The sequence below is a fragment of the Gemmatimonadaceae bacterium genome (genome assembly GCA_036496605.1).
GTDB lineage: Bacteria > Gemmatimonadota > Gemmatimonadetes > Gemmatimonadales > Gemmatimonadaceae > AG2.
Genome location: DASXKV010000051.1, coordinates 1 through 57,671, shown reverse-complemented (window position 1 = coordinate 57,671; position 57,671 = coordinate 1). Strand labels below are relative to the sequence as shown.

The window sequence follows — 57,671 nt, the reverse complement described above, 5'->3', positions numbered from 1 at the left end:
GCTTGCCACCGAGGCCGTGAACGGGGGCAAGGTCGAGCTCAATGGACAGCGCCCGAAGCCCTCGAAGGACGTGAAAATCGGCGATCAGCTCCGGGTGCGTGTCGGTCCGTTCATTCACGCCGTCATGGTGCGCGCGCTCTCCGATCGCCGCGGACCAGCCGCTGCGGCGGCGCTTCTTTTCGAGGAGTCCGCTGCGAGCATCGCCGAGCGCGAGCGTCTCCGTGAGCAGCATCGGTTGGCGCCCGCGATCCATCGCGACGAAGCGGGTCGGCCGACAAAGAAGGATCGACGCGCGATGTCGGCCTTCGAGGAGCGCCAGCGGCGCCGCTATCGTTAGGCTCCGTGCAGCGTATTCGCCAGGGCGAGCAGCGGCTCCCTGGAGATGCCATGGCCACCAGCGTACCGAACGAGTCGGTATGGCAGATTCGCGTCACGGAGCCGCCGCTCCTCCGCTGTCACCCGTTCGTCCGTGACGAACTGATCGCGCGAGCCCACGACGAAATGCAGCGCTGAATGGCGAAGCGGCTCGCTGTTCGTGATGTCGATTTCGGGAGGAAGCAATCCTCCCCATAAAATCACCTCCGACGGCCGGATGGCTCCGCGCGTGATCCAGCGCGCCGCCGTGGCGACTCCCTGTGAGAAGGCAAGGACGATGATTCGCGGCATCGTGCCGCGAGCCTTGAATGGCTCGAGGATAGCCGACGCGACGTCATCGAGATACGCCACGTAGTCAGCGATCTCGTGATCGCGATCCTCACGCGTCATCCACGTCGCGCCCACCGGCCGGTCCGCCGCCGGCATCGTGTCCACGCCGACGAGATAGAACCTGCTCAATGCCTCCGGTGCGACGATGAGGCGTGCGCCGTCATCGAGCGCCTCGAACACGCGTACGAATCGAGAGGCCAATTGACCGTAGCCGTGCAGCACGAGCCACAGTTGACGGCTGGAGCCGTCTGTTGGACCGAGCGTGTAATAGCGCGCTGTGCGGCGGACCGTCATGTGTCGTTCGTCAGCCATGTGCCGATCGTCTGTCCCTGCGTGATTGTCCATAAAAGGCCGGCGAGCAAAGCTCGCCGGCCAATCTGGAGCAACCGTCGTTCAATGACTACTGGCCAGCTAGGGCCGGGGCGCCCCTCTTCGCTGGAAGCCGCGCTGCAGCACTGGATTGCGGACGTCGTCGGGAAGCTTGTTCCACTGCTGCGGCGTGAGAATCGCCTGCGCGCTCTTGACCGAGGCGAGGTAATTGTTTCGAGCTTGCTGAAGTCGGGGTTGAATGTTCGGGAAGACGGACGCCAGATCGGCGCCCCCCTGCCCTTTCGCGAGCTGTTGCTCCACGTCGGCGATGAGGCTGTCATTCTTCGCGGTGAGCGAATCCGCAACCGCCTGGAGACGCGTGACCTGGTCGTCCGTGAGATCCAGCTTCAGCGAGTCCTTCAACGAGAGGATCGTTGCGACTGGATTGGGCGCGACGCGATTGACGATGGTGCGAATGTCGAAGTTCCTTCCACCGCCGCCGGCGGCACGGTTGCCGTTGATGCCGCGCAGCGTGCCCTCGAGGAGCTGGCGCTGTCGATCGGGACCGACTTGCACTCGCGCCGTCAACGCAACCTGGAATGGAGTTCTTATCGCCACGCGAGAGGCGGGATTGTCGCCGAACCGGTCGTTCACGGTGTAAATGAAGTGCTTGTCGTTTGGATCCGGATCGAAGCCCGTGACATATAAAAGCGTCGGATCGGCGCGATTCGGCTGGCCCCAACCCTTGAGATTGTCCGCGCCGTGTAGCAGCTGATCGAGTCCCGCGAGCGGATTGATCGCGCTCACGGAGATCATCAGCCGGCGTCCGAGGAACGCGCCAAGGTCGGGTCGAATGTTCGCCTGCAGGTCGATCCCGGGCGTCCAGCTTCCGATGCAACTGTTCCGCGCCGCCACCACGCCGAGCTGCTTCTCGAGGCACGCTCGCGCGTCCTTTGGCGCGTTGGCGAGTAATCGTCGCATGCCGTTCACGAGCGCACTGTCGCTCTGGATGTTCGGATCGTTGGGGTTGAAGACAAACGCGCGATCGTTGCGCGAGCCGTCGCCATTGATGTCGCTACCGATGCGCGGCGTGAAGGGTGCCCCAGACGTTAGGCGGAGGACTGAAGTGATGTCGAGCCACGGCTTGACGAGCCAGGTCGTCGTTCCAACGAAGGAGTGGCGGCGCTCGAAGTCGCTCGTGGCCCACGGGAAGATGTTCGGGTCGCCCGCAGTCGGCGGCGAGCCGAAGCCGCCCCCGGTGCCGCCGCCGCCAAAGCCGCCGGCGTTGTAGAACGAGGACTGGTCCACCGACCGCATGAATGTGTACGACAACGTCCAGATTATATCGTTAGGCGTCACGCCGTTCAGGGTGGCGGTCACCTGCCCCGTGCGCGACTCCAGTCCCGACGTGACATCGAGGACCTGCGCGTACTGCGGGTAGAGCCTCGATGAGAGAAGACTAATGGCGCCCGTCGTCGGGACGATCGCGTTCGGGTCGACGAACACCGGACGGTTCGCCTCGTCCGCGAGCATGAATTGCGGTGCTGTGTTGAGGTTGAGATCCCGCACGCTGTAGAGGTTGGTCCCCAAGGCATACGAGAAATCGATGCTCGCGCCGAGACGGGCGCTCAATCTATGACTTACACCGAGCGACGCTCGCCAGGACCGCGGCGCGCCGAAGTCGGGCTCGAAGACGGTGACATTGGGCCGCTGGGTACCGATATCAGGACCGCCTGACGCCGCGCCGTTCGCGCACGCGTCGGGAATGGTCGACGGGTCTGCTGCGTACTCTGCCCAATTCGGCACCGGAACGGCGTCACCTATGCACACCAGCTGCGACTGGCTGTTGGGCAAGCCCGTAGCCGTCAACGCCGATGCAAAGAACGGCAGTGGGAACGTGCCGCGGAATTCACCAACGCCGCCGCGCAAGATGTACGGCTGCGGGCCGATGCCACTGCCCGTGCCGCCGAAGCCCGCGGCCGCCTCGCCGCCGCCGCGGAAGCCACCACCGCCTCGACCACCACCGCCGCCGCCAAATCCGCCCTGCGGAACCTGTCCGCCAATGCCGCCACCGAGCATCCAGGTAAAGCCGACGCGCGGACTCGCGCTGACTTCCGTGGGGAACTTGTCCGTGCGTCGATCAAACAGCTCCTCGATCTCTGGGTTGTAGGCGGGATGCCCCTGGAATTCGGATGCCTCGACTCGCATGCCGTAGGTCACCTGCAACGCGCGGCTGTGCCGCCACGTGTCGCCGAGATAGATCGCGCTGTTGAGCCCGGAGCCCGTGCGCGCCGTCGGCATCAGCGACCGCGTGAACATCGCCGGCGTATTGTTTTCCAGATCGCTCAACGAGTTGAACAGGAACGTACCGTCGCTGTTGAACGCGTTCATCGACGAAAAGCTCGTTATGTTCACGAGCCCGCCGAGCTTGAAGCGATGCGCCGCATCGTCGGACAACCACGAGACTTCGTCGCTCGCCTCGAACTGACCGTTCGCGCCGTCGGTCGGCAAACCGGAGTTCCCGCCGAAGTCGAGCTGCGTCACGGCGACCGTCGTATCGCTGAACGCCGACGTCATGGTCACGCGGCCTTCCGGATCGACGAGATACGGATTCGCCGCGTTGAGATTGCGCATGTACGTCGCGCGCACCTCGTTCAGGAGGTTGCCGAATACCGACGACAATGCCAGCATGCTACCGCCGCCGCCCGAGTGCTGAATTCCACCGTGACTCGGCAATGCGAACGCCGAAGTCCGAAATGCTTCTTGCAGCGATCCCTGCCAATTGCCGCGCAACATGAGTGAATGATCATCATTCACGTGATAGTCGATGCGAACGAGCGCCGTGCCATTGTCCGATTCCCGATCGTCCGGTATCGACGGCACGGTGAGCGGGATGCCGTAGCCGTTGACGGCACTCTGAAAGCGCGATGCGGAATCGGGCTGCAGGCCCAACCGCTCGAGCGTGATGGGATCCGCGCCCGTGATCGTCTGCAGCGGATCGAGGCGTCGGCGTACCTGGAATGCGCCAAAGACGAACAGCTTGTCCGGAATGATCGGTCCGCCGACGCCTCCGCTGAGCTGATGCTGCGTGTACCCCTGCCCGAACGTCGTCGGGGTCGACTGATCCGTCGCCCATTCGAGATGCGGGTCTCGCAGCGCATAGCTGAACGAGCCGGCCCACTGATTCGTGCCGCCACGCGTCGTCGTCGCGACCTGACCACCGGTGAATTGTCCGCGCGCGACGTCATACGTGTTCGTGATGACCCGCGTCTGGCGCACCGCCTCGGTCGGGACGTTCGTGCCGCCCATGAAGCTCAAGCCGTCGAGCGTCACTTGGTTCTGGTCCGGTCGCTGGCCGGCGACAGAGAAGCCGGCGTTCGTCGAGTCGGTGCCGGTAATCGCGACGACGCCCGGCGTCAGCGCCGCGAGTGCGGCGAGATCGGTCGGATCGATCGGCAATCGCTGCAACTGTTCGCCTGTTAGCGTTCGCTCAACTGAGCCCGGTCCCGGCCGATCGCCCTGGCCCGTCGGGACGCTGCTGCGTATGACCACCGGGCCGAGCTGCGCCGCGGCGGGAGCGAGGCGCACGTCGGCGATGAGTCGGTCTTCGTCCGCCTGCCGCGCGAGCGTGAACGTGGTTGGCGCGAAGCCGAGATAACGAACGGTCATGCGGTACGAGCCGCCGCCGTCCGGAAAGAGAATCGTGTACTGTCCCTTGTCGTTCGTCGTGCGCGAACGCGTCACTCCTGTTTCGACCGACATGGCGTCGACACGGGCGCCGACAATCGGCTTGCCATCGGGCGACATGATGTGGCCCGTGATGATGTCGGTCGTGCTTCCGACTTGCGCGCGCGCGTCGCGCGACGACGACACAACGGCCACCATCGCCGCGACGATCACGAGTGCAGTGGACAACCAACGCGAACGAGACAGGTGCATAGGCATTTGCTGACGAAGTTCGAGCAGGAGTCGAGATCTCGCGTGCGAGACGTGATTCGACGTGCCGAGTTGCCGTGCTGTTAACGCTCGTCGCCGCTCAGGAGCGCGACGGGCGTCGGCGTTCTGTCGAGTAACGCGCCGAGTCCGTTCGGCGTTGCGATCACGGCGCGTGCCGCGCCGGGGCAAACCGTCAGCGCTGCGCCTTCGGTATCACCAGCTTCTCCGCTGTGTGCGTAGCGGAAAAGCGCGCGACTTTCGTGTAGGTGAGCCCGATCTTCTTCGCTTCCGCAAAGATTTCTAAATCTCGCAACCCCGACGTACCTTTCGGATGCACGACCCAAATCGCTCCGTCGCGCGCCATTGCCGTCGCTGCTTTCGACAAGCGCGCGAGCGCGGCCGCGGTCTCCGCGCCAAGGAATATCACATCCGACGATGGAGCGATGCGACCGACGATCACACGCGTCGCTCGCGCGCGGAGCAATTCCACGAAATCGTCATCGTCGAGCGCGATGACGGAGACCGTGTGATGCCCCTTCACGTCGAGCTTATCGATGAGCGATTTCGGCGAGCGAATACGCTCTGCCCACTTTGCGGATTGTCTGCCGAGACGAAACGTCGCGTCGCCACCGCTGAAGCGGACGTGTAACGCGTCGTCGTCGTCGCTCACTCCGCGAATCGATGACAGCGGAATCGCGAGACGAAAGCCGCGCGCTGCTTTTCCGCGTCCCGTTCCGTCGCCGCGGAAAAGCAGGTCATCAGTCTCGAGCAGCGCTTTGCCCTCGTGTGTCGCGCCGTCGAGGCGAAGCTCACAACGAGCTTCGAGGCCCATGGATGCCTCGTCCGCTATTGCCTCGAAGCGAGCCCGGCGTGCGCCACGGTGAAGAGATCGTGCTGCGACGCAGCCTTCTCGAGCAGATCCATCGCCGTCGAGAGCTGTCGGTCCGTCTTCCGCTCGCGCTCCTTCGCGGCCGCGTCGCCGAACGCCAAACGCGCCACGCGCTGTTCGAGCTCGCGAGTGAAGAGATGCGTCGCCGCGGACTCGAAGCGCGGTTCGATCGTGACACCACGCGCGGCGAGCCGGCGCGTGAGCTCCGTCGTCCATTGCGGAGTCACGACGAAATCACGCTTCACATCTTTCTTGAGCTCGAACGCATAGCTGTCGAGCGCGCTGCGCACGATCTGTCCCTTCGCCGCGATCGAGCGCAGGAACTGCTGCTCCAACGTCGACAGCGTGTCATCGGCGACGACCAGGTCAGGCGTGATGCCACCGCCACCATAGACAGTGCGACCAGCGTCGGACTTGAATGGCGGCCGCGACTTGCGAGCGGAATCCGTCTCGAGCGAATCGGGATGTGTCTCGACAAATCGTCCATCCGGCAGCAGTTGCCGATCGCGATGAATAGAGCGACCACTCGGCGTGTACCACTTGCCCGTCGTCATCTTCAGGAAGTAGCCGCCGTCCAGCGGAAAGACCGACTGCACCAGGCCCTTGCCGAAGCTCGTCGTTCCGACGATGAGCGCACGGTCGTGATCCTGCAGCGCGCCGGCAACGATCTCCGTCGCCGACGCAGACGATCCGTCGACGAGCACAACGAGCGGGATGTTCGTGGCGAGATGCGGACCGCGAGCGCGCGCGACTTCTGTCGGCGCATTGCGCGCGCGGACGCTCACGATCTCTTGCCCTTCCTTCAAGAACAGTCCACTCACTGCGAGCGCTTGATCGACGATGCCACCGCCATTGTCGCGCATGTCGAGCACGACTCCCTTCGCGCCGTCCTGCTCGAGCTTCTCGACTGCGGCTGCGACTTCTTCGGCCGCGTTCTCGTTGAAAGCCTGGAGTGGGATGTAGCCGACCTGCCGATCAAAGAGGCCCGTGTACGCCACAGCAGGGACGTGCACCACGGCGCGCGTGAAACGCAGCTTGATTGGCTCCGTCACGCCCGGACGGGAATACGAGACGGACACCTGCGAACCTGGTGTGCCGCGAAGCTTCTCGGAAACCTTATCGATCTCCCATCCCTGCGTCGAAGTGCCGTCGATCGCCGTGATTCGATCGCCCTCCTGAACGCCTGCTTCCTCGGCTGGCGTATTCGGGAAAACGCGCCCAACGACGACGCCGACGCCGGTCTGCTGCTCGAGCAGCATGCCGGTGCCGCCGTAGCGGCCGTTGGTGCCCCGATTGAACGAGTCGCTTTCCTTCGGTGTGAGCAGCTCGCTGTATGGATCGTTGAGCTCCTTCACCATTCCTCGCGCCGCCTTCTCGAAGACCTGACTGTCTTTGAGCGAATCGACGTACCGGGTCTCGATCAGCGAGCGTACCTGGTCGAAGAGATGCGCGCTCGATCGCGTCGATGGCTCTTGGAGCAGAAAGCCACCTGCAACGATCGGAACCAGGAGCAGCGTCGCAACCGCCGCTGTTCTCATTCGGGACATCGGTATGGGGGGGGGAGGGGTTGAGAACGAAGCGGCTCGGCCGCCGATGTTACAACTCAGGAGTTCGGGGCTGTGGTGGCCGTGCGCTGTACCAGCTGCGAGCACGGATGTCGAGCACGGCTCGCCGATGCATGTGCGTCGTCGCTTCCGGCAGGCATGGTCACGCGCTCGTTGGCGTAGAGCACGCGACCATTCTTGCTGCGTACGGCGATACGGCGTGGCGTGAGAATATCGGGAGTTTGAATTGGCTGTCCCTCATCTACCGCCGGAGGTACCGGAACGATCCCTCCATAGCCGTACACATGGCGCGTCGAGTCTGTTGGGATACTGGTGCCAACGACCACCAGGAAGCCGAAGGCGCTGACGCGCGAAAGGACTCGGGTCGACAAAAACATGGCCACGCTCCTCAGAGGCGAATACAACTCGCCGGCTCGCTCAAATTATGATCCGGCCCGCGCCTTTGCAACGCGCAGACGCGGCGTCTACACCCTTGGTGCATTGGGATTTACGGATCGCTAACATGCCCGTCTCCCGTTGGCGCGACCAGACGTACGGCTCGTCACGGCTATCGGACCGTCTGCAACTTCCAGAGACCGTTCAACATGTCCGAGGCGTAGAGTGCCCCTCCCGAAAGCTGGACGCCCCAGACATAGACCGCGGGGGTCCCCCCACCAAGGCCCCGTCCAACCTCCCGTCCCATGGCGCCGAGATCGCAGCGTGTGATTGACCCAGTGCTGACCTGCTGGCTCGGGGTGCAGGTCTCGAGGTCCCCGCGGACGTTCAGGGCACGGACACCGGCGTTGTAGTACGCCGCGTAGAGGATCCCGTTCGTTTCATCGACGGAAAAATTGTGCGTGCCCCCGCCAGCCACGTGGTAGAACGCTACCTCGCGCGGGTGTGCGAGATCGGAGACGTCGAGGACGTGAATGTCACCGGCGGAGCTGACGCCGATCTGCGCGGGCCCGGACTCCTGGCCGACGAACGCATAACGAGATCCACTCACGGGGTCGTGCAGCCACCAGATATTGTGAGCGTCGCCGCCTATCGTTGCGACACCTCCCATGACGACGGGCGCGCTCGGCGTTCCGCCCTGTCCACCGCCGCCGAGGTCCCAGATCTCGATGCCCGCGTTCCACAGCGCGACAAAGAGCAACCCATCGCGGAGAAACGTGTCGTGCACGAAGGGCGCGGTATTCGGGACAGACTTTACGTACACCTGACGCGGATTCGCCGGATCGCCGAGATCGACGATCACGACCTTCGATTCCGGCGTCGGTGCACCGCTGAGCGGGTCGACGGCGAGAATCGCATAGAGATGTCCACCGACGCGCCCAACCTCGGCCGTGTGCACGCCGTTGTAGGTCTCCGCCGTGGCGAGGCGCGAGAGCTGCACTGGGCGCCGCGGATTCGTGAGGTCGAAGACGACGAGGGATCCGTTATTCCGCTCGGTGGCGACGATGAGGAGCTTCCCGTCGTCGCTGACGGCGATATCGCCCAACGTCGACGCGCCGCTCACGATCGCCGAGTCGACGAGAATCGGCTCGGCGCCTTTCACGTCCCAGATCGCAATCAGGTCGCCGGGTGCCGTCCGGAATCCCCAGGTGGTCGTGTAGGCCGTGCTATCACGAACCGCCACTTCCGCCGTGAAGCGATTGGCGATCACACCGCATCCGATGACGCCCAGCGTTTGCGTGCCTAACGACGTGCTATCGTTCAGCGCGCACGAGGCGTGCACGGGAGGCGACGTGCTGCGATCGAGACAGGCAGTCGCGAGAATGAGCGGGAGAAAACGAAATCCGCGGTTCATGAAAAACAGCGACGGAGTCGACCGTGATCGTGCGCCTCGTGGGGGCCGGCGCTCATCGGATGGGCGGCGACGCCGTACCGCCCGACGCGTTCGTGCATGTGTCCGAGCCCGAGTCGAAGACCAAGCGACAGCCGCCACATGAGGTTCGTTCCATAAAAGCTCACGGGATCGAACACCGCGGCCGTCGTGCGGTCGGCGGTAATGCGAGCCACCTCGACGAACGGTGCGACTTGAGAAGCGGCAATCGTCACCGCGGGAAGTGCGATCGCCGCCGACACGGTCGTCCACTGCGTGACACCGAGTATACTTGCGTCGGTCGCCGGACGGGCCGAGCGAAAGAGATCGAGAAGTCGTTCTTCTTCAGGCCGATCACTGCGCTCCCAGCGCGCGGCAACGCCGAGCTCGTTCCGGCAAATCGCGGCTTCGGCAAGGACAGCGTCAAAGGAGTACAGCGCCCGCCCGCGATCGACGTCGGTGGTGCGCGCGGCTTCGACCAGCGCATAACGAGTGAAAGGACCCGCAGCCCCGTCGAGGCGGAGATCGACGTGTGCCTTCCGCTGGTCGAGTCCCTGCCCCTCGCGAAATTCAGGCGATTTCACCCCTGCATAGCTTGCCGCCAACTCGAGGCGACCGAGCAGTGACGATGCACTTTCGCCGGCGAGCGTTCCGCGCAGTGCCCAGGAATCGCCGAAGCGCCGCGCAAGCGGCAGCGTGGAGGAATCGAGCGGCTCGTCCCCGTTGAAGGTCGCAGCTTCGAGCACGAGTGGCCCGCCTCGTAATGCACCCACCACCATGAGCCGCTCGAGAATCTGCGCCAGATGGTGATCGACGGGATACGACACGAAGGGTCGCGTCATCGGATCGTCGCTGCCAAATGGCACGAACCCGCGACCCGCATAGAGCGAACCGGCGACGATACCGTGCGTCGAGTGAACGCCAGCCATGAGCTCATGCACGTACGCGTGCGGATGACGACGATCCACGTAGCCTTCGCCCCACGCGCCGAGATCGAGCTCGCCGCGCCTGAGCGTGAGCCCCTCGAGATTGAGGATGCCCAGCGCCTCGAACCAGGAAGCTCTCCAGTCGGCGCTCAGCATCGGCTGTGTGAGGTACGCTTCGGTGATCGTGCGACCCTGCGGAGTACCCGTGGCGTGGGTCGCGAGAAGGATCCCGCTCGCACCGGCAATCAAGCCCGTCGCTTGAGCGGAAACCGAGCACGCAATGCCGGTGACGCAGAATGTCGTCACCATTACCGAGCAGAATGCTCGAGAAAGCCTCACAGGTCCGCTTGGGTCTCGGTCATGTCAGATTACGACGATGACGCACGCCACGCGTGACGACGAACGGCGCGATTCGGTCGCCGATGCGCCTCTCCATGAGATGGGCGAGAGCGAGCTGCACGCGACGATTCGTCTCGCGCTCCCGGTAGTGCTCGTGCAGATCGGATTGATGTTCATGGGCGTAGTGGACACAGTAATGGTTGGCCATGTGTCGGCGAGTGTACTGGCAGCGGTCGCGCTCGGGAATCTGTATGTGTTCAACGCGATCGTGCTCGCAAACGGGACTTTGATGGCCCTCGACCCGATAGTCGCGCAGGCGGTCGGGGCGGGCGATATGGAGTCGGTGAGCCGCGCCATGCAACGTGGGTTGTTGATTGCCGTCGGACTGTCCTTGTTCACTGCACTCCTGCTCCTACCGGCGCATGCTGTACTCGTGCTGACGCGGCAGCAGCCCGAAATCATCCCGGATACGACGTCATACATCCGCATCTCGATTCCGGGCGTCCTCCCGTTTCTGCTGTTTGTCGTGTTTCGACAGACGTTGCAGTCGCTGCATCGCGTGGCGCCAATTGTCTGGGCAATCGTCGGCGCGAATCTGGCGAACGCGGGCCTCAATTGGGTTTTCGTGTACGGCCATCTCGGTAGCCCGGCGCTCGGCGCGTCGGGGAGCTCGATGGCGACACTGGTGAGCCGCTGGCTCATGGCGATTGCGCTCCTCGCATTCGCGTGGCCGACCTTGCGCTCGCATCTTACACCGATGCGACGCGAGGCCTGGGATCTCGTGCCGATCGTCCGCATCCTTCGTCTCGGCGTACCGATCGGGCTCCAGATGCTGCTCGAGTCGGGAGCGTTCGGTGCGATCGGTCTGATGATGGGCATGCTCGGCACGACCGAGATGGCGGGTCATCAGATCGCGATCACGCTCGCCGCACTGACGTTCATGGTCCCGTTAGGCGTCGGCGCTGCCGCGGCCGTTCGGGTTGGACGCGCTGTCGGCGCGCGTGACCAGGCCCGGGCGAAGCTCGCGGCGCGCGCGGCCTATGTGTGCGGCCTGGGGTTCATGTCGCTCACGGCGCTCGGTTTTCTGTTGGCGCCGCAGTTGCTGGCCAAGCTCTTTACGGGCGACGCCGGCGTCGTCGCAATCGCGGGTCTGCTGATTCCAGTCGCGGGCGTATTCCAGATCTTCGACGGCGCTCAAGCCGTGGGAGCGGGCGTCCTGCGCGGCCTGGGCGACACACGCGCACCGCTCATCGGCATGATCGCGGGATATTGGCTCATTGGACTACCAGTGAGCTTGTTCCTGGGTTTTCACACGCCGCTGCGCGCCGCGGGATTATGGTGGGGGTTCGTAGCCTCGCTCAGTGTCGTCGCGCTGTTCCTCGCGCTGCGGATTCGGGTTCTGTTCCGGAAAGAGATTCTGCGCATAGCGATCGAGTGACAGACTGACAGCCTCAATCGTTTAGCAGATCATCAATCGCCGAGCGTGCCTGCTCGAATCGCTCGTCTCGATTGCCGTGTACCCGAACGAACGGTGCGCCGGACCGCTCGACCGCCTCGCGAAAGACTGCCTGCATCTCGTTGCGCAGTTGGCCGCGATCGCGTTGGGCGTCGGCGGTCCAGGGAATATCGATATCGAGCAGCAGATAGAGATCGGGCCGGCGCGCGGTCGCGGCCTCCGTGATCCAGACGGGACACTTGCCGTAGTAATGCGCGCAATAGATCGCTGTGCTGAGGAGATCCGTGTCCTGAATCAGCAGCGGTGCGTTTCGCTCGTTCGAGCGGACGCGGTACTCGTCCTCGAGCGCAATCTGGCCGTGAGCGATCGGCGCATGGTCGCCGAAGACGAGCGCGCCTTCCTTCCGGTCCGCATAGTCGCGGACGAACTCGGGCACCCACTCGGCGTCGTAATGCTCGGCGAGCTGCCTGGCGAGCGTCGTTTTGCCTGTCGATTCCGAACCGATGAGGACGACGCGCTTCACGCAGGAGACGGTTCGGCGACCACGTTCTCGCGGTAGCTGCGCCACCAGGAGCGGAGCCCGATCACGGCGAGCCCGAGGAAGATCGCGTAGAGCGCCCCCGTGACAGGCAGCTTCTTGTACACGTACATCGGCACGTAGACGATATCGGCGATGATCCAGAGCACCCAATTCTCGAGGATCTTTCGCGTCATCATCCACTGAGCGACGAGACTGATCGTCGCCAGGCCGGCGTCGATTGACGGCAGCGCAACTCCGGGTAGCGTCGCGGTGTACCGTGCGAGGACAGCCCAGAACACGAGCGCGATCGGCGTCACGATGAGCCATTCGCGCGCCGACGCACGTGAGACGGTGAGCTGTGTCCGATCCTTGCCGCCATACAACCACTCGTACCAGCCGTAAATTGAGAGCACGAGGTAGACGACCTGCAGTCCCATGTCGGAGTACAGACCCGTGCGCCGGAACACGATGACGTACAGGCCGACGTTGACGATGGCCGTCGGCCAGCTCCAAATATTCTCGCGCGCGCTGAGATAGACGCTCACAGCGCCGGCGAGCGCGGCAATCCATTCGAGAGTGCTCACCAGCGAAAGCTACGCGATGCGGGCGTGTTGCGGGGGAGACGCTGCCGGATCACGCCACACTTCGACTCCCACTGTCTTCCTCACCGCCTTCGTTCGACGAAGAACCCGCAACCGACCGCTCGTAGGCAGCGAGGACGTGATGGCGGCTGAGCAGACCGAGGACGCGGCCGGCCGCCGCATCGAGCACGGGCAACGCGCTCACCCCCCGCACGCCCATCCGCCGGGTGGCATCGAGGAGCGTCTCGTTAGGCGTTACCGTCTCGGTCGCGCGGGCGAGATCGATGGCGAGTACCAGGGGCGTGAGATTGCCGTAGTCCTTGGCGACGCGGCCCAGATCGGCGAGATCGATGACCCCGCAAAGCCGATGGTCGTCATCGACGACCGGGAAAACCAGCTGATCGGCGTGCCCGAGATGCTCGAGTAACTGACCGACGCCATCGTGCTCGCGAATGACGCGGGCGCCATCGTCGTAGGCGTCGCGAACGTGCAGGCTCACGAGTGCGGTCTCGTCGGCCCCGTGCTCGATGCGCTCGCCGCGCCGCCGCAACCAACCGCTATAGAGTGAGTCTGGCTCGAGCCGATGGGCGACGAGATACGAGATCACCGTCGCGAGCATGAGCGGGAGCACGAGCGCGTAGTCGTTCGTCATCTCGAACACGAGCAGGATGCCCGTGATCGGCGCGTGCGTCGACGCCGCGACAAGCGCACCCATGCCGACGATCGCGTATGCCTCGGGGCGAATCGCCACGTTAGGCAGAAGCTGCGCGAGCGCGACGCCGAAAGCGCCGCCCGTCGCCGCGCCGACATACAGCGAGGGCGTGAACAAGCCGCCTGAGCCGCCACTGTTGAGCGTGATCGACGTCGCGAGGATCGAGCCGAGTGCCAAAAGACCCAATGCGTACCACGGCATGCGGCCAAAGACCTCGAGGTGCACCGCGAGGTGTCCGTAGCCGACGAGCAGCCCGCGCGAGAACACGACGAGCACGCCCACGAGAGCTCCGCCGAGCCATGGAATCAGCCAGCGAGGGAGTGAAATTCGCTTGACGAGCGACTCGACGCCGAAGAAAACACGGACGAAGAGGGCCGCGACTCCACCGGTCACTACACCGAGAAGAGGAAAAAAGACGAAGACCTCGCGCGTGAGACCGTAGCTGTACTCTACTGGAATGGGAAACGCAGGATGGTTTCCGAAAACGGCGCGTGAGATCACCGCCGCAATGACGCTCGCCACGACGACGGGTGGGAACGCCGTCACCGCGAGCGAACCGAGGATCTCCTCGAGCGCGAAGAACGCGCCGGCAATTGGCGCGTTGAAGGCCGCGGAGATCGCCGCCCCCGCCCCGGCGCCGACGAGCACGCGCATGCGATCTTGACTGAAGCCGAATGTCCGGCCGCATAACGAGCCGATCGCGCTGCCGAAGACGACGACAGGTCCTTCACTGCCCGCGGAGCCACCGGCGCCAATGGTAATCGCGCTCGCCACCGTGCGGGCGAGCGCTGGCCGCGGCGGGATGGTCCCACCTCGACGGACCACCGCCAATTGCACGTCGGGCACGTTCATGCCGTCATGACCACGCCCGACGTAGCGCATGAACCACCACGCCAGAGCAAAGCCTGCCGCCGTGATGACCGGCCGATAGGCAAAGACAGCGAGCTTGGGCACGATCTCGCCGGGTAGACGATAGAAGAGAGCGAACGCGAGGTCGATCGACTTGTAGAAACCGACAACGCCCATCGCGCTGAGCACGCCGATGGCAAGCGAGAACGCGATGAGGATGGCGTTCTCGCTCAGCTCCAGGCCGTTGAACCAGTTGACGATCCCACGCCACGCGTCGCGTGCGTTGGCGCGCCCTAAAGGCTGCGACTTCATGGAAGCCAATATAGGGGCTAGAGCTTAGGGGCTAGAGCTTAGACGGTAGAGCTTGGGGGCTACGGGCTCGGGATGGACCCTGGTATCCTCATCGCCTATGCGAGTCATCCGAGTCGATCCCGATTCACCGGAGCCATCAGCGATCGATCAAGCCGCCGAGATCCTTCGTCGAGGCGGGCTGGTCGCATTTCCGACGGAAACGGTGTACGGCCTCGGCGCGAACGCGCTCGATGCGGCCGCAGTAGAACGCATCTATTCGGCCAAAGGCCGACCGTCGTTCAATCCGCTGATCGTCCACATTCCCAACAAAGCGGCGGCGCGTGATTTGGCGTCCCGGTGGCCGGAGCGCGCGTCGCTGGTCGCGAACGCATTCTGGCCGGGACCGGTGACGATCGTCGTGCCGAAGCGACCGATCGTGCCCGACAACGTCACGGCCGGCCTCGACTCGGTGGCGCTGCGCGTGCCGGCGAACCGCGTAGCGCTCGCACTGCTCGTCGTCTCTGGCCTTCCACTCGCGGCGCCGAGTGCGAACCAGTCAACGGAGCTGTCGCCGACGACGGCGCGTCACGTCGAGCGCTCCCTCGGCGATCGTGTCGACCTGATTCTCGACGGTGGTCCGACCAGCGTTGGCATCGAGTCGACGGTGCTCGATCTTCGCGGGCCTCGAGCAGCCATCCTTCGCCCAGGCGTCGTCGGGCGCCGCGAACTGGAGCCGCTGGTCGGGCCGATTGCCGCGCCTAACGACCTGGAAGGCGAGGGAGCGCGGCCATCGCCCGGAATGATGGAGCGTCACTACGCTCCGCGCGCCCGACTCGTTCTCTTCGATCGGGAGGATGCGCATCACATCTTCGAGCAGGTACGTGCGTTGGCCGCCGAAAGCAGCCGCGTCGGGATGCTGCTTCGCAGCCTCGAGAACGACGGCGCGTGGGAGGTCGTACGCATGCCCGACGACTCGGCTCGTTATGCGCAGCGCTTGTACGCCGCGCTGCACGAGCTCGACGAGCTTGGGTGCCGGGTGATCTATGTCGAGCGCGTGCCTAACGCGGCAGAGTGGGCCGGTGTACGCGACCGGCTAGAGAGGGCCTCTCGATGACTTCGGCGCCCTTGGCTTCGTCCGGTTCTGGACTCCGATCGTATTCTCGGTCGTCAGGCGGCTGATCAGCTTGTGCAGCGGGTCGATGCCGGCACGCGACGGCAGTCGTGGCACGGTGAGCACGAGGTGCTGCTCGCCATCGTGTATCAGCTGCTTCGCGAGATAGATCGAGACGCCATCCTTGTCGGGACTCTTCTGGCCGCGCGCGGGACGCGTGTAGACGCCAATGTCCACCCAATCGCGCATCGGGATCGGCGTCTCGGCGCCGAGGCTGTCCGCGCGCAGCTTTTTGGAACTGAGATACAGGTCCAGGCGATACTCTCCCTGAGATGCGTCCGTTGCGATCGCCGAGTCGGCCTTGAGCTCGAACAGCGTGATCGTCTCGAACATGTCCTTGATCAGGTACCTGAGCGAGTCGGGCGTGGCGGCGCGCAGTGAATCCACGAGCTCGAGCGACGTTGGATACGGCGGTCCGCGGAATTTCTCGGCGTTGAGAAAGCCGCGGATGGCCGCGTTCATTCGATCCTCGCCGATGTAGTCCCGTAACGCGTACATCACGAGCGAGCCCTTGTTGTAGTGGATGTACGGCTGGTTCTCGTTCAGCTCGATCGGCATCTCGCGCTTTCGTTCGGTGCTCCGGCCGATGAGATAGCGATCGAGCTCGTATTCGAGGAAGCGGCGCATCGCCGCCGCGCCGAACTCCTTCTCCATGACCATCAGCGCCGAATACTGCGCGAGCGTCTCCGAGAGCATCGTCGAGCCCTGCGCATCCGCACCGATGACCTGGTGCGCCCACCATTGGTGCGCCACTTCATGCGCGGTGACGTAGAACGGATAGTCGATGTCGTCTGGACCTTCGACTCGCGCAATGAACCCGATGCTTTCAGAGTACGGGATCGTATTGGGGAGAGATTGAGCGAACGAAGCGTAGCGCGGGAACTCGACGATGCGGACTTGATGATATTGGTATGGTCCGAAGTTCTCCGTGTAATAGTCGAGCGACTTCTTCACGGCATCGATCATCCGCCTCACGTTCCACGTGTGGCTCGGATGATAGTAGACCGCGATGTCGACGACGCGGCCGTCGGGCGCCTTCCACGTATCCTTCGCGGTTACATAACGAGCCGACTGGAACGCCCACAGGTCGAGAATGGGCGAGTCCATCTTGTAGTGGAAGTAACGACGGCCGTTCTCCGTCCATTCGCGCCGGAGGTAGCCCGATGTAATCGCAATCTGATCGGGCGCGGTGCTCACCGTGGCGTCGTAATCGAGCCAGTCGGCGTCGTGGCTGATGTAGTTGTTCGCGCGCGCCGTCGAATCCGTCGGCGGCTTCATGCGCGGAACGGGTTTGAGCTTTTCTTTCTTGCGATCGTCGTCGTCGGACAGCTCCAGGCGCGGATTGTAGCCGATGCTGGGCATGAAGGCGCCGTTCTCGACGAAGGTCCCGTTCGAGGCGAGCTCCGTGTTGTCGACGGTGTTCCCGAAGCCGCGCGTTCGGCGCGCGAGATCGAAGTTCAGAACGAGCGAATCGCCCGGGGCGAGCGGCGTGTCGAGCTTGTGCAGGTAATACTCGTGCGCGCTGTCGGCGAGGACGTTGTGCGCGGGACGATCGAACGCGAGCGTGTTGACCTTCAGGTCACGATCGAGACGGAGCTGGATCGTGTCGATCGCGACCTTCGTCTTGTTGCGGAGCACGTAGTGCCCTCGTGCGCGCATGTCACCGCGCTCGGGAACGAGGTCGACCTGAATCTGGACGGCGGTAATGCGTGGCTGCGGCGCGTGCTCGTAGCGCTTGTACAGTCGCTCGTACTCGGCGCGGAGATGGCGTCGCTGGTTGCTCGTCGTGAAGCGATTCAGGATGTCGGTGTTATAAAACAGGAAACCGCCAAGACCGATGAACGACAAGCTGGCGAAAGCGGCGATACCGCGCGCGGGCCGGCCGAAACGAACGCGCGCGAGATGCGCGCGCCAGCGCGCGTGCGTCTCCTCGCCACGCACCCAGAGCAAATTGGTGAGTACGGCCAGGAGTATGCCGAATGCTCCCCAGTACAATTTCCAGTAGATGAACGGATGTGCGAACGGGCCCCACCGGTTCATATCCGAGTACTGCAGTCCGCCGTCGCCACCGTACTGGTACAGGTTCCGCTCGAGGCCGAGCTGACCCGGCAGCAGCGGCAGGCCGATGAACACCACGAAGATGATCAGGTGCCCGATGTACTTGTGATCGACGATGACGTGAATCGCCATCGCAAGCAGAGCGAGCAACACGAGATCGATGAGGCGGAAGCCGAACAGCGCCTGCACGTAGAGACCAATCTCGAAGCGCGTGTAGCCCTTGGCGGCTTGCGTCGCGATGCCCGTCAGCATGATGACGCCGAGCAATAGCGCAAGCACCGCGACGAGCGCGGTGAACTTTGCCAGAAACGCTGTCGCGTTAGGCAACGGCGTCGCGTCGGTGATCTGCCCCATCTTCACGTCGCGTTCCGCCCAGACCAGCTCTCCGGAGTAGAACGCGATGATGACGAGGATGAAGAGCCCGAACTGACCGTTCAGGATCTCGATCATCTGATACGTCACGGGCCACGTGACCGTACCGAAGAGCTTTCCGACTTGTTGCGCGACAAAGACGATGTAGAGAACGCCGGCGCCGACGATCGCGTAGAAATAAATGTTCCGGACGATCCGCCAAAACGAGCGCGTGGTGAGCGACCAGTATTGATCGAGACGAGCGCGCACGTCGAAGCGCTGCGTGGCCGCTGGAAGCTCTACGGTCCGAACAGGCTCGGGGACCGGTGGAATCGGCTCCGTAGTCGGAGTCGTCGGCTCGAGATCGACTTTCGGATCGGACGCCGCATATGAAAATCGGAAGCGCGCGTAGGCGAGCGCAAAGACCGCCAGGCCGAACGCAATCCAGATGATTCGGTTCGACGCCAGCACACCCGACAACGACACGTAGCGAGCGTTCTTGTCCGCGATCGACCAGTATTCCGTGAGGACTTGCGTCGCGCGCAAGCCAAATGGGTCGAGCAGCGCGCCCGTGTGTTTGTCGGTGAGGTCGTTGAGCAGCGAGCCGCCCATCAGATACCCCAGCAACAGCAGCACGCCGCCGACGTAGTTAGGCACCATCTGGCGCGTGATCGCCGGCAGCGCGAAGAAAATCGACGCCGTAAACAGCAGGTTCGGTAGCACGAGCGTGAGATACGGCGACAGGTACGCCCAGATATCGAACGGCCCAAACTTGTCCGGCTTCACCCAGGGCGACTTCGACGCGAGGATGAGCCCCGCGAGAATGCCCAGCAGAATGATGCCGTTGATCACGAGCGTGCCGATGAACCGGCCGCCGAGGAACGCGCGCTTGGAGATGGGCGTGCTGTAGACCAACGACTCCATGCGCGCGTCGTAATCGCGGTAGATCGAGTTCCCGGCCACGGCGGCGACGATCGACATGCCGCACAGCGCGATCGTCGGCATCAATGCCGCGATGGCGTACGGAGCATTCGCGAGCACCTTCCCGCCGCCACCGAACACGGCCGACGCTTCCTTGAAGGCGCCGCCGCTCAGCAGCATGAAGAGGAAGCCGATCAACGTGTAAATGCCGAAGTACACCCACGTCGAGATACGACGCAGGTAGTACGCGACCTCCCAGCGAAGGACGCCGAGGAATTGTGACATCAATTGCCTCCGGTGCGCGCTCCGAAAGCGGGCGCGGCGGCAGGCGCGTCAGCGGCAAATGGCTTCGCCTCGGGCGCGTGCGCAATGCGCATCGCCGCAAAATACACATCCTCCAAACCCGGCTCGGCCAGCTCGTAACCCGTGTCCGGGCGCGCATCGGCGAGAACACGGACGACGGTGCGGCCGGCGAGAAGCTTGGTCGAGAGCACGGCGAATCGCTCCTGCTGTCGCGCAAGCTCATCGCGCGCGACCACGCGCCGCCAGATCCGGCCTTGCAGTCGAGCCACGGCCGCTTGTGGGTCGTCCTCGAGACGAATGCGGCCGCGATCGATGATCGCGACGCGCGAGCACAGCTCGCTCACGTCGTCGACGATGTGCGTCGAGAGAATTACGATGCTGTTCTGTCCAAGCTCGGCGAGCAGATTCAGAAAGCGAACGCGCTCCTCGGGATCGAGTCCCGCGGTCGGCTCGTCGACGATGATCAGGCGAGGATCACCGAGCAGCGCAACCGCGATGCCGAATCGCTGCCGCATCCCGCCGGAAAACCCGCCGAGCTGTTTTGCACGATCTCGCTGCAGATTCGTCTGCTCGAGGAGCGCGGTCACGAGACGACGGCGCTCGGTGCGATTGGCGATGCCCTTCAACACCGCGAAGTGATCGAGCAAATCCTCCGCCGTGACTTTGGGGTAAACGCCGAACTCCTGCGGTAAGTAGCCCAGGGTGCGCCGGACCGCCTCCTTGTCGCGCAGCACGTCGATGTCCCCGAGCTGTACGCGTCCCGTATCCGGCTCCTGCAACGTCGCGATGATGCGCATCAGCGTCGACTTTCCCGCGCCGTTAGGTCCGAGCAGACCGAACATGCCGGGCGCGATGTCGAGCGACACGGCGTCCAGCGCACGCGTGCCGTTCGGATACGTCTTGGACAGATTCTCAATGCGAAGCTGCATACGCTTACCAGACCACCTGGAGGCCGACGAGCAACATGGTACTCGACGGCGTTTTTCCACTCGGAAAGGTGGAGCGAACGACGTTGGCCGCAAGGCGCGTTGCGCCGCCCTCGATGAAGTAGCTCGCGCCACCGACGATCTCACGTTCGGCCGCGTCGGCCGGACCGCTCTCGTTATGCAGATCGGGATCCCAGGAGTCCCAGCGGCCAACGAGTTCGATGTCGGGTGTCGGCCGGATGGCACCGAGCCCATAATATCCCAGGCGACGGAGCGAACCGTCCCGCGCTCCCATGACCTCGGAGCGAAGTGTGAGCCAGCGATTTCGAAACTGCGCCTCGCCGCCGGCGCGCTCATGACGCTGCTGTGGTGTTCCGCCCTCGGTCCCACCCGACGCGCCGAGTTGCAGCGCGGACAGAAATGGCAGGTGAAAGGCAACGCGACCGATCGTCGCTTTCTGATCGTTCTGATCGGTGCTGTTCTGGCTATCACCGAATTCGTTGAAGACGCCGATCTGATAGTCGACGAATCCATAGGCGACGCTGCCGCGCGCTTCGGCGCCGATGTCGCGTACGTCGCTGATGCCGCCTCCCCGGGTGCGCTCGGCGATGAACATGGTGCGCTCGATTGTCTCGATCTGCGCCGCCGCCGTGACACCTTCGTACGAGAGCGGAATGATCTGCTGGCCAACGTCGACGCGGAAATCGGGAAGAACGGAAACGCTGATCGACGCTTCCTGCAGAATGCGTGAACGCTGATCGATGCTCGCGTCTTTCAACGCCGAGGAATCGCCGACGACGGTCGTCGTCTTGTTCAGGTTGAGCACCTTCGCACCGTCGAGCGAGATATGCCAGCGCACGCGCGGCGAGATGATGCCGCTCAGCTTCACGTCCGCGCGCCGAATCCGATAGCTGTCGTGGCCGTTGGTGATGGTGTGGCCGTCGAGATACCACACCTGAAGTAACCCGTCTATTTGAACCGCCGGCGCTTGCGGCGCCGCGGCGTGCGATGAGTCGTGACTGGCTTTTGTACTGTCCTGGGCAGGGAGTCGCTGGGCAATCAGAGCCACGGCGACGAGCGCCTTGAGGCGGGAGGAGGGCATGTAGGTGCTCGGTACTAGGTGTCAGGTGCTAGTGAGTAGTGCACTTCACCCTAGCACCGAGCACCTCTCACATCAGCCCGTGCTTCACGTTTTGTGTCTGAAGATGATGCGTCCGCGACTGAGATCGTACGGCGAGACCTCGATGGTCACGCGATCTCCCTGAAGGACGCGAATCCGGAAGCGCCGCATGTTGCCGCCGAGGGTGGCGAGCACGGTATGGCCGTTCGTCAGCAATACACGAAATGTGGCATTCGGCAGCACCTCGGTGACCTGTCCCTCGAGTTGTATCGGCTCTTCCTTGGCCATGTCTCCTCGGCTCGCGGTTCAGCGCCGCAACTCAGCGCTCGCGCGATGCACTGCGCTGACGGCGGCGCGCGGCGGCGGCCTTGAGCTGCCGGGCTTCGCTGGGTTTTACATAGTGTCGCTTCTTGCGAAGGTCCTTGAGAATGCCCGACTTCGCGATGCGCCGCTTGAAGACCTTGAGGGCCCAATCCAAACGGTCGCCTTCTTCGATCTTGATCTCGATCATTTACTCTCCTCAGAAAAATGCCTCGGGGCCGCCCGAGGGGTCGGGCGGCCCCGAAAGCCGGTGCTCGCTCGCTTGCGCTCGCTCCTGCTTGTCTCGCGCAGCTCGCCGCAGCTCACGCCCTGCCTAGCGGGCGATCTTGACGACGTTCTCCGCCGCCGGACCCTTGGCGCCCTGTACGATGTCGAACTCCACTCGCTCACCTTCGGCGAGTGTCTTGAAGCCCTTGCCCTGAATTGCCGAGTGATGCACGAAGCAGTCCTTCTGTCCGTTTTCCGGAGTGATGAATCCGAAGCCCTTCGCGTCGTTGAACCACTTTACAACGCCGGTGGTACGCATTGCGTCCTACTCCCTGTAACATGTTGCGGTGATGTCGGAGTCCGGACGCGCCGTACGTACCCGACGAGATGACCAGCTCGCGGAGACCCCCGCGCGGCAAGCGAACAGATAAATGACGAGGGACCTGAGCGGATGTCTCCAGGTCCCTCTTGCAGCCTCTGGTAGCGCGCTGGTTACGCGCGTTTTTCGCTCGCCCCAAGCTAATCGACCTTAAACAAAGAGGAAAGTGCCGGTTTGCTGGCTGTCGGCTGGTGCCTGGTAGTTAGTGATTGGTCGTTGGCGATTGGCGGCAAGAAGGAAAGGCCAGCGAGACTGCTCGCTAGCCTTCCCCGCAACTACGAACCACCAGTCACCAACGAGGAGCTACGGCGTCTTTTTCTTCTTGACGTCGACGTTGTTGCCGATTACGCCGCCCAGAATGCCGCCCGCGGCGGCGCCGATGACGCCGCCTTTCACCTTATCGCGGCTCGTCGTGGCCCCAATGATCGCGCCCGCCGCCGCGCCGATGGCGGCGTCACGCTTCGTGTTCTTCTGAACGACCGTATGCGACGGAGCAGGCGCGCTGCTCACGGCGCCGCTCGACGACGTCGAGTGACGAGCCGGTGCGCTCGATCGCGTTGACGTGCCAGTCGTGGTACGCGACGTCGGTGAGGGCGCCGCGTACCCGCGCTCGGCCGCCGAAATACTATCCAGCGACCGCGCGGAATTTGCTTGATTTGCAAGATTCAAATCGTTTTGAAGCGCGTCGTTCTTGTCCTTGTGACATCCTGCGGCTGCCGTAACGAGCGCTGCGAGGATGATGATGGCCTTTGGTCTCATTGTTTTTCCCCCCTCCAAATGTCCACCCGCTAGGGGCACGGCCCGTGCCACAATACCGCCGCGCGAGGCGCGCGTCGAAGCGTCGCACCGTCCCTCATCATGGACGATAATCCGCGCGGGTAAGACGTACTCAGCCGTGCGCGGTCGAGCTTTCATCGGCATCGCTCATCCGTGACTGATCCGCTTGAGATCGAGCGAGCTCTTTCCGGCGGGTGCGCAGCAGGCTCCGCACGCTCGCGTCTTCGGCCTGGGCGAGCACGCGATTGAGAATCACGAGGCCCTCCTCGATGGCGTTGTCGGGAATTCCCCTCGCTCGTCGACGCAGCATGTCGGCCAACTCTTCGCGAAGCAGGCCGTACTCTCGTCGCACCATGTCTGCGCTGCAACCGAGCCGTCCGCGCTGACTGCCGTGGCGCTCGGCGATGACGCGTTGAATGTCGGCGCCGTCGGTGAGAAGACTGGTGGGCTGACCACGTGTCTCTTCGATGCTGATCAACATGCCGCCAAGATCCGCGAGTAGGCTCGGGTAGTGGTCGACGAGTTGCGAAAATTTGATCGCTTTCGCGCCGGGCACGAGCTCCTCGCTTCGAATGCAAACGACGAGTACCTCGAGCGCGGTCGAGATCTCCCGCATAAGCAATTCGCCGAGATCCGCCACTCCGTGCAGTCGCGTGAACCCGTCGACGGGCTCCTGCCACTCGAGCGCCGCCGGCTCCGACTTGATGACAGCCGCGGGTAACCAGAGCGTGAACACCGAGCCTGTACCGAGCGTGCTGTGCACGGTGAGATCCCCACCCATGAGTCGCGCGAGACGCCGGCTAATCGTTAGGCCGAGACCCGAGCCGTCGTTCGAGCGCGTGTGGCCAGTTTCTGCTTGAACGAACGGGTCAAAGATCAAGGGCAGCTGCTTGGCCTCGATACCGACGCCAGTGTCGCGGACACGAAAGTAGACCCACTTGCCGTTGCCCTGGACGCGCGCGCCGGCATCGGGTCGCTCCGCAATGCCACACTCCAGGGATACGTCACCGCCGGGCTCCGTGAACTTCACGGCGTTGGTGAGCAGGTTGACGAGGATTTGGCGCACACGGTCTTCGTCGCCCGCGTAGGCGACATCGGCATCACCCAAACAGTCGCCAACAAACCGCAGTCCTTTCTCGTCGGCGCGGGTTTGCACCAACGCCAGTGCTGCATCGGCAGCGTCACCGGCGCGACCAATGGCAAGGCTCACGGACAATCGACCTGCTTCGATCTTGGCGAGGTCGAGGACCTCGTTGACCAACCCAAGGAGATGCCGGCCGCTCGTACGGATCCGGGAGACCTGTTGATGTTGATCGCTCGTCAAGGGACCAGCGATCCCAAGATCCAGGAGCTCCGCGTAGCCGATGACCGCATTGAGTGGTGTCCGCAGCTCGTGCGACATCATCGCCAGGAATTCGGACTTCGCCTGGCTTGCTGCTTCCGCCTCGGCGCGCGCCGTGCGCTCGCGCTCGAGCTGTCGTTCGCGTTCGGCGGATCGTTTGCGGTCGGTGATGTCGCGGAGCGAAAGGAGAAGGGCCGGCGCATCGGCCCACTCGACGTCGACCACGCGGAGCTCCGTGGTGACGGTTTTTCCGTCCAGCCGCCTGACCTCGACCTCGGTGGACTCCCCGTGAACAACCGGAAATCCGAGGTCTCTTCCAATGAGGTCAGCCCTCTTGCGACAGAACAGCTGCTCGGCGGCGGGGTTGGCGAAACGGATGATACCTCTTGAATCGACAATGACGATGCCATCGGCCAGCTGCTCGACGATCGAGCGCAAACGGCCCTCCTCCGACCGGCGGCCACGCCGGCGCTCTCGTCGATCCCGTTCCTTGTCCATCTGCTGGTCTAGGTCGGTCCTCGCGGCTCTTGTGGCTCCATCCGATTGTTCCGCATCGTAGGCCGTGATGATTACAAAGTCCGTGCCTCGGAGGGTCGCGTCTTGACGCAGCCTCCTGGTGGCTTCGAGACGGTGCGGAAGATGCGTTCAGGCGAGGACGTCGCCGCCGATGAAGCGCGATTCGTCGAGGAGCAGCTCGCACGCATAAGGGAGGATCCCTGTCGACCTACCTGTTGAGGCTTTACGTAACGGGCAGCAGCCCGCGGACCGATCTGGCCGTTGCCAATCTGCGTCGGATTTGCGAGCAGGAGCTGCGTGGGCAGTATCAGCTCGAGATCATCGACGTGCTCGAGAAGCCGCAACTCGCCGAAGATGAAAAGATTCTCGCCACGCCGACGCTCATCAAGCAATTGCCGCCGCCACTGCGGCGAGTAATTGGCGATCTCTCCGACAAAGAAAAAGTCTTGCTCGGCCTCGAGGTGCGGCCGGGCGCAGCAGACGCCTCGCATCCCAATCTCGACGCCAAATGAACGAGCAGGCAAATGATGCCCCGGTCCAGAAGCTGGCGACCGGAATCGCGAGCTTCGATGTCATCGCAAAGGGCGGCTTACCAGAGAACCGCACGACCCTGCTGTCTGGCACAGCCGGGAGCGGAAAGACCGTCTTCGCGATGCAGTTTCTCGCGTCGGGGATCCGCGATGCGGACCAACACGGCGTGTTCGTGACGTTCGAGGAGTCGGCGAGCGATATCCGCAAGAACATGCGGAGCTTCGGCTGGGATCTCGAGGAATGGGAACGTCAGGGCAAGCTCGCGTTTGTGGACGCCTCGCCGGACCCGCATGTGGAGATCGTCGAGAGTGGCGCCTTCGACCTCGGTGCACTGTTGGCGCGAATGCAGAACGCCATCCGCAAGGTCGGAGCGACGCGTGTCGCCGTCGACTCGTTAGGCGCCGTGTTCTCGCAATTCTCCGATCAGTCGATCGTTCGTCGCGAGCTCTTTCGCATTGCGTCCGCGCTCAGGAGCATGGGCGTCACCGCGATCCTCACCGCCGAGCGCACGGAGGATTACGGTCCGATCGCGCGCTTCGGCGTGGAGGAGTTCATCGCCGACAACGTGATGGTGTTGCGCAACGTGCTCGACGACGAGATTCGGCGACGCACGATCGAGATTCTGAAGTTTCGCGGCACCGATCATCAGAAGGGCGAGTATCCCTTCACCATCGTAAACGACGGTGGGCTGGTCGTCATCCCGTTATCAGCGATCCAGCTCAAGCAAAAGTCCTCGGATATTCGGATTTCGTCTGGGAATCGCGAGCTCGATGACATGTGTGGCGGGGGTTTCTTCCGCGATTCGGTGATCCTCATCTCCGGCGCAACGGGTACGGGCAAGACGCTCAACGTTACTCAGTTTCTGAACGGTGGCGCGGCCGTGGGCGAACGCTGCTTGCTGCTCGCGTTCGAGGAAAGTCGCGAGCAGCTCTTCCGCAATGCGAATGGCTGGGGCGTCGACTTCGAGTACATGGAGCGGTCCGGAATGCTCCGCGTGTTGTGTGATTACCCCGAGGTCGCGAGTCTGGAAGACTGGCTGGTGACGATCCAACGCACCGTGAAGGAGTTCAGGCCTCATCGCGTCGCGTTGGATAGTCTTTCGGCCCTCGAGCGCATCGGCACAATCAAGGCGTTTCGTGAGTTCGTAATTGGCTTCACGTCCTTCATCAAACAGCAGGAGGTCGCCGGGCTGTTTACGTCGACCACGCCTTCGCTCATGGGCGGAACGTCGATTACCGAAGGTCACATCTCCACGCTCACCGACTCGATCATTCTGCTCCGCTACGTCGAGATGTTCGGTGAGATGAAGCGCGGGATCACCGTCCTGAAGATGCGCGGCTCGGTGCACGACAAGCGGATTCGCGAGTTCACCATTGACGGAAAGGGAATGCACCTCGGGCGGCCCTTCCGCAATGTGACGGGGATTCTGTCCGGTACGCCGGTGCACGTGTCGCCATCGGATCTCGAGCGCATCTGGAGTCAGTTCGACGCCGACGGTGAGCGGCGCCGCGGCGGCCCGGGGACGGATGTGCCCGAGCGCCGCCGCGGAGCGACCGATCAGCGGCGATCGCCATAGCAGCCGCGCGCGGCTTGTCGATGGCACCTGAGAATTCGACGACATAGATTGCGACACTGACCGGGGTGCCGCCGCCACTAAGGGCGCCGGCTGAGAGAGTCCCGTTGAACCTGATCCGGTTCGCACCGGCGTAGGGAGTCACACAAATGTCGTGTCGTTCGATCGCCCCGATGGCGGGCGCCCGTGCGCGACGTGTCTCGCCGAGGACACGTCCATGAACGCGCCACTATTCCTCCTGTCTCTTGCATCGGCAGTCCTCCAACAACAGCCGCGCGTCGCCGGTGTGATTCACGATTCCGCGACGCACGCGCCCGTGGCGAGTGTCGTGGTGATGGATGTCGTGTCACGTCGACAAGCGCTGAGCGACAGCGCCGGGCATTTCGCGCTCGACGCCGAGCTCCCTGCGCGGCTCCGATTGTCGCGCGTTGGCTACGCGACGCGCGAGATCGTCGTCTCGTCATCGAACGTCATCCTTGCGCTCGCCACGTCGCCGCGCGCACTCGAAGGCGTCACCGTCACTGCGCTCCGCGGCGGCTCGGCGGATGAGGCGGCGCCGGTGTCGCAGCGAACGCTGACGCGTGACGAGATCGCGCAGCGGTCGTTCGGCCAGGAGGTACCGTTGCTCCTGCAGGGCACGCCTTCGGTCACGTCGTATGCCGAGACGGGAAATTACTGGGGCTACAGCTACACACGATTGCGAGGCATCGATCAATCGCGCATCAACCTAACGATCGACGGCATTCCGCTGAACGATCCCGAAGATCAGGTGCTCTACTTCGCGGATTTTCCGGATCTCGCGAGCAGCCTCGAGTCGGTGGAGATCCAGCGTGGCGTTGGGACGAGCAGCGCTGGAACGGCATCGTTCGCCGGCTCGATGAATTTCGAGACAGCGCCCATCGCCGGTCCAGAGGAAACGCAACTCCAGCTCGAGGGCGGCTCCTTCGGATCCAAGCGCGCGAGTGCCGAGTATCGCTCGGGTCTCCTCGGCAACGGACTTGCCTTTTACGGCCGGCTCTCCGATCTGCAGTCCAACGGCTATCGGTATCACTCCGGAGTGCTCGGCCGCTCGGGGCTCGTGAGCGCGGGATACTTCGGCGCGCACGACGTCGTGAAAGTGATGGCGACGGCCGGGTTGCTGCACGACACGCTGAGCTATCTGGCGGTCCCTGATACGGATCTCGCTCACGACCGGCGCATCAATCCATTGCAGCCGGACGAATTGGATCGGTTCGGAGAGCAGCTCGTCTCGGCGGCCTACACACGGTTGTTCGGCGACGCCTCGCTGTCGACGACACTCTACCGCATTTCGGCGAGCGGCAATTACGACGTCGCCATCGATCCCGATCTGTGGAACTATCATCTCGACTTCGTCTGGTACGGAGTGACGAGTGCATGGACGTGGCAACGCGACCGCGTGCGCGTGAACGTCGGCGTCAACGCGAATCGTTATGCGCGGGATCACTATGCCTTCATCCGGCCGGATCTGGTTGATGACATCTACTTCAATACCGGCCACAAGGATGATGCGAGTGGCTTCGCCAAGGTGTCGTACGACGTGGGTCGGGCGACGCTGTTCGGCGATCTGCAGGCGCGGCAGGCGGGATTTCGGTATGTGCCGGACGTCCACGCGGACATACCCGAGCGCTCGATCTCCTGGACATTCGTGAATCCGCGGGCCGGCCTCACCTATCGCCTAACGACCGCGTTCTCCGCATACGCGTCCTACGGTGCGACGAGTCGAGAGCCGGCGCGACTCGACATGTTCGCCGGATTCGACAACCTCGACACATCGAACGTCGCGTTCGTGGGCGATTTCTCGCGCGTGAAGCCGGAAACGGTGCACGATGTCGAAACCGGTGTGACGCTCTCGACGGCCTCGGCGCACCTGCAGGCCAACGTGTTCTCGATGGACTTTCGCAATGAGATCGAGCCGATCGGCGCGCTGAGCTATCAAGGTCTTCCGCTACGCAAGAATGTCCACGCGAGCTATCGGCGCGGCGTGGAGCTCGATGCGAGCTACCGCCTAACGGCTTCGCTGAAAGCCTCCTTGAACGCCACGCTCATGCGCGCGCGCATCGCCGATTACACCGACGACTCGTCGGGTGAGTCGTTCCACGACGTGGCGCCGCTGCTGACCCCGAGCGTCGTCACGGCGCAACGCATCGCGTGGGACGCGCCCCGCGCCTTGTCGTTCTGGGCCGAGGGGCGCTACACGGGTCAGTCGCAGCTCGACGACACGGCCAATCCCGATCTCGTGCTGCCCGCGGCGTACGTCGTCGACGCATCGGCCAAGTGGCATTTCGCGGGGCGGCAAGCGCTCGAGATTCGTGGCAACAATCTCACGAACTCGAAGCGATACGGAAGCGGCTATGGCAGCGGTAATACGCCGTACTACTACGTGCTGCCGCCGCGGAATGTATTCGTAACTTTGCAACTGGGTATCTGACGCGAGTGCGCGGCGCCGCCGGCATCGCCGATCACGGGATCATCGGTGATCTGCAGACGGCGGCGCTCGTCGCGCTCGACGGAACGATCGATTTTCTCTGTCTTCCGGAGTTCGACTCCCCCACGGTGTTCGCGCGTCTGCTCGATGCCGAGCGCGGCGGACATTTCACGATTGCACCGGAAGATGGGAGGGCGCGCGCCGAGCAGCGCTACGCACGAGATACCAACGTGCTCGTAACCCGGCTGGAAACCGGCGAGTCGTCGCTCGAGATCGTGGACTTCATGCCGATCGAGCGCGGGCCCGGGCCGAGCCGAATCGTGCGAGTCGCGCGGGCGGTATGGGGCGAGGCGAGGGTTCGAATGACGTGTGCGCCTCGCTTCGACTACGGACGGGTCGCGCCGTCGGTGGAATTGATACCGGGCGCGGCGCTATTCCGTGCGCCCGGCAACGCTTCGTTGTGCCTAACGAGTACCGCTCCACTGGCGTGCGATGGCCCGGCGGCGGTGGCGAACTTCGTGCTGCGTCCCGGGCAGATCGTCGTCTTCACCTTTGGAGCGCGTGCCGAGCGAGCCGGCGACCTGCCTAACGTCCGTTGGGCAACGAGAGCCATGCGGCGCACGATCGTGTACTGGCGCCGGTGGATCAGCCGATGTACGTACGATAGCGAATTTCGCGCGATGGTTCGCCGTTCCGCGCTCACGCTCAAGCTCCTGCAAAGCCGTCTGACCGGTGCGGTCATCGCAGCGCCCACCTTCGGGCTCCCGGAACAGATCGGCGGCGATCGAAACTGGGATTTTCGGTATTCGTGGATTCGCGATGCATCGTTCACGATCTACGCGCTCGCGCGGCTCGGGCTCGCGCGCGAGGCGAAATCGTTCACGCGCTGGATCGTGCGTCGCTGCGAGGAAGCGGATCGACCGGGCGAGTTACAGAGCTTCTACGGCATCGACGGCAGACGTGAGCTGACAGAGCAGATTCTGGAGCATCTGGCCGGACATCGAGGATCGCGCCCCGTTCGCGTCGGTAATGCGGCGTTCGATCAGCTCCAGCTCGACATTTACGGTGAGTTGATCGACGCTCTGTATCTCAACGACGTCTATAACGAGCCGATTTCGCGATCGGCCTGGAAGCACATTGCCGATCTCACAGAATGGGTGTGTCGAAATTGGCAGCGCGCGGATCAGGGAATCTGGGAGGTGAGGACCGGTAGCCAGGAGTTCCTCTATTCACGCGTCATGTGTTGGGTTGCGGTGGATCGGGCGTTGCGACTCGCGACGCGGCGTCGATATCCCGCGTCGCGAGAGCGGTGGCGAGAAACGCGGGACACCATTCGCGACGACATAGTCACGAACTTCTGGAGCGCGACGCTCGGCGCGTTCGTGGGCGCGAGGGGCTCGACGTCGATCGATGCGGCGTGTCTCGTTATGCCGCTGGTTGGCTTCATTCCGCCGACGGATCCAAAATGGCTGTCGACGCTCCGGTTGGTGGAAACGCGTCTGGTGCGCGACTCTCTCGTCCGGCGCTACGACATGAGCGGGATGGACACCGATGCCGGGAGCCAAGCGGCACCTTCGTTCACGATCTGCTCGTTCTGGTACGTCGAATGTCTCGCGCGCAGCGGCGAGCTCGAGAAGGCTCGTATGGCGATGCAACGTCTCGTTGGGCACGCCAATCACCTCGGGTTGTTCTCCGAGGACATCGGTGCCGACGGGAGCTTGCTCGGGAATTTTCCGCAGGGATTGGTGCATGCCGGGTTGATTGGCGCGGCCTTGGCGTTGGATGAGAAGCGGGGACAGGGCGGACCGCGCTGATAACGCCGCGTCCGCTTGAGACACCCGGCACGGGTGTACGAGTTGCATTGCAGGTCCGTATGCCAGGATCAGGCGAGCTTCTGATCGAGCCCGGGCTCTCTATGGTTCCCACCGAGGACGAGGGTGAGCGGAGGGGCCGAAGGGAAGATCGGCGGGAGCGTTCGTCGCCGGGGCGGCGCGGATTGCGGATCAGCGCCAGCAAGCGGCGATTGCTCACTTTCCTCGGCGACATCGGGGCCATCATCGTGCTCGTTGCGGCCATCGTGTTCGCCGTGAATCACGAGCAGCCGATCTTCGCTGGTCAGCCGACTGTCGTCCAGAGTCTCGCTGATCGCGTGCCGCTCACGAAGCCGCTACTCGCGACCAAGCCGTCGCCAGACACTGGACGACTCGCGACGCTACTCGCGTCACCCGAGTTCACTGCCGACAGCGCAAAGTTCTCGCAGGACCTTGTTCGCACGGGCCGCTTATCGCAGGCACGCGCCGATTCGATCGCGTACTACGCGGTCCGCGAGGCGTATCTCGACGGCATTCCGCCCGCGGTGATCTTCGGTGTCATGCTGACGGAAAACGCGTTGTTCGTGAGCAACGCGCTCTCCAATGTCGGCGCGGTGGGGTTGATGCAGATCTATCCGAAAATCTGGCTCAAGGAACTCGGTGACAAGTTCGGGACGGATCTCTCCTCGGATTCGACGAATGTGAAGTACGGCGTCTACATCCTTTCGGAGTACATCAAGCACACGGGCAACCAGGTGACGGCGACCGACGTCACCAAGGGATTGCTCAAGTACAACGGCTGTGTGAAGGGCACGAACACACCGAATTGCCGGACGTATCCGACAAAGGTGAAGAACTACGTGGAACGGCAAGCCGAATCGTTATGCGGAGACAAGACGTTCTACCAATGCATCGGCAAGCCGTTCATGGATGGGTTGCTCGGGAAGAGCAGCGCGGCGCATTGAGAGTTAGGTTCTCGAACTCGCTCTGACACGCGCATGTCGTACCGTGACGCTGGGTGTCAAGTCTGTTGGGACACTCCGCGAGTGCGAAGCAGCTCGCCACGTGGAAGCGTGAGAACGAACTCGGCCCCTTCGCCTGCCTCGCTGTAGACGACGAGATCGCCCTGCATTGCACGCGCGAGGTCCCGGCTGATGGCGAGGCCGAGGCCCGTGCCCTGAGATGCTCGCGTCAAGCCGCCGTCGAGTTGAACGAATGGCTGGAAGATCGCTTCGAGCTTATCGACTGGGATCCCAATTCCCGTGTCGCGCACGCGGATCTCGACGAGATTGTCATCGTTCGCGTGCGCGGACGCGCCAACGACGATACGGCCGCCAGCCGGTGTGAACTTGACCGCATTGGAGAGCAGGTTGAGGACGACCTGCTGCAGCTTCTCGACGTCGGCATACACAGCCAGCGACGAGTCGCACGGCTCGAGCTCGTAGTCGAGCTGTTTCTGCTCCATCTGCGGAGCGATGAGGTCACTCATCGACGCGAGTGCTGCCGACACGCGAACATCCTCTGGCTCGATCCGAATTCGTCCCGCGTCGATCTTCGCAAAGGTGAGCACTTCCTCAATCAACGAGAGGAGATGTCGCTCGTTGCGTTGAATGGCGTGGACGTCGGCGAGCTGCGTCTCGCTGAGCGGGCCGCGCAAACCGATCGCCAGCAGCTCGGCGTAGCCGGCGATGGCATTGAGGGGCGTACGCAGCTCGTGAGAGATCATCGCGAGAAATTCCATCTTCGCTCGATTCGCGAGCTCGGCGTCGGCGCGCGCGACGCGCTCAGCGTCGAGCAGACGCGCGCGCTCGATGGCATGTGCAACGCGATCGGCGACGAGCTGCAGCAGGATGACGTCTTCTTCGTTGAACTCGCGCGCTTCGACCGTTCCCGCGTGGATGACGCCAACGAGGCGCCCGGACGCGCGAACCGGCGCACCGATCACCGACGTCAAGCGCTCGCGAAGGAAGGTGCTCCGTTCGTCAAGCGCCATGGTCTCCGGCACGACGACCGGCGAACGCGCCAAGGCGACGCGTCCCGCGAATCCTTCACCGAGCCGAATGCGCGTCTCCTGCGACGCATCGCGCTCGATCCCGACAGAGGCTCTGACGACGAGCTCCGAGGTCTCGACGTCGAGCAGCAGGACGGTCGCCTCGTCTGCCTGGAGGGCAACGCGCAAGCCTTCCGAGAGCGTCCAGAGCATGTCGTCGAGGCTCGCCTCCGCGCTCGCCGCGTCGGCGACACTCCACGCGGACCGCAGGCGATTCATCGCCCGTTCGGCGGCGAGGCGCGCATGACGCTCGGACTCGAAGAGCCGCGCGCGCTCTTCGTGGGCCCGCTTCGCCGCGTCGATATCGCTGTGAGTGCCGATCCACTCGCGCACGGTACCGTCGGCCTCACGCACGGGTGCCGCGCGCACGGCCACCCAGCGATGGACACCATCGCGTGAACGCAGGCGGTACTCGGCGTAGTACGGGGATGCCGCTTCGACGGCGCGCCGCCAGTTTTGCTTCACACGGAGTCGGTCCTCGTCATGGACGACATCGAGCCATCCCCAGCCGAGGTATTCGTCAGGCGACTGACCCGTGAACTCCTCCCAAGCCACCTGCCGGTCGACAAACTCGCCGAATGGCGATCGCGTCCAGACGATCTGTGAGATCGCCTGGATGAGGGTTCGATAGCGTGCCTCGCTGATGCTTACCGGGGTGACAGCGAGCGCGTCCGTGGGCGACCGAATATTTTCGGTCTCTCGCTCCACGGGAAGGTGGGACATAGGGAGCGTTGCTGGTGGCGGGAACAACGACGGCCGGGGAAGGCGGGACGTCTGCACGGTAGGGAACGGCGGGGTGAAGATCGGCTCGCCACGCCGCGAGCGCAATAGAGACTGCCGAATGCCCACAAGGGAACAAGTGGCTACCGCTCCTCGAGCAAGCGGGTCGTGGCGCGCATGGCCGCTTCCATGATGCCGTCGCGCAAGCCTTCCACGTTTCTGGAGTTCGCGAAGCGAGCGCCGTCGATGAAGAATGTGGGTGTCGCGCGAACCGAGCTACGCTCGCCGCTGGCGACGTCGCGCCCGATGCGGGCGATGAGGCTTTCGTCCTCGAGGTCAGTTGCGAAGCCGACGATGTCCAGCCCGGCGGATGCGGCGTGCGCGTGGAGCGCTTCGCGGTGCAGCATGCCCGGATTTCGAAGGAGCTCGTCGTGCATCTCCCAGAACTTTCCCTGTCGTGCTGCGGCTTCCGCGGCGCGCGCGGCCAGCGACGACGCGGGATGCTCCCAGGTCAGCGGATAGTGCCGGAAGACGAAGCGCAGCGTACCGCGAAATTCCTCGAGGTACCTAACGAGTAGTGGAAAGGCGCGCGCGCAGTTGAGGCACTCGAAGTCGGCATACTCGACGAGCGTGACGAGCGACGAGGCGGCTCCGCGAATGTGATCGGCTTCATCGACGGGGTCTGAGAGCGGCGGGCCGCCGAACAGGAGGTCATTGTTTGGAAACATCGAAACGCGCAGCTGGTGACGAGTTCGGTGAGGCAGCGGGTGGCTGCGCGAAGGGAATGCGAACCACGAAGCGGGCGCCTTTGGCATCCGACTCACACGTGATCGAGCCGCCGTGGTGCGCGACGATGCGCCTAACGATGTCGAGTCCGAGGCCGGTTCCCTTCCCGGCTGGCTTCGTCGTGAAGTGTGGCTCGAAGATCTTCGCCGCGAGGTTGGCGGGGATTCCGGGCCCGCTGTCGGCGACCTCGATGCGCACACCTCCCTCGTCGCGCGACGTTCGGAGGGAAATGGTCCGCTCGCCTTGCATCGACGAAAGTGCGTCGGCGGCGTTATCGAGGAGATTCGTCCAGAGCTGGTTGAGCTCCGTGCCGTAGGTCTCGATGGGCGGGAGCGTGCGGTCATACTCACGCGCGAGCTTTGCTCGGGATTCGCGGAGCTTGTAGCTGATGAGCGTGAGGCTGCTCTCGATCGACTCGTGCACGTCCACGAGCCGACGACCGGTATCGGTGTAGGCGTGGCCCTTCACGGCGCGCACGAGCTCACCGATGCGCGCGGCGCTCCGGGCAACGTCGTCGAGCAGTTGCCGGATGAGGGTGAGCCGCGACAGCCACGCCATGGCGTCACTGATCACGCTCGGACTGCAGCCGCGCGCGAGCGCCGCCAGCTCGTCCGGTGTCACGCCGCGATCGACGAGCACTGTGGCGAGATCCGGCGATGTCGACACCTCGTGCTGCGCGAGCCAATCGATGAGCATTTCCTCACGATCGGTGCGGTCGACAACGTCAAGGGGAGCCGTTAGGCCCTGTGTCCGTTCCGTCGTCGCACCCAACCGCGCGAGGAAGCGCAGCTCGTCCTCGGTCCAGGGATGGCTCGCGATCTGTCGCAGAATGGGGTCGACGCCGGCGATCTCGGTGCGCAGCAGATCGACCGAGCGGCCGATGGCGATCGCCGGGTTATTCAGCTCGTGTGCCAAGCCGGCCGCGAGCGTACCGAGCGTCGCCATGCGCTCACGTTGCGTGGTCTCGACCTCGCCAGGAGGCGTACCGACGGCTGCGTCACCCATATCAGCCCTCGGCGAGGTAGCGATGGGTGAACTGGACGGCGATGGCGCCCTCGCCAATCGCCGACGCGCATCTCTTGATCGACTGATGACGCACGTCGCCGGCGCAGAGGACGCCCGCCACGTTGGTCTCGAGCAAGAACGGATCGCGCGCGAGCGTCCAGCCGTGCGGTCGACCATTCTCCCGCGCCAGATCGGGTCCCGTCAGTATGAAACCATGCTCGTCGCGCTGCAGCACGCTGGCGACCCACTCGGTGCGCGGCTGAGCACCGATGAATGCGAACAGCGACGTCGCTTCCATATCGCGCTCCTCGCTGTCGCAGGCGAGCGTCACCGAGCGCAAGCGATCGTCACCGTGCAGCGCGGAGATTCGAGTGCGTGTGAGCACCGTGACGTTCGGAGTGGACTCTACCTGATCGACGAGATACCGTGACATGCTCTCGCCCAGGGAGCCACCACGCACGACGAGCGTCACGTGACGCGCGTATTGGGCGAAGAAGAGCGCCGCCTGGCCCGCCGAGTTCCCGCCGCCGATGATGAGTACTTCCTCATCCTGGCAGGAGATGGCTTCGGTGAGCGCCGCGCCGTAGTACACACCTGCTCCAGTCAACTTCTCGGCGCCGGGAATGTCGAGCGTCCGATAGGAGACGCCGGACGCGATCACGAGCGCGCGCGTCGAGACCTCGGACCCGTCGGAGAGCGTGAGCACGCGGTACTGGCCGTCGATGCGCAGACCACACGCTTCCTGTGGCGTCAGCAGCTCGGCGCCGAATTTTCGCGCCTGGGCGACCGCCCGTCTCGTTAGGTCGGCGCCGGTGAGGCCGCTCGGGAAACCGAGGTAATTCTCGATTCGCGAGCTCGTCCCCGCCTGACCGCCAGGCGCTTCACGCTCGACGAGCAGCGTGCGCAGCCCTTCCGACGCGCCGTAGACCGCAGCAGCGAGTCCAGCCGGACCTCCGCCAACGCACACCAGATCGTAGAACGGCTTCTCGGCGCGAGTTCGCAGGCCGATTCGGGCACTGAGCGTCGCGAAGTCCGGGGCGTCGAGCACCGCGCCGTCTGGAAAGAGCACCAGCGGCAGCAGCGGCGGCGTCTCCCGCGTTGCAAATTTACTCAACGCGTCGCGGGCTTCCGTGGATGCATCGAGATCGAGCCACTTGAAGGGGACGAGGTTGCGGCCGAGAAAGTCGCGCACCTCGTGCGATTTGGGCGACCAACGATGGCCGACGACCCGGATCCCCTCGAAAGGGGCGTGATAGCCAGACTGCCAATCGTCGAGCAGCTCGTCGAGATACGGATAGAGCTGTTGCTCGGGCGGATCCCACGGCTTCATGAGATAATTGTGTATCCGCGCCTTGTTGATCGCGTCGATGGCGGCGTCCGTATCGGCGTAGGCGGTAAGGAGGACACGTTTGGCGTCGGGGACGAGGCGGGTCGTCTGCTCGAGCAGCTCGACGCCCGACATCTCCGGCATGCGCTGATCGGCGACCACGAGCGCGATGGGATCGCCGCGCTCCTCGAACTTGCGCAGCGCATCGATGGCGAACGCGCCGGACTCGGCGCGCACGACACGGTAGCGGTCGGCATATCGGCGGCGCAGATCGCGGTCGACCGCGCGAAGAACTTCAGGATCGTCGTCGACGGCGAGCAAGACTGGGCGCATGAGGGAAGCTTAAAGCCGCCAGCAAGCGCCCTGGCACCTGGTCCCTCCTACCTTCTCTTCGCGTCTCCCGTCACCACCGCCGGCACCTCCAGCTCTCGCATCATTCGATTGAATGCGACGACGTCGTTCGTCTCCAACGTGCGGAGTTGAGCAATCTGGCGATTCACCTGCGTGGCGATGTCACGGTAAACGTCACCCTCCTGCTTCGTCGGCGCGCCCTCGGCGCTCTGCACCATGTCGGCAAGCGACAGCAGCATGTTGTACAGCCGAATCGGATAGTGAAGCGTGATCTGATCGACGTGCGAGTGGACTTCGACGAGCGAATCCCGAATGGCCTCGAGCTTCTGCCGGAGCGGAGTCGCGGCCGCGCCGAGTTTGGCGGCGTACGTCTGCTTCTTCGAGTGACCGACGCGTTCGTCGAGTTGGTGCTCGAGGTCGAGAATCCGGCTCACCGCATCGGACAGATCGTTTGTGGTTTGCTGCACTTGCAGTGCGAGCGTAACCTGCGCGTCGTACTCCGCTTGCGTCGCACGCATGCGCGGATCGGGTCGAACGATTGCAAGCTGATCGTACGATTGTCCAGCGATGGTGAGACGAACGGTGTACGTGCCGGGAGCGACAACTGGCCCTAGCGTAGACCCTTCGTCATTCACGATGCCGCGGACTTCGCGGGTGGAGGGATAGCGCAGATTCCACACGAAGCGATTGAGGCCGGTGCGCGTCACCACCACCGAATCGGCGGCCAGGAACGACAGGGTGTCGTCAGCGAGGGAGCGCGAGCCGCGCGGCTTTTCCGCGAGCGTGTCTCGTGGCGCTCGATTCTTGGACGAGTCGACGCTTGCACTGTCGCTCGCGGCCGCGCTCGAAAACGTGCGGATGGCTTTCCCGGTGGCGTCACGAAATTCGAGCGTCACCGGTGTCGTCACACGCTGCTTCAGCCAGTAGCTTACCGTTAGGCAGCAGGCGGGATTCTCGCCGGCGTCCTCGCTGCGAAATCGACCGCCGCCAAAACGGATCGCCGTGTCGGGCACGAAGAGGTGCACAGCCTCGGCGCGCATTGCGTCGGTCATCTGACGCAGTGGGGTGACGTCGTCCAGCACCCAGAAGGCACGGCCGTGTGTCGCGGCGATGAGATCGGCACCGTGAATGTGCAGGTCGCGAACGGACGAGCGTGGCAGGTTGAGCTGCAACGAACGCCAGTGTGCGCCGTCGTCGGTCGAGTACCAGATCCCCGTTTCGGTGCCGACGTACAACAAGCCGCGCCTAACGGGATCCGCACGAATGGTACGTGTGTACGCGCCGGCGGGAATGCCGGCGTCGATGCGCGTCCAGGAGCGCCCGTAGTCCGTCGTTTTCCAGAGGTACGGTCGAAGGTCGTCGACCTGGTAGCGATTCGCGGCCACATACGCCGTTCCGGCATCGAAATGGGAGGGCTCGATGATCGACACGCGCGTGAAGTGCGCCATGTCGCGCGGCGTCACGTCGGTCCACGTTTTCCCGTCATCCCGCGTGACGTGAACGAGGCCATCGTCCGAGCCGGCCCAGAGGACGCCGGCGAGCGCCGGCGACTCGGCGAGGGCGAAAATCGTCGCGTACCACTCGGTGCCCGTCATGTCGTGCGTCACCGCGCCGCCGACCGGTCCCATCGTCTTCGGGTCGTGCAGCGTGAGGTCGGGGCTCACGGCCTCCCAGCTGTCGCCATCGTTGGTGGAGCGGAAGACGCGATTTGCCGCAACGTATAACTCGTTGGGCGTGTGGCGCGAGTAGAAGATCGGAAACGTCCACTGGAAACGATTCGGGACCTGCGAGGAAGGCCAGCCGTCGTAGTTGTTGAGACCGACGCTGATGTCCTTCACGTGCTTCGTGCGAACATCGAGTCGCGTCAGCGTCCCGGTGTACGTACCGGCGATGACGATGTTCGGGTCGCCCGGCTTTGGCGCGATGTAGCCGGACTCACCGCCGCCGACGGGATACCAGTCTTCGCGCGAGATCGCGCCGTCGTCCGAACGGCTGAGGGTGGACACCGTGGTGTTGTCCTGCTGCGCACCGTAGATGCGATATGGGAACTGATCGTCCGTCACCACATGATAGAACTGCGCCGTCGGCTGGTTCATGATGCTCGACCAGCTTTCGCCACCGTCGATGCTGACCGTCGCGCCCCCGTCGTTGCCGCTGATGAGTCTCTTTGAATCCTTGGGGTCGACCCACAAGTCGTGCGTGTCACCGTGCGGCAAGCGGAGGCGCGTGAACGTACGACCGCCGTCGATCGATTTCCACGTCGAGAGGTTCATCACGTACATCGTGTTCGCGTCTGACGGATCGGCGCGCACGACGGAGTAATACCACGGGCGCACCATCCACCGCTGATCGCCGCTCGTTCGCTCCCAGGTTATGCCGCCGTCGTCGGACCGGAAGATGCCGCCCGTCGAGTCTTCTGGTGGCGTCTCGATCGTCGCGTAGACTCGCTCCGGATCGGCCGGCGAGACGGCGACGCCGATGCGACCGATCGGTCCGCGGGGCATGCCTTCATTGAACGTGAGCTCGGACCAGTGTTCGCCACCGTCCGTTGACTTCCACAGACCGCTGCGGCCGGCGCCGGCGGTGAAGCCCCACGGCGAACGCTGCATCCGCCAGAGGGCGGCGTACAGGATACGCGGATTGCCCGGGTCCATCGTTAGGTCGATCGCACCAGTAGAGTCGTCGACGAAGAGGACTTTCTGCCAATTCCGTCCGCCGTCTCGCGAGCGAAAGACGCCCCGCGTCGGATTGGGACCGGCGCCGTGTCCCATTGCGGCGACGTAGACGACCTCCGCGTCGCGTGGATCCACGACGATGCGCGCAATGTGCCGCGCGTCGTCGAGGCCGAGGTGGGTCCAGGTGCGTCCGCCATCGGTCGAGCGGTCGATGCCGTCGCCATAGGTATAGTCTTCCCTAAAGTCCGCCTCGCCGCCGCCCGCGTAGATCACGTTCGGATCGCTGGTCGCCACCGCAACCGCGCCCACCGACGCAATGCTGGATTTGCCATCGGTGACGTTGCTCCAGCTCTGGCCGGCGTTGGTACTCTTCCAGACGCCGCCGTCGACGGCGCCGAAGTAGAAGACACGGGGATTGTTTGGATCGCCGGTCACAGCGACCGACCGTCCACCGCGGAAAGGACCGACAAGCCGCCACCGCAGTCCCCGGAGCTCGGGCGCGGTGCGCTCGTAGCGCGTCGTGTCAATTGGCGAAGAAGCGGTCGGTCTCGCCTGAGCACGCACGGAGAGTGGTACGAGTATGCCAACGAACAGTGAACGTACGAACATGGTGGTTCAGGGGAGAGGGAATTGAACGAATTGTTCGGTGCCGTACACTGTCATCCATTCTCGATTACGACTTTACCAAACGTTGCGTTGCTCTCGAGGTGGCGGTGAGCGCTCGCGATCTCTTCGAGCTTGAAGACGCGATCGACCACCGGCTTCACGATGCCGCGCGCGATGAGTGGTACCACCTGCGCCGCAAAGGCGCGAGTCGCCGCGATCTTCTCCTCTAGAGGTCGCGCCCGCAAGACGGTCCCCCGCAACGTTAGGCGCTTACCGAGGATCAGTCCGATGGGAAGCGAGGCATCGCGACCAGCCATCGTGCCGATGAGCATGATGCGCCCTTTGGGCGCCGCGGCGGCGATGCTCACGGCAGTGTACGGTCCTCCGACGAGGTCGAGAACGACCTCGACGCCCTTGCCGCCCGTCGATTCCTGCACTCGCTTGGCAATGACGCCGATGTCGTCACCAACAGTGATGCCCTCAGCGAGACCGAGTGCCCGCGCCCGGTCGACCTTGTCGGCGTTTCGGGCATCACCGATCGGCACCGCGCCCACGGCTCGCGCAAGCTGCAACGCCGCCAGACCGACGCCACTTCCAACGGCATGAATGAGTACGTGCTCCGAGAGCCGCACCCTGGCTTGGGTAAGGAGTGCGTCGTGGGCAGTGATGAACGCTTCGGGTACAGCCGCCGCTTCCGTCCACGACAGATTGGGCGGGATCGCGGCGAGCGTGCGCTCGTGGGTGATTATGTAATCGGCATTCCCTCCGCCACCCACGATGCCGAAGACGCGATCGCCGTCCTTCCATAAGGAAGCGCCTTTTCCGCAGGCCAAGATCTCTCCGGCGATCTCCATTCCGGGGATGTCCTGCGGCCACCCAGGCGGCGCGGGATAGCGGCCCTCCCGCTGCAAGAGATCGGCGCGATTGAGCGCACTCGCGCGAATGCGCACGAGCACCTCGCCCGCTCCCGGCTCGGGGCGCACGGCATCGCGCACTTCCAGCACCTCGGGGCCGCCGGGCCGAGTGATCGTGACGGCGCGCATGCGCGTCGCGTTGGTAATGATCCGCTCCTTTTGGACGTGGAAGGGAAGCTTGCAGACGTGCCTGCTGTGCGGTCAAGGCGCCGCCCGTCGCGTCGCTGCCGAGTAGATGATTTCGAGCTGGCGCAGAGCACGATTGAACTGTGGGCCCGTGAGCTCAGCGTGGGACGGGCTCGCCCACGTGCTCGGCTCAACCGCCGGAACGACGAAACTCCCTCGAGCTCGAGGGAGTTTCGCGTTTCACGCTCCAGCACCTGATTACGGATTGCGATCGAGGCACGCCGGCGCATTGGGGTTCGAGTTCGCTTCCTCGATCGGAATGGGAAAGTTCACGTCGGTACCATAGATGCCGCCGCCGCGACCGCTGTAACCTCCCGTTGGAAATACCGTCTCGGAATTTCGACCGTAGCCGCCATTCGCCACCGAGCGCGAAAGACGACGGAGATCACCGAGTCGATGCGCGGTGAGAAAGAGCCAGAAGGCACGCTCGCTGAAGAGCTGATCCACCTGCGCCTGTTGAGTAGCCGCTGACGCAAGAGGACTCATGCCGATATTCGCACGCAGGCCATTGAGAATGTCCAGCGTACCATTGGCACCTCCATAGTTGCTCGAGAGCGCCGCTTCGGCGAGAATCAGCTCAGCTTCGACACCGCTGGCGAGAACTGTACTCGCGGAACGGCTCGGGTACTTCAGAGAGCCGTACACTTCATGCGCTCCGTCGAAGCCCGCGCCGAGATCCACGAACGGCGTGCGTGGATCGCCGGCGCTCAGGAACGGGAGGCCGTTGCGTCCCTCCTTGTCCGCCTGCGTCCACCTGCCTTCGAGATACTGTAGCTCGAAGACGCCGTTGTTCTGGCGGTCGGTGTTATCGCTCGAGAAGATGCGGTACTCGAAGTCGGAAGGCACGTTCTGCACGAGCGTCGCGGCCGCGGCAAGGCTGCCGTTGCCCTTGAATAGGAGCGCGCGCGCTTGCCCAACGAGGGCGAGATTCGCGAGGTATGTGCTCCCGGCGCTGTTCGCGATGGTGAGCGCCGTCGTGAAGCGATTGATCGCCGAATCGAGCAACTGCTGGGTGGAGAGTGGTTGTCCGGGAAGCACCATGCCCGACACATCGACTTTCGTGATCGGCACCCCCGAGCAGTAGCTCTCGGCGAGGAGGATGAACGCATATCCCTCGAGACTCAGCGACTCCGAGTAGCCTGAGTCGTTAGGCGCGAGCTTCGCGTAGACGCTCTCGGCACGAAACGCCGATTGTCTCGCCGCCTGTGCCTGGAAATAGATCGCCAGCATCGTCGAGTTGTTGCGGTCGATCGCACGACGGTCGATCTGTACGCGCGTCGGGAAAGTCTCGGTAAAGAAGAACTCGTCGGTGAACAGGCCAGTGATGTTGACGAGTCCCTCGAGACCGGTGAGTCCGCCAGTACCGGCGAACGCCACCTGAAAGTCACCCACCGCCGCCGCCTTGAGGGTCGCCAACGCGAGCGTCCCGGTCAGATCGCCGGGTCGCGAGACATCGGGATCGGGCACCTCGAGCACCTTGTCGATTGAACAGGCACTCAATAGCAAGACCGCAGCGGCGAGAACGGGCCCTCGCGCGCCGGTGCGCCATAATAGTCTATTGATCATCTGTGTCCTCTTCTCTCCGCGAGTAATGTCGGGTTACCAACCAAGATCGAGACGGGCGGTGAAATAGCGGACGTGCGGCTGCGTCAGGAATTCGTCCGTGCTGAAGTTGAATCCACCATTCTCGTTGATCTCCGGATCGAGACCGGTGTACTTGGTCCAGGTGTGGAGATTGCGCCCGGCAAGCGTGAGCGTCGCCCCACTGAAGCCGTAGCGCGAGACGTATCGCGCCGGAACGCTGAAGCTCACCGCGACCTCGCGCAGCTTCGTGAAGCTGGCGTCTTCGTGATAACCCACGTCCGTGCCCATCAAGCCCGCGATATACCGCGCCTGCTCGTCGAGCGGCGCCGTCTTGTCGTTCGCGGCACGGCAATTCGCGAAGACGACGCAGCGGAAACGCTCGGTGTAGTTGAACAACTTCTCTCCACCGCGGTGATCGAACAGCGCACGAACGGTGATGTTCCTGTAGAAGGTGAGCTGCGGCGTGAGCGACAGCTCGTGCGTCGGGAACGGCGAGCCGAGGAACACCGCCGAGTCGCCGAGCGTGACTTCGCACGCGGGAAGCGATGCACCCTGCGGGTTCACCACACCGTTCGTGGTCTTACAATTCGTGCGACTGAGTATGCCGTCGCCGTTCTTGTCCTGGTAACTGAGAATCGGGACGGACCAGTAGCCGCCTAACGGGTAGCCGGCCTCGTGGCGCTGCGTGCCGTTCGAGCCGAAGGTGATCGTCGGAATGCCCTGCCCCAGACTGAGCAGCTTGTTCGCGCTCGTGCTGCCATTGAGGACCAGGCTGCCTGCGACCTGACGCGTCTCGAACAGGCGCGCGTTGACGGTGTACTCGAGGCCTGCGTTCTTCACGCGTCCGAGGTTCTCGAGGCGCGTGGTCGCTTCGCCACCGGACGGCGGAATCGGGCGAGCAACGATGGCGTCCGTGGTGTTCTTGCTGTAGTAGGTGATCTCCGTCGCGACGCGGTCGCGCCAGAATCCCGCGTCGAAGCCGATCTCATACTCCTTCGAGATCTCCGGCTTGAGGCTCACGTTGCCGATGCCGCCCACGAAGAAGGCGGGAACATTCGCGCTCTCGCTCGAGCCCTGGCGAATGGCAACCGCCGACGGAGCCAGGAAGCGTATCGCGCTGCGGAAACCGGGGCGCTGACCGCTCTCGCCGTAGGCCGTTCGCAGACGAAGGGAGGAGAGGTATTCCTGTTTGGGGAAGAACCCTTCGTCGCCAATGACCCACGAGGCGCTCGCCGACGGATACAGAACGCTGCGGAAGTCCTGACCGAAGGCACTGTTCTTGTCTCCCCGCAGCGCGCCGCTGACAAACAAGCGATCGCGCCAGGACAACTGCTCCTGGAAGTAGCCGCCTAACGTCTTGTTTTCGACGTTGGTCTCGCCCACCGCGAAGAGCGCCGTCGCGCCGCCGAGCGACCCGGTGCCGGCGAGCAGATTCTGTCCGAAGGCGAACGTGGCGCGCGTTACCTCGTCGTTGTATTGAACGCCGGTGGATGTTGCCGATCGAAGATCGGCGCGCGGATTGAATGTCGCCGTCACACCGACGTTCGACGTGTACACGAAATCCTGAAACGGATTCGACGTGCGCTTGCCAACGCGGTCGTCCGAGAAATGGCTCGTCGGACCACCGGCGCTCGCCGGCGGAATGAACTCCTGATCGATGCGATTGGCGAAATCGATGCCGGCGGTACCGATCGCGGAAAGCCACGTCAGTGGCTGCCAAGTGGAGCGCGCCGATGTGGTGAAGCGTTCGACGTTCTGTTGCGTGTTGATCGCCTCGATGTCGGCGACGGAATCGAAACCGTAGCCGCCGAAGCGGCCGTACCCGGGTATGGCGGGTCCGAGCAGACCGCCCGGAATGATTCCGCGCACGTCGTTGTCGTTCTGCGGTAGACGGAGCCGGTTCTGGACGTACCCGGTGTTCGCCGACAGATCGAAGTTCTCACGCAACTGGGTGTGAATGTTGCCGCGGAGCGAGATCTGACGCTCGCGATTGATTGCGTACACACCCTGCTCCCGATAGAAATCGCTGCTGAAGAAGTATTGAGCGAGATCCGAACCGCCGGCGACATCCGCGCCATAGCGCTCACGCCAGCCGCGAACGAACGGACTCGCCTGTTCGAGGGGATTGAACGAGACGAGCTTCAGGTTCGAGCTGCAAATGCCCCGCGCCTGGAAGTCGAGCGTGCAGGGAAACAGCGTATCTCCGGGATTCACGAAGGGACTGTTGAGATCCAGCATCCAGTAATTCGTCGGATACTGGCTGACTTCGTTGACTGTCCCGGCTTCGGTATGCGTCGTCCATCTCGTCCGTCCCGGAGTGCCGCGTTTCGTCGTGATCTGAATGACGCCATTCGACGCCGCCGTTCCATAGAGTGCAGCCGCGGCGGGTCCCTTGACGATCTCGATGTTCTCGATCTCCTCGGGATTGATGTCATTCAACCGCGATGTCACCTGTCCACCGACGCCGATGCTCGTCGCGCCTTCGTCGTTGTTGACACGAATGCCGTCGACGATGATGAGTGGATCATTCAGGAGCGACACGCTGTTGGATCCGCGAATCCGAATGCGCGCGCTGCTGCCAGTCGTCCCGCTCGCCTCTTGCACCACGACGCCTGCGGCGCGGGAAGAGAGAACGGTCTGCAGGTTGGACACGGCCGCTTGCGGCACCTCGTCGGGCACGTTGATCGTGGCGGTGGATACGCCGCTCTCACGACGTGATTGCTCCTGCCCCGTGGCGGTCACTTGCACAACGTCGAGCTGCGTCGCCGCTATGTCGAGCGCGAAGTCCAGTGTCGCCACGTCCGTTCCCGTGATCGAGCTGGGACGCGTACTCGATGCGTACCCGATTCGCAGCGCCTGCACACTGACCGTGCCTAACGGCACGCCGGTGATGCGATAGCCGCCCTGATCCGTCGTCTGCGCCGCGCGGGTCGTTCCCATGACGCGCACCGTCACGCCCACGACGGGCTGCTGCGTTGCACGATCGATGACGCGTCCGGCGATCGTTCCCGTCGGCTGCTGCGCTCTGCCGAGCACTGGCGCGAGCACCAACACGCTGACGGCAAACCTGCGAATCCAAGCCATTCGGCCCTCCCTTTCCCAAGGGTGTGAGTCGTCGCGCGCGAGTGCAGCGCGCGCGCAAGAAACGGAATGTTCGCGAGCAGTCGCAGTCACCAGCGACGCGCCGACGTCGCGTGAAGCATCACGGCGCCGTCATTTCCGTATGTTGTGATGAACCCGAATCGGGGTTGAGAAGTCACGCATTTTCTTGACTTCTCCGTGAGCCGCATATACCGGTGATGAACCGGTATGGCACGGTGATGAACTCCGTAACGAAGTGTCGCGCGACGTACGTCAGTCGAGCGCGATACGATAGCCGGCCTTGCGCACCGTCACGATGTAGCGCGGGTTCGCGGGATCGTCTTCGAGCTTTCGCCGCAGCTCGGCGACATGCGTATCGACGGTCCGACTCACGACGTCGGCATCATAGCCCCACACGTCGCGCAGCAGCTCGAGACGCGGTACGATCTTTCCCCCGCGACGCAGGAGCGCCATGAGCAGCTCGAATTCTTTCGGTCGCAATGTCACGGGGAATCCGCGGCGATAGACGCCGTGGGTTCCGGGCCGCACTTCGATGTCGCCGAAGTGGATCCGCTCGCCTAACGCCTTGCCCCCACCGTTCGTCCGCGCCGGCGCACCGGCGCGACGCAACAGAGCGTTCACACGGCCGAGCAGCTCGAGGAGGCCGAACGGCTTCGTGACATAGTCGTCAGCCCCGTACCGGAAGCCGCGAACCTTATCGGCTTCTTCGCTCCTCGCCGTCAGGATCAACACGGGCACGTCGTTGCCCTCGGCGCGCAACGTCGAGAGCACGCGATACCCATCGAGACCCGGCAACGCCAAGTCGAGAATGATCAGCGCCGGATCGCTCGCGCGCGCATGCTCGAGGCCTTCAGCTCCGTCGTGCACGACGTCGACGTCATAGCCTTCGATCTCGAGATTGTTCGCGAGACCCCGAGCCAAATCGTGGTTGTCCTCGACAATCAGAATCCGCGACATGGTGACGTCGGTGGAGAGCCATCGGTGGGAAGCGTTTGCCTTGCGTCGGCGTTAGGCACTCACGCCGCCCGCTCCGCCTCGACTCGCGCGATGCGAACCCTGTACGCCCGGCGCCGACTGTACGCAAAGTAGATCACGAGCCCCGTGACGAGCCAGACCACGAGCCGAATCCACGTCTCGAGCGGCAGGGCGACCATCTGCACAAGGCAGATCACCGCACCGAGGATCGGGATCGTCGGCACGAAGGGCGTGCGAAAAGGACGCTCGAGGTCGGGCGCGGTGCGGCGGAGCCTAACGACGCCGATGCAGACGAGCACGAAGGCGAGCAGCGTGCCGATGCTCACCAACTGGCCGAGCAGTTCGATTGGAAGCAGGCCGGCCGCGATGGCAATGATCACGCCGGTGAGGATGGTGCTCAGATAGGGCGTTCGGAAGCGTGGGTGCACGACGCCAAAGAGGGGCGGAAGAAGTCCGTCGCGGCTCATCGAGTAGAAGATTCGCGTCTGCGCGAGAAGCTGCACGAGCATCGTGCTGAACAAGCCGAAAAGCGCGCTGACCTTGATCACCGGGCTGAACCAGCGCAGTCCGGTCGCGTCGATGCCGACGGCGAGCGGATCGGCGACGTTCAGCCGATGATAGCTCACGATCCCGAGGAGGACGATCGCGACCGCGATGTAGAGCACCGTGCAGATCGCGAGCGACCCGAGGATGCCGATCGGCATGTCTCGCTGCGGTTGCTTCGCCTCCTGCGCGGCCGTGGACACGGCGTCGAAGCCGATATACGCAAAGAACATCACGCCGGCGCCACGCAACACGCCACTCCACCCGAAGTGGCCGAAGCCGCCCTCGTTAGGTGGAATGAACGGTGTGAGATTCTCGCGCCGGATGTACGACCAGCCAAGTACGACGAAGAGAACGAGCACGAGCGACTTGATGAGCACGAGCACGGTGTTCGTGCCAGCCGATTGCCTGATGCCGATCACGAGCAGCGCCGAGACGAGGAGCACGACGAATGCCGCCGGCGCGTTGAAGACGCCGTGCGCAATCGACCCGTCGGCGAGCGTGAGCACCACGCCGCGCGGAGCAGTGAGCTGCGCCGGTATCGCGATGCCGAGATCGCGAAACAGACTCACGAAGTACCCGGACCATCCCACCGCGACCGTCGACGCGCTGAGCGCGTATTCGAGAATGAGATCCCAGCCGATGATCCACGCGAAGATCTCACCGACCGTCGCGTATGCGTACGTGTACGCGCTGCCCGCGACCGGCACGAGCGACGCGAACTCCGCGTAACAGAGCCCGGCGAAGGCGCAGCCGACCGCGGAGATGATCATCGAGAGGACGAGCGAGGGGCCGGCGTTCTGCGAGGCCGCGGTGCCGGTGAGCACGAAGATGCCGGTCCCGATGATGGAGCCGATGCCGAGCGCCGTTAGGTTGAGCGGGCCGAGGGATCGGCGGAGGGGGCTGCGCTCCGCTTCGGCGCGCAGGTCGACGAGAGATTTCCGTGTAAGGAGAGACACGATTCGAGGGGGCTGGGGTGTGCCCGGGGATTTGTATACAACGGATACGTCGCCGTCGATCGTGCCGACAGGTTTTTGCCTTCCTATGCAACGTTAGAGTTTCGTGAACTGACGGCGCCGACGGTGCACTGACGGCACGGGCCAACGTCAGAGTCTCGTCAGAGTGCGGCGTGGGCGGGGCCAACAGAGTCCTCGCGGCCCGAGTTTTTCGGCAAGCCCCGCGCACTCGACGGAAGCTCGACGACGAACCGAGCGCCACCCGATGGTGCACGATCGATCCAGGCGCGGCCGCCGTGGCGCGAGGTGAGATCGCGGACCACCGCCAGACCGATTCCCGTGCCCATCGATCCGCGAGCCTGATTCGTTAGGCGAACGAACGGCGCCCACACGCGCTCGCGATCGGCGGTAGAAATGCCTGGCCCTTCATCCTCGACGACGAGGCGCGCGCCATCCGGTACACCCTCAACGCGCACCGTCACCGTCTGGCCAACGGGCCCGTAGCGAATCGCATTCTCCAGCAGGTTGAGCACGATCTGCCGATAGGCGGCGGCATCGATAAGTGCCGTCGCGGATTCGTCGATCATCTCGCGCAACGTCACCTTCGCCGTCCACGCAAGCGGCGCGAAGCTGACGAGAATCTCGCGCGTTGCCTCACCCAGATCGATCGACTCGGGCGAGAGATGCAGGAGCTCGCGGTCGGCGCGAGTGAAGTGCAGCGCATTCTCGACGAGATGCATGAGCCGGCGCGCCTCGCGCACGATCACCTCGGCGGCCGCACGGCGCTCGCGCTCCGAGCGCGTGCGTTCGAGCATCAGCGTTTCGCCGAACAGAAGAATCTGCGCCAGCGGCGTGCGCAGCTCGTGCGACACTCCGGCGGTCAGATCGGCACGCAGCCGCGCGAGCTCGTGCTCGCGCCGGAGCTGCAACACGACGACGGCCACGAGGCCAGCCATCAACACCAGCAATCCGAGCAGCGCGAAGAGCCGCGACCGTGGGAGCCCTCCCGCGATGAGGGCGCCAGGATCACTCGTGGCGAGCGCGACGTCGAGCCGCAGATCGCCGAACTGCGGCCCGAGCCGCACCGTATCGGCAAACAGCGTCGTCGGGATCAGGGGCTCGGCGCCCGGCGTATACGATTCGTGTCCAGCGCCCGGTACCATCGTGACGCGAAGCTCCGGCCGACGGGGATTCGCGTCGTACACCGCATGACCGTCCGGGGCCAATATGAAAGTTCTCATCAGCGAGTCGTAGCCGGCGGCGTGCGGGCCGAGCTCGACATCGGGGCGCGGGCGAGTCCGGACCACCGGAGCGATGGCCGCGTCGCCGAAGGCTCCGACGTCGCTCACCAGGCCGTACGCGGCGGGGCCGCGCAGGCTGTATGCAACGACTCGGGGCCGCGAGCCTGCGCCGCCGTAGACGAGCGCCACGTCCCAATCAGGGTGACGCACCGCACGAGCGTGGACCGCAATCGTGTCGCGGAGCCATTGACGCTCGGCGTCCGAGGGAGACGCGGCGCCGCTGATTCGCAGATCGGCGGAGGCTAGGTCGAGACGGAAATAGAAGGTCGGCCGAAAGACTGGTGCGCAATGGCATTCAACAATTCGGGCCGCACTCTCCGCCAATGCTTCTAGTTCGGCCGCGGGAGACCTGTCTCTAGCACTGCGAGCCGCCACCGGCCCGAGGAGGGTTCGGACTCCAAGCTCAATCGATGCTTGCGCCTGGTATGCCGTATTTGTCGCGGAGAATCGCACGAAATCGCGCAGGGCGCGCTCGGCGGTTCGCTGCTGAGAAACTCCCGTGGTCCACGCCTCGTGCGCGAGGTCCGCCGCAATGGCAAACGTGACCACGAGAAGGCCGATCAAGATCGGCATTCCGGTGGCGCGGTTGTACAGCCGAGAGAGCATCAACGTTGGGTCGGCGGTTCGTAACATTGATTATTCACTAAGAACCAGCTACGAGCCACTGGCCGACGCTAACATTTGTTCATAGCCTCCGTCTTACGCACTCGACTCGGTGCACATCGGAGGATGAGGACATGAGGAACATGCTGCTCCTGCTCGTCGCCGGTTCCGTGGCGGCGTGCGCCAATGAAGTGACGGCGCCGACGGTGCCGGCGCCGGATAATTTCCTCAGCGCCACGAATGGCGCGCCGGGCCCATGGGGATTTGGCCGGCATGGATTCGGGATGATGGGCGGAGGTTTCATGTTCGCTCGGCGACTGCCGGCGAATCTTCAGTTGACGGATGCGCAGCGGACGCAGATCAAGGCGCTCGTGACGGCGTATCGCTCGGCTCATCGGCAAGACCTGCAATCGATGGCGGCGATCGGCAAGCAGATGCGCGCGGCGCGCGTGGCGGGCCAATCCATGAGTGTCGACCAACGGCACGCGATGTTCGCGCAGACCACGCCGGTTCGGCAACGTCTCATGACGGCGAACAAACAGCTCGGTGCAGATATTCAGAAAGTTCTAACGTCAGATCAAAAAACGTGGCTTGCAGCGCACCGCCCCTCGTTCAAACGAAACCCGAATCGCGTGAGGCGGAGTGCTAGAGCGTGGAGGGTAGAGGGGTGAGGAGTAGAGAGTAGACTCGTTGGCCGGCACTGGTGTGCCGGCCATTCGTTTTTCTCACCCTCTACTCTCCACTCTCTACCCTCTACTCAGATGCGCAGTCCCAGTTGACGCAGCAACTCTTCGAAGCGCAGCCACTCTCGCTTGTCGTATCCCGGCGCGTCGTACGCCTTGGACCACAGTCGATGAAAGACTCGGTGAGCTTCCTGCACCGGATCCACCGCGACTCCCGTGCTGCGAGTGATGTCGCTCATACGGAGCTCCTATTCATCGGACTGCCGACAACCGAAAGGCAAGACACGAGCCGCATCGACGCGTTCCCGGTGTGCGCGTCATCGCGTTGCATACGGATTAAACGTTTTGCCTCGTGTGCTACGAGTTCGCCGTGATGCAACGCACGCGACGAACATTTTTTTGCTATAATCCAAACATGTCGACAACCGCCACCGTGACTCCGCACAGCGAGCGAACGATTCCGCGTCCGCTCACCGATGACGTACTGCATCGAATCGATGCGTACTGGCGCGCCGCCAATTATCTCTCCGTCGGCCAGATCTATCTGCTCGCCAACCCGTTGTTGCGCGAGCCGCTCACATTGGCGCATGTCAAACCACGATTGCTCGGACATTGGGGCACGACGCCGGGACTCAATTTCGTATACGTGCATCTCAATCGGTTGATACGAGAGCGCGACCTGAATGTGATTTACGTAACAGGGCCAGGTCACGGAGGGCCTGGCATCGTCGCCAACACATATCTGGAGGGGACGTACAGCGAGTTCTATCCGAGTATTTCGCAGAGCGTCGAAGGCATGCGGCGACTCTTTAAGCAGTTCTCATTTCCCGGTGGTATCCCGAGTCACGCCGCCCCGGAGACGCCCGGCTCGATCAACGAAGGTGGCGAGCTCGGCTACTCGCTCATTCACGCGTACGGTGCGGCATTCGATAACCCCGATCTGGTCGTCTCGTGCGTCATCGGCGACGGCGAGGCCGAGACGGGCACGCTGGCCGCGAGCTGGCACTCGAACAAGTTTCTCGATCCGGCACGGGACGGCGCCGTCCTCCCGATCCTCCATCTCAACGGTTACAAGATTGCTAATCCAACGATCCTCGGCAGGATGGACGACGACGAGCTGTCGCAACTCCTGACGGGTTACGGCTACACGCCCTACTTCGTCGAGGGACACGAGCCGGAGGCAATGCATCAGCTGATGGCAGCGACGCTCGACGAGATCGTCGACGAGATCCACGCCATCCAACATGATGCCCGAGCGCGCAAATCGACCGGAAGGCCGGTGTGGCCAATGATCGTATTGCGCACGCCCAAGGGCTGGACGGGGCCCAAGGAAGTAGACGGCAAGCCCGTGGAGGGCACGTGGCGCGCGCATCAGGTTCCGTTGAGCGAGCTTGCCACCAAACCGCAGCACCTCGCGCAGCTCGAAGAGTGGATGCGCGGCTATCGCCCAGAGGAGCTGTTCGACGCCGAGGGTAGGCTCATTCCGGAGCTCGCCGGGCTCGCGCCACGCGGCGACCGACGCATGGGAGCGAATCCGCACGCGAACGGCGGCTTGCTGCTTCGCGATCTGTTGCTGCCGGATTTTCGCGATTACGCGCTGCCGATCAGCGCTCCCGGTGAGCGCGTCGCCGAGAGCACACGCTCGTTAGGCGAGTTTCTGCGCGACATCTTCGCGCTCAGTGGCGAGGCACGCAACTTTCGTCTGTTCGGGCCGGATGAGACCGCGTCCAATCGCCTAACGGCTGTGTGGGAGGCGACGAACACCGTCTTCATGGAGAAGATTCTGCCGACGGACGAACATCTTTCGGCCGACGGACGCGTGATGGAGGTGCTGAGCGAACAGCTGTGCCAGGGTTGGCTCGAGGGCTACCTCCTCACCGGGCGCCACGGCTTCTTCTCCTGCTACGAGGCGTTCATTCACATCGTCGACTCGATGTTCAACCAGCACGCCAAGTGGCTCAAGGCGTGCCTCGACATTCCCTGGCGGCGTCCGATCGCGTCGTTGAACTATCTGCTGACGTCACACGTCTGGCGACAGGATCACAATGGCTTCAGCCATCAGGATCCGGGATTCATCGACCTCGTCGTCAACAAGAAGGCCGATATCGTACGTGTGTATCTCCCGCCGGACGCGAACTGTTTGCTTTCCGTGGCCGATCACTGTCTCCGGAGTCGCAACTACATCAATGTGATCGTCGCGGGGAAGCAGCCCGCCCCGCAGTATCTCGATATGACGGCGGCCATTCGCCATTGCACCGTTGGTATCGGCATCTGGGATTGGGCGAGCAGTGATCAGAGCATCGAGCCCGATGCCGTGATCGCGTGCGCCGGCGATGTGCCGACGCTCGAGACGTTGGCCGCGGTCGACCTGCTGCGCCGGCATTTCCCCGACGTCGCGTTGCGCGTGATCAATGTCGTCGATCTGATGACGTTGCAGTCATCGACGCAGCATCCGCATGGTTTGCCGGAGGCGGAGTTCGACTCGATGTTCACGACGGACCGTCCGGTGATCTTCGCGTACCACGGGTATCCGACGCTCATTCACCGACTCACGTATCGTCGCCGCAACCACGCGAATTTCCACGTGCACGGCTACCAGGAAGAAGGAACGACGACGACGCCGTTCGATATGACGGTGCTCAACGAGCTCGATCGCTTCCACATCGCCGGCAGTGTCGTCGATCGCGTGCCGCGGCTCGCGCGCATCGGCTCGCACTTCAAGCAGATGCTCCGGGACAAGTTGGTGGAGCATCATCATTACGTGCGAGAGCACGGGGACGACATGCCGGAGATAAAGAATTGGAAATGGACGGGCAGGCGCGGTCCGGAGGAGCCGAAAGTTTCCTATTTCTCCACACTTCCAGGTCCGCCCGCAGCGGGCAAGTAAGGGTCACCGTTCTCGATGTCGTGAACAGCTCAGCCTGGAGTCTGGTCTCGTCACTCCGAGGCGTGCGTCGCTGACCACGAGTCGAGATGTCGCCGCAACGAGCGAGGGTTTTCGTAGACCGAGTGGCCGCTAGGTCACATCGAGTCGAGGACAGATGACCGCGACTCGTGGTCCGATGGCAGCGGCTCGAGATCCGGATAAAGTGCGGAAACCGCCCCTTAGTCAGTTCACGCGGTCCGACAACGACTCGAGAGCGGCGACACCACTGCTCTCACTGCACCCTCGCCTTCTGCTCGAAATCGTACAGCGTGACCCGTCGCAGCCGATAGTAATTGTTCCAATAGCCGCGAAGCGCCTGTACATACGCGTCCAGAGCCTGGTCCTTTTCGTTCTGCGCGATGTAGAGATCACTCACTCCGATCTTCCCGATGAGGTAGCGGTTCTTGGCGACCTCGAATCGCTTCTGCGCGACTGTGTCTGCCTTCGCCGCGATGAGGAGCATGCGCTGCGACTGGGTGAGTTGGAGCGCTGCATAACGAGCGTCCTCCGCGGCCTGCTCTCGCCGAGCGCGTGACGTGCTCGCGGCCCGAGCCTCCTCGGCCTTCGCCGCTTGAACGTCGGCGCTGCCGCCGCCCCACTGAAAGAGCGGCATGGTCACGTGCAGTTGAAAGCCCTGCTGCGGCAAGGGTGACGCGTAGGAAAGGCCGAACAGGGAGTTCGTCTGATTCATGCCATAGCTCGCGATGATCGTTGCGCCGAAACCGTTGGTGAGCCGCGCCTCCGTGACGCTGCGTCGCGCGACCACAGAATCGAGCGCGGCCTGCTCGGCCACACTACTGTTGCGGAGCGCTTCCGTGACGGCGACGCTCGGGTCAACCTCGATGGTCGACACATTCTCCGGCGGAACGACGACGAGCGTGTCCGTTGCATGCACGTTGACGAGCCGCCGGAGCGCCGATTCGCTCCGGTCGCGCTCGAGTTTCGCACCGTCCAACGAAGCGCGCGCACGCAGCAGCTGGAGCTCGCTCTGCAGTAGATCATTCTCTCCGATCTTGCCGACCTCGTAGCGGCCCTTGTTGAGCGTGTACAGCGTGTCGTTCACTGCGACGTTCGACGTCGCATTTCGCAGGGCAACCGTCGCGGCGTAATAGTCGAAGAATGCCGCGGCGGTATTGATCGCCAAATCCTCTCGCGACTCCAGATACTGCCGCTCGGCGAGACCAGCGCGGAGATCCTGCGACCGAGTGTCCCAGAGCAGCTCGCGCGGCTTGAGTAAATCCTGACGCAGCGTCACGAGGAACGGAGTCGTTCTATATGTCCGACTGGTCACGCTGCCCGTCAGGTCCAGGCGATCGAGGTACGATCCGACCGTGAGTGTCGATCCTATCCACGGAAGCGCTTGCGAAACCGTGAGGCCCGCCGTCGACTCATTCTGGCTCTGCGACGCGAACTGTGTCTCGCCCGTCGGCAGGACGACCGGAATGAAGCCGCGGTTGTAATTCGCGGGCATCGCATCCAGGGACAGCTGCGGCAGCAAGCGCGCCCTGAAGGCGGCGTTGCGCGCTCTCGATTCGACCAGCATTTGGCGCGACGCCTCGGCCGACAGCCCCTGACGCTGTGCCATCGCGACGGCGTCGGCGAGATTGAGCGAGCCAGCGGGGCATCCGGAAGCGACGATCCTTCCGGGGGGACAAGGGGCCGTGACCGGCTGTTGCGCCAGCGCATCGCCCGACGGGAGCGCGAACAGGGCGAGCGGCACCAGGACGCACGCGCGGCGAGAGAGTGACAACATGTGTCGTTAGGCTCGAGAGACGACTGCCCGCGCTACTCGTAGCGAAGGCACACGACGGGATCCTGGCGCGCGGCGCGCCAGGCGGGAACGATGCCGAACAAGAGGCCGACGGCGACCGACACCCCAAAAGCGACGACGACGGACAAAGGCGAGACGATCGTGTGAATCTTCGCCGCATGTTCGATGATCGAGCTCAGGATCGCGCCGGTGATGATCCCGGCGAGACCACCGGCGAGGCTGATCATCACCGCCTCGCTCAGGAATTGCGCGAGCACATCTCGCTGCGTTGCGCCAACGGCTCGACGCACGCCGATCTCCTTGATGCGCTCGAGAATCGATGCGAGCATGATGTTCATGATGCCGATCCCACCGACGACGAGCGAGATCGACGCGATGGCGCCGAGCACGATGTTGAAGATCGTTTTTGTCCGTTGCTCCTGCTTGAGCAGCAGCTCGGGGACGGTGATCTCGAAGTCGATGACCTCGTTGTGGCGCCGCTTGAGCAGACGCTGAACAATGTCCGCCACCGATGGCACGACCGCGGCGCGATCCACCTGCACCACGACCTTGTCGAGCTGGTTGTAGTTGCGCTTCTCGGCGCGCTGATCGTCCGTCTCGGAGGAGTCGGGTTGACTGAACTCGCGCGCTGCGAGCTCCATCTCTTCCTGCGTCACCTCGGCCCGATTCCGAAAGCGGAGCAGCATCGTCGGCAGCGGAACGTAGACGTCCATATTGGCGTCGCGAATGCCTAACCGCTGCGAGACGTCGGCGGAGACCTTGCGGTCCTCGAGCAGACCGACGACGGTCAACCATTGATTGCCGACCTTGATCGTACGACCGATCGGCTCCTCCGTCGTGAAGAAGCGCGACTTCACGCCCTGGCCGATGATCGTGACCGACGACGCGGCCTGGTATTGCCGAAGCGCGAAATTGGCGCCTTCGTCCAGCTTGAGGTTCATGATGCGGAAGTAGCTCGAGTCGACCCCGACG

General features: G+C 63.7%; 42 protein-coding genes and 1 riboswitch (1 of these 43 running past the window's edge). Of the genes, 10 read left to right on the top strand and 32 right to left on the bottom strand.

From position 1 onward, the window contains the following. Window positions 1–337 carry the 3' portion of an RNA-binding S4 domain-containing protein gene (locus VGH98_20445; GenBank protein ID HEY2378360.1) on the top strand. It extends 83 nt beyond the left edge of the window, so only the last 337 of its 420 coding nucleotides appear in the window; its start codon lies off the left edge, out of view; it ends in the stop codon at window positions 335–337. Here VGH98_20445 and VGH98_20440 read toward each other — a convergent pair. The 7 genes from VGH98_20440 to VGH98_20410 all read right to left on the bottom strand — a co-directional run bounded on the left by VGH98_20440 (window position 334) and on the right by VGH98_20410 (window position 10,443). After that, window positions 334–1,017 (bottom strand): hypothetical protein, encoded by a 684-nt coding sequence (locus VGH98_20440; GenBank protein ID HEY2378359.1) that lies wholly within the window; start codon window positions 1,015–1,017, stop codon window positions 334–336. The genes VGH98_20445 and VGH98_20440 overlap by 4 nt on opposite strands. A gap of 99 nt (window positions 1,018–1,116) precedes the next feature. After that, entirely contained in the window at window positions 1,117–4,953 is a 3,837-nt protein-coding gene (locus VGH98_20435) for a carboxypeptidase regulatory-like domain-containing protein (protein HEY2378358.1), read from the bottom strand. A gap of 190 nt (window positions 4,954–5,143) precedes the next feature. Then, the gene (locus tag VGH98_20430; protein HEY2378357.1) at window positions 5,144–5,782 is read right to left on the bottom strand and encodes a hypothetical protein; all 639 of its coding nucleotides are present in this window, start codon (window positions 5,780–5,782) and stop codon (window positions 5,144–5,146) included. Window positions 5,783–5,796: 14 nt separating this feature from the next. Continuing rightward, on the bottom strand, window positions 5,797–7,386 hold the full coding sequence (locus tag VGH98_20425; GenBank protein HEY2378356.1) for a S41 family peptidase: 1,590 nt from the start codon (window positions 7,384–7,386) through the stop codon (window positions 5,797–5,799). Between the two features lie 56 nt (window positions 7,387–7,442). Beyond that, window positions 7,443–7,781 (bottom strand): hypothetical protein, encoded by a 339-nt coding sequence (locus VGH98_20420; GenBank protein HEY2378355.1) that lies wholly within the window; start codon window positions 7,779–7,781, stop codon window positions 7,443–7,445. 170 nt (window positions 7,782–7,951) lie between these two features. Beyond that, window positions 7,952–9,193, bottom strand: coding sequence for a hypothetical protein (locus tag VGH98_20415; protein ID HEY2378354.1), 1,242 nt, complete (start codon window positions 9,191–9,193; stop codon window positions 7,952–7,954). After that, a complete protein-coding gene (locus tag VGH98_20410; GenBank protein ID HEY2378353.1) occupies window positions 9,190–10,443 on the bottom strand; it encodes a hypothetical protein in 1,254 nt (417 codons plus the stop codon). Before VGH98_20410 ends, VGH98_20415 begins: the two co-directional genes overlap by 4 nt. A gap of 67 nt (window positions 10,444–10,510) precedes the next feature. Here VGH98_20410 and VGH98_20405 point away from each other — a divergent pair, with 67 nt between their 5' ends. Then, window positions 10,511–11,911 (top strand): MATE family efflux transporter, encoded by a 1,401-nt coding sequence (locus VGH98_20405; GenBank protein ID HEY2378352.1) that lies wholly within the window; start codon window positions 10,511–10,513, stop codon window positions 11,909–11,911. A 13-nt stretch (window positions 11,912–11,924) separates the two neighbouring features. On the opposite strand, the gene VGH98_20400 is transcribed toward VGH98_20405, so the two are convergent. The 3 genes from VGH98_20400 to VGH98_20390 are packed head-to-tail and all read right to left on the bottom strand — an operon-like array spanning window position 11,925 to window position 14,903. Beyond that, window positions 11,925–12,452 carry an ATP-binding protein gene (locus VGH98_20400; protein ID HEY2378351.1) on the bottom strand — a complete coding sequence of 176 codons (528 nt, stop codon included), beginning with the start codon at window positions 12,450–12,452 and terminating at the stop codon, window positions 11,925–11,927. Beyond that, a complete protein-coding gene (pnuC, locus tag VGH98_20395; GenBank protein ID HEY2378350.1) occupies window positions 12,449–13,033 on the bottom strand; it encodes a nicotinamide riboside transporter PnuC in 585 nt (194 codons plus the stop codon). Before pnuC ends, VGH98_20400 begins: the two co-directional genes overlap by 4 nt. Window positions 13,034–13,082: 49 nt before the next feature. Continuing rightward, window positions 13,083–14,903, bottom strand: coding sequence for a chloride channel protein (locus tag VGH98_20390; GenBank protein ID HEY2378349.1), 1,821 nt, complete (start codon window positions 14,901–14,903; stop codon window positions 13,083–13,085). 97 nt (window positions 14,904–15,000) lie between these two features. On the opposite strand from VGH98_20390, the gene VGH98_20385 reads away from it, so the two are divergent. Continuing rightward, window positions 15,001–15,996, top strand: a complete 996-nt coding sequence (locus tag VGH98_20385) for an L-threonylcarbamoyladenylate synthase (protein HEY2378348.1) — start codon at window positions 15,001–15,003, stop codon at window positions 15,994–15,996. On the opposite strand, the gene VGH98_20380 is transcribed toward VGH98_20385, so the two are convergent. The 8 genes from VGH98_20380 to VGH98_20345 all read right to left on the bottom strand — a co-directional run bounded on the left by VGH98_20380 (window position 15,976) and on the right by VGH98_20345 (window position 25,256). Further along, complete coding sequence (locus tag VGH98_20380; protein HEY2378347.1) at window positions 15,976–19,668, bottom strand: M1 family aminopeptidase; 3,693 nt, start codon at window positions 19,666–19,668, stop codon at window positions 15,976–15,978. The two genes, VGH98_20385 and VGH98_20380, sit on opposite strands and share 21 nt — an antisense overlap. Next, window positions 19,668–20,615: an ABC transporter ATP-binding protein gene (locus VGH98_20375; GenBank protein ID HEY2378346.1), complete on the bottom strand. Its 948-nt coding sequence runs from the start codon at window positions 20,613–20,615 to the stop codon at window positions 19,668–19,670. The genes VGH98_20380 and VGH98_20375 overlap by 1 nt, the downstream gene beginning before the upstream one ends. A 4-nt stretch (window positions 20,616–20,619) precedes the next feature. Next, window positions 20,620–21,714: a porin gene (locus VGH98_20370; protein ID HEY2378345.1), complete on the bottom strand. Its 1,095-nt coding sequence runs from the start codon at window positions 21,712–21,714 to the stop codon at window positions 20,620–20,622. Between the two features lie 84 nt (window positions 21,715–21,798). Next, window positions 21,799–22,020 carry a translation initiation factor IF-1 gene (gene infA / locus VGH98_20365; protein ID HEY2378344.1) on the bottom strand — a complete coding sequence of 74 codons (222 nt, stop codon included), beginning with the start codon at window positions 22,018–22,020 and terminating at the stop codon, window positions 21,799–21,801. Between the two features lie 31 nt (window positions 22,021–22,051). Further along, window positions 22,052–22,243: a 30S ribosomal protein S21 gene (gene rpsU / locus VGH98_20360; GenBank protein ID HEY2378343.1), complete on the bottom strand. Its 192-nt coding sequence runs from the start codon at window positions 22,241–22,243 to the stop codon at window positions 22,052–22,054. 123 nt (window positions 22,244–22,366) lie between these two features. Then, window positions 22,367–22,579 (bottom strand): cold-shock protein, encoded by a 213-nt coding sequence (locus VGH98_20355; protein ID HEY2378342.1) that lies wholly within the window; start codon window positions 22,577–22,579, stop codon window positions 22,367–22,369. Between the two features lie 363 nt (window positions 22,580–22,942). Beyond that, window positions 22,943–23,398 carry a YMGG-like glycine zipper-containing protein gene (locus VGH98_20350; GenBank protein ID HEY2378341.1) on the bottom strand — a complete coding sequence of 152 codons (456 nt, stop codon included), beginning with the start codon at window positions 23,396–23,398 and terminating at the stop codon, window positions 22,943–22,945. 130 nt (window positions 23,399–23,528) lie between these two features. Continuing rightward, window positions 23,529–25,256 carry an ATP-binding protein gene (locus tag VGH98_20345; protein HEY2378340.1) on the bottom strand — a complete coding sequence of 576 codons (1,728 nt, stop codon included), beginning with the start codon at window positions 25,254–25,256 and terminating at the stop codon, window positions 23,529–23,531. 233 nt (window positions 25,257–25,489) lie between these two features. Between VGH98_20345 and VGH98_20340 the strand changes: the two genes are divergently transcribed. The 5 genes from VGH98_20340 to VGH98_20320 all read left to right on the top strand — a co-directional run bounded on the left by VGH98_20340 (window position 25,490) and on the right by VGH98_20320 (window position 32,600). After that, entirely contained in the window at window positions 25,490–25,786 is a 297-nt protein-coding gene (locus VGH98_20340) for a circadian clock KaiB family protein (GenBank protein ID HEY2378339.1), read from the top strand. Further along, window positions 25,783–27,381: a circadian clock protein KaiC gene (gene kaiC, locus VGH98_20335; protein HEY2378338.1), complete on the top strand. Its 1,599-nt coding sequence runs from the start codon at window positions 25,783–25,785 to the stop codon at window positions 27,379–27,381. Before VGH98_20340 ends, kaiC begins: the two co-directional genes overlap by 4 nt. A gap of 51 nt (window positions 27,382–27,432) precedes the next feature. Beyond that, a riboswitch (TPP riboswitch) is annotated at window positions 27,433–27,535 on the top strand. 60 nt (window positions 27,536–27,595) lie between these two features. Continuing rightward, window positions 27,596–29,827, top strand: coding sequence for a TonB-dependent receptor (locus tag VGH98_20330; protein HEY2378337.1), 2,232 nt, complete (start codon window positions 27,596–27,598; stop codon window positions 29,825–29,827). Between the two features lie 5 nt (window positions 29,828–29,832). Continuing rightward, window positions 29,833–31,638: a glycoside hydrolase family 15 protein gene (locus VGH98_20325; protein ID HEY2378336.1), complete on the top strand. Its 1,806-nt coding sequence runs from the start codon at window positions 29,833–29,835 to the stop codon at window positions 31,636–31,638. Between the two features lie 101 nt (window positions 31,639–31,739). Continuing rightward, window positions 31,740–32,600, top strand: coding sequence for a lytic transglycosylase domain-containing protein (locus VGH98_20320; GenBank protein HEY2378335.1), 861 nt, complete (start codon window positions 31,740–31,742; stop codon window positions 32,598–32,600). 56 nt (window positions 32,601–32,656) lie between these two features. Here VGH98_20320 and VGH98_20315 read toward each other — a convergent pair whose 3' ends face one another. The 11 genes from VGH98_20315 to VGH98_20265 form a co-directional block, all read right to left on the bottom strand. After that, a complete protein-coding gene (locus VGH98_20315; protein HEY2378334.1) occupies window positions 32,657–34,408 on the bottom strand; it encodes an ATP-binding protein in 1,752 nt (583 codons plus the stop codon). A 140-nt stretch (window positions 34,409–34,548) separates the two neighbouring features. After that, the gene (locus tag VGH98_20310) at window positions 34,549–35,133 is read right to left on the bottom strand and encodes a thioredoxin domain-containing protein (GenBank protein HEY2378333.1); all 585 of its coding nucleotides are present in this window, start codon (window positions 35,131–35,133) and stop codon (window positions 34,549–34,551) included. Next, window positions 35,117–36,196 (bottom strand): HAMP domain-containing sensor histidine kinase, encoded by a 1,080-nt coding sequence (locus VGH98_20305; protein HEY2378332.1) that lies wholly within the window; start codon window positions 36,194–36,196, stop codon window positions 35,117–35,119. The genes VGH98_20310 and VGH98_20305 overlap by 17 nt, the downstream gene beginning before the upstream one ends. 1 nt (window position 36,197) lies before the next feature. Beyond that, the gene (locus tag VGH98_20300) at window positions 36,198–37,856 is read right to left on the bottom strand and encodes an FAD-dependent oxidoreductase (protein ID HEY2378331.1); all 1,659 of its coding nucleotides are present in this window, start codon (window positions 37,854–37,856) and stop codon (window positions 36,198–36,200) included. A gap of 47 nt (window positions 37,857–37,903) precedes the next feature. Continuing rightward, entirely contained in the window at window positions 37,904–41,158 is a 3,255-nt protein-coding gene (locus tag VGH98_20295; GenBank protein ID HEY2378330.1) for a glycosyl hydrolase, read from the bottom strand. A 50-nt stretch (window positions 41,159–41,208) separates the two neighbouring features. Further along, window positions 41,209–42,198: an NAD(P)H-quinone oxidoreductase gene (locus tag VGH98_20290; protein HEY2378329.1), complete on the bottom strand. Its 990-nt coding sequence runs from the start codon at window positions 42,196–42,198 to the stop codon at window positions 41,209–41,211. Window positions 42,199–42,453: 255 nt separating this feature from the next. Continuing rightward, window positions 42,454–43,821: a RagB/SusD family nutrient uptake outer membrane protein gene (locus VGH98_20285; GenBank protein HEY2378328.1), complete on the bottom strand. Its 1,368-nt coding sequence runs from the start codon at window positions 43,819–43,821 to the stop codon at window positions 42,454–42,456. Between the two features lie 33 nt (window positions 43,822–43,854). Next, window positions 43,855–46,923 (bottom strand): SusC/RagA family TonB-linked outer membrane protein, encoded by a 3,069-nt coding sequence (locus VGH98_20280; GenBank protein HEY2378327.1) that lies wholly within the window; start codon window positions 46,921–46,923, stop codon window positions 43,855–43,857. A gap of 270 nt (window positions 46,924–47,193) precedes the next feature. Continuing rightward, window positions 47,194–47,898, bottom strand: a complete 705-nt coding sequence (locus VGH98_20275) for a response regulator transcription factor (GenBank protein ID HEY2378326.1) — start codon at window positions 47,896–47,898, stop codon at window positions 47,194–47,196. 59 nt (window positions 47,899–47,957) lie between these two features. Further along, window positions 47,958–49,418 (bottom strand): amino acid permease, encoded by a 1,461-nt coding sequence (locus VGH98_20270; protein HEY2378325.1) that lies wholly within the window; start codon window positions 49,416–49,418, stop codon window positions 47,958–47,960. A gap of 158 nt (window positions 49,419–49,576) precedes the next feature. Further along, entirely contained in the window at window positions 49,577–51,349 is a 1,773-nt protein-coding gene (locus tag VGH98_20265; GenBank protein ID HEY2378324.1) for a HAMP domain-containing sensor histidine kinase, read from the bottom strand. A gap of 104 nt (window positions 51,350–51,453) precedes the next feature. Between VGH98_20265 and VGH98_20260 the strand changes: the two genes are divergently transcribed. Further along, window positions 51,454–51,990: a Spy/CpxP family protein refolding chaperone gene (locus VGH98_20260; GenBank protein ID HEY2378323.1), complete on the top strand. Its 537-nt coding sequence runs from the start codon at window positions 51,454–51,456 to the stop codon at window positions 51,988–51,990. Between the two features lie 86 nt (window positions 51,991–52,076). Here VGH98_20260 and VGH98_20255 read toward each other — a convergent pair whose 3' ends face one another. Then, window positions 52,077–52,241, bottom strand: a complete 165-nt coding sequence (locus VGH98_20255) for a hypothetical protein (GenBank protein HEY2378322.1) — start codon at window positions 52,239–52,241, stop codon at window positions 52,077–52,079. A 176-nt stretch (window positions 52,242–52,417) separates the two neighbouring features. On the opposite strand from VGH98_20255, the gene VGH98_20250 reads away from it, so the two are divergent. Then, window positions 52,418–54,889, top strand: coding sequence for a phosphoketolase family protein (locus VGH98_20250; GenBank protein ID HEY2378321.1), 2,472 nt, complete (start codon window positions 52,418–52,420; stop codon window positions 54,887–54,889). Window positions 54,890–55,160: 271 nt separating this feature from the next. Here VGH98_20250 and VGH98_20245 read toward each other — a convergent pair whose 3' ends face one another. Further along, window positions 55,161–56,681, bottom strand: a complete 1,521-nt coding sequence (locus VGH98_20245) for a TolC family protein (protein ID HEY2378320.1) — start codon at window positions 56,679–56,681, stop codon at window positions 55,161–55,163. Window positions 56,682–56,713: 32 nt separating this feature from the next. Then, window positions 56,714–57,671 (bottom strand): FtsX-like permease family protein (locus tag VGH98_20240; protein ID HEY2378319.1); only part of this gene is annotated, 958 nt, incomplete at its 5' end.

Coding starts and splice junctions, on each gene's coding strand:
- VGH98_20440 (HEY2378359.1), bottom strand. CDS start 1,017: ATGGCTGACGAACGACACATGACGGTCCGCCGCACAGCGCGCTATTAC.
- VGH98_20435 (HEY2378358.1), bottom strand. CDS start 4,953: ATGCACCTGTCTCGTTCGCGTTGGTTGTCCACTGCACTCGTGATCGTC.
- VGH98_20430 (HEY2378357.1), bottom strand. CDS start 5,782: ATGGGCCTCGAAGCTCGTTGTGAGCTTCGCCTCGACGGCGCGACACAC.
- VGH98_20425 (HEY2378356.1), bottom strand. CDS start 7,386: ATGTCCCGAATGAGAACAGCGGCGGTTGCGACGCTGCTCCTGGTTCCG.
- VGH98_20420 (HEY2378355.1), bottom strand. CDS start 7,781: ATGTTTTTGTCGACCCGAGTCCTTTCGCGCGTCAGCGCCTTCGGCTTC.
- VGH98_20415 (HEY2378354.1), bottom strand. CDS start 9,193: ATGAACCGCGGATTTCGTTTTCTCCCGCTCATTCTCGCGACTGCCTGT.
- VGH98_20410 (HEY2378353.1), bottom strand. CDS start 10,443: ATGGTGACGACATTCTGCGTCACCGGCATTGCGTGCTCGGTTTCCGCT.
- VGH98_20405 (HEY2378352.1), top strand. CDS start 10,511: ATGACGCACGCCACGCGTGACGACGAACGGCGCGATTCGGTCGCCGAT.
- VGH98_20390 (HEY2378349.1), bottom strand. CDS start 14,903: ATGAAGTCGCAGCCTTTAGGGCGCGCCAACGCACGCGACGCGTGGCGT.
- VGH98_20385 (HEY2378348.1), top strand. CDS start 15,001: ATGCGAGTCATCCGAGTCGATCCCGATTCACCGGAGCCATCAGCGATC.
- VGH98_20380 (HEY2378347.1), bottom strand. CDS start 19,668: ATGTCACAATTCCTCGGCGTCCTTCGCTGGGAGGTCGCGTACTACCTG.
- VGH98_20375 (HEY2378346.1), bottom strand. CDS start 20,615: ATGCAGCTTCGCATTGAGAATCTGTCCAAGACGTATCCGAACGGCACG.
- VGH98_20370 (HEY2378345.1), bottom strand. CDS start 21,714: ATGCCCTCCTCCCGCCTCAAGGCGCTCGTCGCCGTGGCTCTGATTGCC.
- infA (HEY2378344.1), bottom strand. CDS start 22,020: ATGGCCAAGGAAGAGCCGATACAACTCGAGGGACAGGTCACCGAGGTG.
- rpsU (HEY2378343.1), bottom strand. CDS start 22,243: ATGATCGAGATCAAGATCGAAGAAGGCGACCGTTTGGATTGGGCCCTC.
- VGH98_20355 (HEY2378342.1), bottom strand. CDS start 22,579: ATGCGTACCACCGGCGTTGTAAAGTGGTTCAACGACGCGAAGGGCTTC.
- VGH98_20350 (HEY2378341.1), bottom strand. CDS start 23,398: ATGAGACCAAAGGCCATCATCATCCTCGCAGCGCTCGTTACGGCAGCC.
- VGH98_20345 (HEY2378340.1), bottom strand. CDS start 25,256: ATGGACAAGGAACGGGATCGACGAGAGCGCCGGCGTGGCCGCCGGTCG.
- kaiC (HEY2378338.1), top strand. CDS start 25,783: ATGAACGAGCAGGCAAATGATGCCCCGGTCCAGAAGCTGGCGACCGGA.
- VGH98_20330 (HEY2378337.1), top strand. CDS start 27,596: ATGAACGCGCCACTATTCCTCCTGTCTCTTGCATCGGCAGTCCTCCAA.
- VGH98_20320 (HEY2378335.1), top strand. CDS start 31,740: ATGGTTCCCACCGAGGACGAGGGTGAGCGGAGGGGCCGAAGGGAAGAT.
- VGH98_20315 (HEY2378334.1), bottom strand. CDS start 34,408: ATGTCCCACCTTCCCGTGGAGCGAGAGACCGAAAATATTCGGTCGCCC.
- VGH98_20310 (HEY2378333.1), bottom strand. CDS start 35,133: ATGTTTCCAAACAATGACCTCCTGTTCGGCGGCCCGCCGCTCTCAGAC.
- VGH98_20305 (HEY2378332.1), bottom strand. CDS start 36,196: ATGGGTGACGCAGCCGTCGGTACGCCTCCTGGCGAGGTCGAGACCACG.
- VGH98_20300 (HEY2378331.1), bottom strand. CDS start 37,856: ATGCGCCCAGTCTTGCTCGCCGTCGACGACGATCCTGAAGTTCTTCGC.
- VGH98_20295 (HEY2378330.1), bottom strand. CDS start 41,158: ATGTTCGTACGTTCACTGTTCGTTGGCATACTCGTACCACTCTCCGTG.
- VGH98_20290 (HEY2378329.1), bottom strand. CDS start 42,198: ATGCGCGCCGTCACGATCACTCGGCCCGGCGGCCCCGAGGTGCTGGAA.
- VGH98_20285 (HEY2378328.1), bottom strand. CDS start 43,821: ATGATCAATAGACTATTATGGCGCACCGGCGCGCGAGGGCCCGTTCTC.
- VGH98_20280 (HEY2378327.1), bottom strand. CDS start 46,923: ATGGCTTGGATTCGCAGGTTTGCCGTCAGCGTGTTGGTGCTCGCGCCA.
- VGH98_20275 (HEY2378326.1), bottom strand. CDS start 47,898: ATGTCGCGGATTCTGATTGTCGAGGACAACCACGATTTGGCTCGGGGT.
- VGH98_20265 (HEY2378324.1), bottom strand. CDS start 51,349: ATGTTACGAACCGCCGACCCAACGTTGATGCTCTCTCGGCTGTACAAC.
- VGH98_20260 (HEY2378323.1), top strand. CDS start 51,454: ATGAGGAACATGCTGCTCCTGCTCGTCGCCGGTTCCGTGGCGGCGTGC.
- VGH98_20255 (HEY2378322.1), bottom strand. CDS start 52,241: ATGAGCGACATCACTCGCAGCACGGGAGTCGCGGTGGATCCGGTGCAG.
- VGH98_20250 (HEY2378321.1), top strand. CDS start 52,418: ATGTCGACAACCGCCACCGTGACTCCGCACAGCGAGCGAACGATTCCG.
- VGH98_20245 (HEY2378320.1), bottom strand. CDS start 56,681: ATGTTGTCACTCTCTCGCCGCGCGTGCGTCCTGGTGCCGCTCGCCCTG.